Genomic DNA, 57,254 nt, shown 5'->3' with positions numbered 1-57,254 from the left:
AGCCTCCGCTGTTTCTTCGTGAAAACCTATTGTTCTATGACCCTCCGGCAGGGACTCCCCAAGTCTGCCATTCTGCCTGTTTTCCCGTCCCCACGTGCGGCTGCCTATTGATCTGCCCCCTTCGCAGCCAGTGACGACTGCCCGTCTGACACCCCGCTTTCCGCATGCGCACATTGCAGAGCCATTTTGCCAACCCTCTATACACATTGATTATTATTGCCTGTTGTCTTTTCTTACTTCAATGCTTTGTTAATCCCGTCTCTTTAACCGACTCTATTGCCTAGCAATTTACATAGACTGTTCATTCATTCAGCTTATTACATAGTTTTTTAGTACAATTTCAGCAGTCAGATTGCTTCTATCGCAGGCACTTTCACAATTACCGCAGAAAAAAAATTTTTCACTTGCGTAAAACCGTTTTTTACGCTTAATCTTGTTGATTTACTTAAATAAAATTATCTTAATCTTGATTAAAATTGTCATGATGAATCCTTCTGAAATCTTTGCATTTTTTTATATTTAAGGTATCAGGAGTGCCACCGGGCAACTTGACTTCATGGCTTATTGTGATCAGTTCTCACTAGAGGCTATCCGCCATAATCGCATACCCGGTACCTTTTAAGGAGAGGTTGCAGGCAAGCAGACGCATGCCGGGCTTTTAGCGGCGCACGGCCGGGCCGGGCCCGTCGAACCCACGTTTCAGCGGCATCTTGACCCTACGGGAGAAAACGCATGACCATTTTGTTTTACATCTTGGGCTATTTGGCGGTAGCCGGCTTTATTTGCATGGCATACTTGAAAATCAGGTCATACATGGCCGCCAGCCCCTTGCATGTGCGCTGGGAACTTTACCCCGTCCCGCATGAAGGCAGCAAAACCGTCTACGGCGGCAGCTTCATGGAAGAAAAGGACTGGTGGACCCAGCCGCGTCACATTTCACATTGGGGCGACATCAAGGCACTGCTCACTGAAGTGCTTTTTCTGCATGCCACGTTTGAGCACAACATCAAGTTGTGGGTGCGCTCGTATCCCTTCCATGTGGGCATGTATATGCTCATGGGCGGCACGATAATTGTGCTTTGCGCTGCCTTTGCCCAGCTTTTTGGCCTGAACCCGCAGGGCGGACTGATGCTCTTTGTGGGCAACGTCATTAACGCCATGGTGCTGGTCGGCACGTTGTGCATCATCATCGGCGGTATCGGCCTTATCGAGAGACGCCGCAATGATGACGGCCTGCGCCGCTACAGCACGCCCGAACATTACTTCAACCTGGTCATTTTCATTGTTTTCGGCCTTCTTGGCCTGGCCGCCTGGGCTTTCTCTCCCTCGTATTTCGAACTGGCCCGCACCTTTATCTACAACCTGATTACCCTCAACTTCGCCCCGCAGACCAGCATGCTGTTCAGCCTGCACCTGCTGGTGGGCTTTTTCCTGCTCATCTGGATTCCCATGACGCACATGGGGCACGTTTTCATGAAGTACTTCACCTATCATGACATTCGTTGGGGCGATGAGCCCACCAGCTACAGCGAGAAGAACAAGCAGAAAATCCTTGAGGCCCTCAAGTTCAATGTGACCTGGTCGGCCAAGCATATCTCAGGTGATGGCGCCCCCAAGAGCTGGGTAGACGTCGCCACGACCAACCCCACAGAAAAGAAAGAAGACTAGGGAGAGTTTCAGACATGAAAGACAACCTCCGTTTGACCGACGTTTCCACCGTCGAGGGGCAGATGGTCAGCATTGACCTGAAGGAAATCCCCGAACTGGCTGTGGATATGCATACCATGCCCTGGAAGCCCTTCACCGATGAGCAGAAGGAAAACACGGCCTGTATTCTTGATGAAGTCAGTGTGCTGAACATCCCCAAGCCCAAGAGCCGTGAAGAAGAGGAAGAGCTGGTCAACAAGTTCCTTTCCGGCATGCGCAAGCTGTTCACCAAGGAAAACAACTGGACCTTCCTGCCCATGCTTGAAACCAGCATGGACTACTGCGCCCAGTGCAACTCTTGCTCCGAGGCCTGCCATCTCTATGAAATGTCGGGCGAAAATGAAATGTACCGCCCCAACTTCCGTTCCGAAATCTTCCGCCGCATCTACAAGCAGTATGTGAAGAAGGAACCTCTGGCCAAATGGCGCTACGGCGACATGGACCTGAACTGGAAGACCGTGGCGCGCCTGGGCGAACTGGCCTACCGCTGCAACCTGTGCCGCCGCTGCGCCCAGACCTGTCCCATCGGCGTTGACAACGGCCTGCTGGCCCGCGAAATCCGCAAGCTGTTCAGCCAGGAAATGGGCATCTACCCCCGCGAACTGCACGAACGCGGCACTATGAACCACATGAAGGCCGGTTCCTCCACGGGCATGACGCCTGAAGTGGTCAAAGAAAACGTCGAATTCATCGACGAAGACTACACGGAAATCACCGGCGTGGGCATCCATACGCCCTTTGACGTGCAGGGCGCGGACATCATGCTGCTGCACAATGCCGGTGAAATCATGGCCTGGCCAGAAAATATCGCTTCCTTCTCCCTCATCTTTCAGGAAGCGGGCCTGTCATGGACGCTTTCCAGCAAGGCACTGGCCTATGACGGCGTGAACTACGGCGTGTTCTATGACGACGCCCAGACCGCCCGCATCGCCCTGCAGCACATGATGGCCGCCAAGGAACTGGGCGTGAAAAAGATCGTCATTGGCGAATGCGGCCATGCCCACAAAGCCCTGACGGTTATTGCCGACCGCGTCATTCCCTTTGAATACCAGGTGCCGCGCGAAAGCTGCTATGTCACCCTGCGCGACATTGTCATGAGCGGCCGCCTCAAGCTTGACCCCTCGCGCAATAACTTTCCCGTTACCCTGCACGACCCCTGCAACGTGGTGCGCCTCATGGGCATTGTTGAGCCCCAGCGCGAAATCATCCGCAAGATCGCGCCCCAGTTCCGTGAAATGCCCCACCACGGCGTGGACAACTACTGCTGCGGCGGCGGTTCCGGCTTTGCCATCATGACGCGCAACAACATCGAACAATGGCGCGGCAACATCTCTGGCCGCAAAAAGATGTGGCAGATCGCCGAAGCCTTCAAGGATTGCCTTGGCCCCGAAACCCGTAAGTACATCTGCGCCCCCTGCTCCAACTGCAAGGGCCAGATTCGCGAAATCCTTGAGCACAACGATCTGTATACCAAGAACAACTTCGCCTACGGCGGTCTGGTGGAATTGATTGTCAACGCCATGACCAACGTGGAGCCCGGCTTCATCAAGTTTGAAGGTGAAGAAGGCGCTGAAGATTAATACCCTGAATGGGGGGACGCCACAGGCAGCCACACGTGCCTGCGTTGATCAGAGGGGGGCTTTGGCCCCCCTTTTTTTGCGCCGCAAACACCAGATCACATCGCACATATCTACATATCTATATTTAATTATTTGTTTATTTTTATGTATTATGCTCTCATATAAATCGGCAATTGTGATCGCAAGTGCGTAATATTATTTTTCTCTTGCCTTTGGGCAAGTCGAACTATAACCTTAACAGTAGCTTTTATGACATAGAGCATTGTAGCTTTGAAAAAGCTTACATGCTCTATCGCTGCACAAGAGTGCAGCCCGCCACAACGTGGCGTAGATTCAGCCGCAAATCGCATTTTCCGGCTGAATGAAAACTTTGAAATGTGAAGCATTTCAAAGTTAATCTGGTCTGGGGAAGCCGGACCGCTTCCCTCCTTCCTGCATCCCCCCTCACGGTTCACTTCCAACCAGCAAGCGTTGAGGTAACTATGGCACGTCTTGAAACAACCGCCGAGGTTTTACGAAATAAGGGCGTAAGCCGCAGAGATTTTATGAAATTCTGTGCGCTCACCGCCGTTGCCATGGGGCTTGGCCCCGGCGCGGATCTGGCCATTGCCCAGGCCCTCTCCACCAAACCCCGTCTGCCGGTGCTCTGGATCAACGGGCTTTCCTGTTCCTGCTGCACCGAATCTTTTTTACGCACCGCCCATCCTCTTGCGGCGGACATCATCCTTTCAATGATTGCTCTGGACTATCAGGATACCATCATGGCGGCGGCTGGCGACCAGGCCAATGCCGCCTATGAGCAGGCCATCGAAAAATACAAGGGGCAGTACATTCTGGCCCTTGAAGGCAACGTGCCCCTGAACGCACAGGGCATGTACTGCATTGACGGCGGCAAGCCTTTTTATGAAAAGCTCAAAATGGGTGTGGAACATGCCAAGGCCGTTGTGGCCTGGGGCACGTGCGCATCGTGGGGCTGCGTGCAGGCGGCCTCGCCCAATCCCACCGGCGCCACCCCCCTGCACAAGCTTTTCCCCAACAAACCGCAAATCAAGGTTCCCGGCTGCCCGGCCATTCCCGAGGTCATGAGCGCTATCCTGACCTACATCATTACCTATGACCGCCTGCCGAGTCTTGATTCACAGGGGCGGCCCGAAATGTTCTATGGCGTACGCGTGCACGACCAGTGCTACCGCCGCGCCCACTTCGACGCCGGACAGTTTGTTGAGTCATGGGATGACGAGGGCGCGCGCTCCGGCCTGTGCCTGTACAAAATGGGCTGCAAAGGGCCTACCACGTACAATGCCTGTCCTTCCACCCGCTGGAACAACGGCGTTTCCTTCCCCATCCAGTCCGGGCACGGCTGCATCGGCTGCTCGGAACAGAACTTCTGGGATCAGCAGTCCTTCTATGACCGCATCACCACCATCCCGCACATGGGCACCAACTCCACGGCCGAAACCGTGGGTGTTGCCGCTGTGGCCGGTGTGGCGGCAGGCGTGGCCATTCACGGCGCGGCAAGCATGGTTCGCCATGCCTGCTGCGACAAGAAAAAAAACCTGGAAGCTAACGACGACACCAGCAAGAGCTAAGGAACGCACCCATGTCCTACGAATACAATACGCAAGGATATACTGTTGTTGACGCAGGCCGCCGCCTCGTTGTGGATCCTGTGACCCGCATCGAGGGGCATTTGCGCTGCGAGGTGAACATCAATGACGACAACGTCATCACCAATGCCGTTTCCTGCGGCACCATCTTTCGCGGCATAGAAATAATCCTCAAAGGCCGCGACCCGCGCGACGCCTGGGCCTTTACCGAGCGCATCTGCGGCGTGTGCACGGGCACCCATGCCCTGTCTTCCGTACAGGCCGTTGAAAATGCCCTCGGCATTGACATCCCGGACAACGCCAATATCATCCGCAACCTTATGCAGCTCTGCCTCATGTACCATGACCACCTGGTGCATCTGTACCATCTGACGGGTCTTGACTGGGTGGACGTGGTTTCGGCCTCCACCGCCGATCCCAAGGCCACCTCGGAGCTGGCGCAAAAACTGTCGCCCTGGCCCAACTCTTCGCCGGGCTACTTCAAATCCGTCAAGGACAAGCTGCTCAAGCTCATCAATTCCAACCAGCTTGGCATCTTTACCAACGGCTACTGGGGCCACCCTGCCTACAAGCTCCCGCCCGAAGCCAACCTGATGGTTGTAGCCCACTATATTGAAGCTCTGGATTTCCAGAAGGACGTGGTGCACATCCACACCATCTTTGGGGGCAAAAACCCGCATCCCAACTGGCTGGTGGGCGGCGTGCCCTGCTCGCTCAACATTGACGGCGTGGGCGCTGCCGACGTCATCAACCAGGAACGTCTGGATTTCATCCTTCAGGTCATCGAGCGCTGCCGCACCTTTGCCCAGCAGGTGGTGATTCCCGACACCCTGGCCCTGGCCAGCTTCTATGGCGACTGGCTCAATATCGGCGGCGGGCTGTCCAAGCTCTCGGTGCTGGCCTACGGCGCTATTCCAAGCATTGCCAATGATTTCAGTGACAAAAGTCTGCTTCTGCCCTCAGGGGCCATCATCAACGGCAAATTCGATCAGGTTCTGCCCGTTAACCTCACCAATCCTGAAGAAATTCAGGAAACGGTCAACCACTCCTGGTACAAGACCTATCCTGCGGGCAAGACCGGCCTGCACCCCTGGGACGGCATCACCGAGCCGCACTACAACCCCGGCCCCAATATCAAGGGCACGCCCACTGACCTCAAGCAGGTGGACGAAAGAGACCGCTACTCCTGGCTCAAGACGCCCCTGTGGCGCGGACACCAGATGGAGGTCGGCCCTCTGGCCCGCATGCTCATCGGCTATGCCCGCAAGAATGACGAAATCAAGGGCCTGGTTGACGATTTTCTGGGCCGTGCGGGCGGCGTGCCCGTCACCGTGCTGCAGTCCACCCTGGGCCGCATTGCCGCCCGCTCTCTGGAACTGGCATGGTCCGCAGAAAAAATGCGCTATTTCTATGACAGGCTTATTGCCAACCTCAAGAACGGCATACGCACCACGGCCAATACCGCCAAGTGGAATCCAGAAACCTGGCCCACCACGGAACTGCGGGGCGTGGGCTTTACCGAAGCTCCGCGCGGCGCGCTTGGGCACTGGGTCAAGATCAAGAACAGAAAGATTGAAAACTACCAGTGCGTGGTGCCCACCACCTGGAACGGCGCGCCCCGCAGCCCCGACGGCCAGTTGAGCGCCTACGAGGCCTCGCTTATGAACACGCATATGGATATTCCGGAGCAGCCTCTGGAAATCCTGCGCACGCTCCACAGTTTTGACCCGTGCCTGGCCTGCTCGACTCACATCATCGGGCCTGACGGCAAAGACCTGCTCACCGTGCGCATGGATCGGGGCATGTAGCCCCGCCCTTTGACGCCCCGGCGCACAAGCGCCCCAAGCGTAGAGCATTTTTAAAGTGAAAATGCTCGGGCGACTGTGTGAGCAGTCGCCCCGCCGCGAAGGCGTTAACGCTATTGATTTGCGCTGGTAAGCGCCGAAGCGAGCGTGTCTTGAACTTTGAGAATGGACATTCTCAAAGTTAATCTGCTCTAGGAGAACCATCATGAGCGAGATAAAAGAAAATCCGCCTGAAATGCCTTTGGGCAAGAGCATATACGTGTACCAGTTGCCCATCCGCATCTGGCACTGGGTCATGGTCATCTGTGTGTGCGTGCTCATTGTCACGGGGTACATCATAGGCAAGCCCTGGCTTTCTGTGGCAGGCACCTCAGCCTACGACACCTTTTACATGGGCTATACCCGCATGGCGCACTTCATCGCGGGCTTTGTGCTCATTATATCCACTGTGCTGCGCTACATTTACGGCCTTTTCGGCAACCGCTACTCGCGCGAGCTGATCATCCTGCCGGTCTGGCGCAAAACCTGGTGGAACGAACTGTGGCACGACATCCGCTGGTACCTTTTTCTGGACAAGGAACCACGCGCCTATATCGGGCATAATCCCCTTGCCCAGGCCGGAATGGCCGTGGGCATGGTCTTCATGCTCGTCATCATGCTTACGGGCCTTGGCATGTACGCTGAAAGCAGCCATCAGGCCTTTTTCAGGCCCTTTCTCTTTGTGCTGGACTTCGCCTACTGGATCGGCGGCAATGACCAGGAGCTGCGCAGCCTGCACCGCCTTGGCATGCTGCTGCTGGTCACCTTTGTGACTGTGCATATCTACATGGTCATACGCGAAGAAATCATGGGCAAGACCACCCTGGTTTCCGGCATGTTCAGCGGCTACAGGGAGCGGCGCAAGCCTTAAGCCCTTTCGGCCATACATCAGGGCGGCCTCGCACGAGTGGGGCCGCCCTCTGCTTGCAGGCGCAGCCTGCACCGTAACAGGACACTTCATGGAAGCGGTAGTAATCATCGGACTGGGCAATATTCTCTACGGCGACGAAGGCTATGGCGTCAGGCTGGCGCAAAATCTCTATTCTCACTGGGACTTTCCCGACCATGTGGACATTGTTGATGGCGGCACCCAGGGACAGACCCTGCTGACCCACGTTGAACGCGCGGACAAGCTGCTTGTGCTGGATGCTGTGGATTTTGGCCTGGAACCGGGGCAGATGGTCTTGCGGGATCAGGTGCCCGCCTACCTCACAGCCCAAAAGATCGGCCCGCACCAGAACAGCTTTTCTGAAGTTCTCGGCCTTGCCACGCTGCGCGGCAACATGCCCGACCACTGCGCCCTTATCGGGGCGCAGCCTGCGGCCATGACCCTGGGCGCGCCCCTTTCGCCCGCTGTGGCCCAATGCCTGAACAAAGGGGAAGACATGGCGCTGGACATCCTGCGGCGCTGGGGCGTTGAGCCCGTCCCACGGCTTGAGCCGCGCCGCCTGTCGGCCTCCGCGCTGGACGCACTGCTGGTAGAATAATATTACGATGAAATGTTTTGTGGGAGAGGGGCCGACTATCGCGCTTGTCGCATACTGACGCGTGTGTTGAAAGATTTTTGTGGGGGAGGGACCCTTTTGCAAAAGGGTCTCCTCCCCCACGCCCCCACCCCCTAAAACCTTTATTATGTTTTAGTATATAATGCACGGTGGGTTCTACTCTGACAGGCAAATTTGTACATCGCGCGCTGGTGCGCTCGCCTGGCTGAAGCCATAAAAAAACGGCCCGCTCCTTGAGGAACGGGCCGCAATTTTTTCAGCAGGCAGTGGCTATGGGGTGCGTGGCTGCAGGATCCGCAGCTAGGCGCGAGCGCCAGCAAGACCGGCATTGCGCTCGATCAACGAAACCGCGCGGGCAATACGCCGCCCTTCGGTAGACTGCTTGGAAAGCTCACGTTCCAGAGACGTAATGCCCTTGATCACAGTGGAATGACGGCGATTGAATTTTTCGCCAATCTCTTCCAGGGTCATTTCCGTATGCTTGCGGGCCAGATAAAAAGCTGTATTACGGCCTGTGACGCATTCCTTGCGGCGCGACTTGGAGGCCAGCTGGCGCTCGTTAAGGCCGTAGCTTTCACAAACAAGACGCAAAATGGTGGAAAAATCCGGGCCGCAAGCGACGTCCGCATACTGGCTCAGCACTTCCATGGCCAGATCGAGATTCAGGCCGCAATTGAGCAGACGCGCCTTGAAAATAAGGCTGTTGAGGCAGGACTCCATCTGGCGCACATCGCCATTAAGGCGGCTGGCGAGCAGCTCACAAACCGAATCCGGCAAAAGCACCTGAAAACTTCTGGCTTTCTGCCCTAGGATGTCGCAGCGCATGTCCTTGGTGGGACGGCCCATGTCGGTCAAAATGCCCGAACAGAAATGCGATACAAGCTGGCTGTCCACACGCTGCAATTCACGCGGCGAAAAGGACGATGTGAATATGGCGCGCCCGCCCTTGGCCTGAAGGTTTTTTACCACAGCCAGGGCCATGTCCTGCATTTTTTCCTTACCCTGGAAAAAGTGCACGTCCTCCATAAGCAGCACATCAAGCTCGCGAAAACGGGCTTTAAAGCCTTCAATGTCCTGAGCGCGCAGCGCGGTCACAAAGCGCGAGGCAAATTCCTCGGCAGTGAGGTAGCCCACGCGCGCATTGCCGCCCTCTTCGTTGATGGCGCGGCCCACGGCCTGGGCAAGGTGTGTCTTGCCAAGACCAGATGCGGAATTTACAAACAGGGTACGAACACAACCATGCCTGCGGCTGACGTCCTGCGCGGCGGCAACGGCCATGTTATTGGTGGGGCCAACGACAAAATCCGCAAAGGAATAGCGCCAGTTCTGCGTGCTGCGAAATATCACGGGCGCCGCAAGGGGAAGTGATGCCTGCTGCAAGATTGGCGCAGCCTGCGCAGATGGCTCAGACGTAACCTTGGGCGTCGCCGGTGCAACCTGCGGTTCTTCAGCAGGCGCCTTGGACTCCTGAGCAGGCGCTTCGTCCTCCTGACCGGCAGCCGTGATGCACACGCTGACCTGTCCCGGTTCAAGGCCCAATACAGGAGCGGCGGCCTCTTTCAAGGTCGTTAGCATCATGCTTTCCAGCCTGCTGGCCACGTAGGCATTGGGGGCCACAAGGTGCAACCCTTTTTCGTCCACACTGGCGTGCAAAGGAGCAATCCAAACTTTGAAAAGTCCGGATTTAAGCATTTTTTTGAGATTTTCAGAAATTTCAGGCCATTTTTCTCGCATGTGGCTTTGTAGCTTATAACGAGGTTTGCGGGCAATTGATGAATAAAGGCTGTTTGGGGCAGAACGCTTTTTTGCTTTCCCCAATGGCTCCGTTGGATAATCGGCAGAAATGCTTTATGTTTTTGTAATTATCGGTCAGTTCGGGCCGTCCTGAAAAGCCTTATGCCGCAAGGGTTTTAAAAATCCCTTATGCTATATTAACAAATAATGGCAGAGTTTTTAACAATTATAGTTTCAATTTTCTCTTATTTTCTCAGTTATACTCCATTTTTTTAACATGTTCAGAAAAAGTTCCGAACCGTAAGGCCAGGCTGATTGTCAAGGGGGAAAAAAGTTTTTTTTCCTTTTTTTCATGCTGTCCGAGCCAGCCAATTTTCCCTTTTGTTACGCTGAAACAAGCAAAAACTATACAGAATTTCTAGACATTCTTTCGTTCATGAACCAAACGATTTCAGGCGGTTTTGGCTTGAAGTCATAAAAGCGGCAAATGTGGGGACTTGGGCGAGCTGGGTTTTGTCACAAAACCTGTGGCGAGCGTAACGGCGCTGTACCATGCCTGTCACATATTCACTGCTGCGGGTGGCCACCAGATTTGCCGTGACATGCCCCTGGCGTGTGAGCCCACATACATACCCGTATACATGATAATAGATATTTCTATAGACAGGTTTCCGCGCGCGCCTACGCACGCTCCCCTGCCCCCAGGTACAAGTCCCAAGCTCCATGCCCCCGTAGACATGCCCATAGACACACCTGTAGGCACAGAACGCAGGCGCGCACTCTAAAGAACATGCGAGGCCCTGCCTTGTTCACATGCCGCGCCTGGGTGCGTCGATTCGTCCGAAAGGGGGGTACAACAGGCAAGGACTGGCAAGAAGGTCAGCCGCACTGGCTGGTGTTGCGGTGAAATGTCCAGCGGCCTTGGGGCATAATTGGGCATGCTCCTGCAGAAAAATACTTTGGGCCGCACAATGCGAAAGCCCCCCGAAAAATTCGGGGGGCTTTCAAAACCGGTGGCATTGCGGCCAGAAGCCGCGACTGAAAACAGGTCTACACCTCCGGCAGAGATGCAGGCATTCAGCCTTACATAGCGCTGCCTGCTGCAAAATGGGGCAGGCAACCAGGGCCTTGCGGGCCTTGGTTAGCGTCGGTTAGCCTTAGAAGCCGTAGCGCAGGCCAAGCAGGAATTCATTGTTGTAGGGGCGGTTGCCAATTTCGTACTTGACGCCGCCAACATTGGAGCTCACTTCGTTGTAGCCAAGGCTCACGAAGCGGTAAGAAGCGTCAACGGTGAAGTTTTCATTGATGTTGTAAGCAACACCGGCGCCTGCGTTCCAGGCGAAGTTGGTGAAGCGGTCATCAGCTTCAAACTTGCTGCCGTCATTGCCCCTGAGGGTGTAGCCGGTGTAGTTGAACGCCATGCCAAGACCACCGCCCACGTAGGGGGTGAAGGCGCTGTCGTTATGGAAGTCCCAGAACACGTTGGCGAACAGGGTGGAGTTGTTCCACACGCCCTTGATGTCGCGCACGTTCTTGCCGGAATCGCTCCAGCTTTTTTCGCTGTTGCCGCGCAGAGCAAATTCGATTTCAGCACGGATTGGCAGCATCTGTTGGGGCCAGAAATCGTACCCAAGGGCCAGAGCGCCACCCATGGTAAACTGGCTGTAATCGTCCACACCACTGCCGGCCAGACCGCTGCTGCGTTCCATCTGCCCGGTGCTCTGGATGCTCATAAGAAATTTGGGGGCCAGGTACATGCCGGTGCCTTCGGCAGCGGCCAAGCCGGGCAATGCCAACGTAAGGGCAAGTGCCAAAGCAACTATAAAACGTTTCATGACAGTCCTCCTAGTACTTACCCTCAGTTTTTTACGAGGGCAGCCTCAAATTTCGGTCATTCATTAGAGAATGTCAATAAATTTTCTACATTTTTCCTTTTCACTGGCCCGGATATCAAGGATTTTCTGCCCGCAGGGCAGGTCGGCGTCTCCACTGAACACACGCTCTGCCGCTCACGACGAGCCGCGTCCGGCCTGCCGTTCAGGCCGCACACGTGCAGGTCTGTGGCGTTTTCGCTCTTTACGACCGCACACGCCACGCTGGCCCAAATGTCCGTCAGTACCTGCTGGCACTGAGCATGGGCTGGGCACTGAGCATGGGCTGGGCACGGTCGCAAACAGGCAAAAACGCCCCGACGGCTGTTGCAAAAAACCGCCACTGCGTAAACAGGGCGTCATACGGACGTAGCTGCTCCACGTGAGCGCGGCATGTATCAGGATATTCTCGCGGGCACACTTGCCGCATCGGCGCAGGTTGAAGCTCCAGGCGTTGAGGCTCCGGCATGGGGAAGATCCGCGCTCATAAAGACCTGCGCGAGCACAGACGTTGTTGCTGACGATAGCGGACAAGGCCGGTCAGCAGACGCAGGAAGGACGGAGGCAGGAAAGGCACGAAAACATCAGGCAGGTATCCGGCAGTGCAGCTGCAAAGGTGGAATACGGCGCATCTGGCTATTTTTTGACCATCAGCCATGTCTGTATGGGCAGACATGCTTCTGTCCAGTGGGCCTTGTAGCCCATACGCGGGCCGGTCAGGGGCCCCATGTCGTAACGGGTCGCCCCTTGCTCGCACAGCCAGGCCACCTGTTCGATCTGCAACAGATTACCGATGCCAGCGTCCTTCCAGTCCTGATCATAGCTGAACTGCTGTCCCCGGTACACATCGCCCGCCATGCCGCCAAAAATGAAGCCCACATCGCGGCCTTCGTGCACGGCAAACATGACGCGCGCCCCACGTGCAGGAGCAAGCCGCCGCAGCATCGCGTCATAAAAGCTGCGGGCGGGCTCTTCGGCCATGCCGCACTGCCCCTCGCCCTTCCAGCTTTTATTCTCTACCGCCAGCATGCGTGCAAAAACGGCCCGCGCTTCTGACGTCGAGGCAGGCACATGCCGCTCATAGACAATGCCACGGTTCTGGGCGCGCCGCCGCCCCTTGGACATTTTGGCCCTGTGGTTGGCGGATCTGCGCGACAAAAAGCCGTCCAGCCCGCCTTGAAGAGACGCTGCGCACTGTACGGTTTCAGAATGCATAAAAAAATCATACTGACGCCCGAAAGTCCGCAGCAAACGGCGAGGCAAAAGGCCGCCCGGTTGCAAGCCACTGATCACAATACGCGGAATAAACGGTTTGTAGCGGTCTGTAAGCTCGTCCAGGAGATTGCCCAGCATGTCCACGGCATGGGGGCCGAGCAGGGGCGAGCTAAAAAACCACAACGTGTCGATGGGCGTCAGCAGGATTGCTTCGGCTGAAAACGCCTGTTCGGCGAACACCAGAACGCTGTCCACATCGTGCTGGCTTTCATGCCGCACAATAAGGCGACGCTCGGGGGCAAAAACCTCGTGAAAGGAAAGCTGCCAGGCAGGCGTACAGCAAAAGGGGTCTGCCTGTCCTGAATACAGGGCAGCCCGTTGCCACCCGGCATGCCCTTCAAACTCATGAAATGCAAGTTGTTCCATAAGGCCCATATCCCGCAACTGCCATCATGACGTTAGAGCGTTTAACACTTGAAAAGCCCGTATACGGCAGGCAAAAGCCTGCCTACGCGCATTTCGTGGCAAGGATTTTTCTGAAAATCCTTGCAGAGCAGTTACCACATTTCATTCGCAACCTGCTCCAGGTGCTGTTTCTAAATAAAGGATTTTGTGCCAAGGGCAAGGAAAAAGGCTTTTTTACGAAAGAAATGTCCTCTTACGGTACATGGCTGAAATAAAAAATGGCCTTTTGACGCAGCCAATTGGACAAAAGAACTATTTAGAGGCAGCGCCTGAACCTTACCTGACCTCTGTGGGGCATTGTTCACTACGGCTGGCGTAAAAAAACCAGCCCGCATCCGAATCCTGTGTGCGTTCAAAACAGAATTTTCCCACCGCACGCCAGAGGGTGGCAGGCTGCACCGTGGCAAAGGCCGCACTCACAGCCTCTGCCTGGGGGGACTGCTCGGCAAGAACCTTGATGGTCTGCGCTATGCCCTCAAAATAACGGGCAGAGGACGCAGCCGTATTGGCCACAACGGCACGTTCGACCATATCGTCCGTGTTCAAAAAAAACGTGGCTGTAACCCCTTCTTCCAACGTGCATATTTTTATCTGCCCCTGATCCTGTACAGTGACGGAACCAGGAGTGAATGCTTTCATCCATTTGGCTTCAAACTCTTTCCAGACCAGATCGCCGCCATCCGCGCCAACCGGGGCAGCCAGAAGCAAAAGAAAAAGGCAGAGCAACAATTTTTTCATGATAATGTCTCCTTTTTCAAACATTTCATGGTGGGCATACGTATATCTGTGTGCCACTCATTTATGTATATGTGAGCAAACGGGTAATGAAAAGCTTCCTTTTTCACTGTATCTTCATTCCCGACAATTTATGACAGGTATTTTGGCACCTGCACAAAAAATACGCAAACCGCGCAACTGGTGAAAACTGGCCCATTGGGCTTGTTTTTCAAAGCATTTTGGCTGAAGCTTATGAACCCGCAGCACGGCGCTGATAAAATTTGGCCAGACCCTTTTTCCTGCAAATGCACCCCTTGCCGTCCTGCAATCTTTACCGGAGACCACAGCCGCCATGCCCGTTTTCCCGCCGTCACCAGCCTGTGTTTTGCGCGTCATTACCCGTATCAACCATACGGGCAGGCATGAGGTGGAGGACGTGCTCCTGCGTGAAGAAGCCTATGACCTCATCTGTGACGGCAAGACCGTGGCCCGCATGCACTGCATGCCCACAGACCTTGAAGAACTGGCCGTGGGGAGGCTTTTTACCCTGGGATTGCTGCGTGATGCGCGCCAGATTGCATCCCTGACTATCCGGCATCCTGCGGGGCAGAACGCCGACCACGCGCCGCCCCCGAGTCCGCGCCTTGCGGCCGAAAGCGCCCATGGGCCGGATTCACTGGCTTGCGCCTCCACGGCGTTCACGGCATCTGTGGCGTCAACGGCATCTGTGGCGTCAACGGCATCTGTGGCGTCAACGGCATCTGTGGCGTCAACGGCGTCAGTGGCGTCAGTGGCGTCAATGGCATCTGTGGCGTCAATGGCGTCAACGGCGTCAGTGGCGTCAGTGGCCGAACCACTGTTCACGCCTGAAGGCCAGCGCGCCACGCCCCTGCCTTCCCCCAAGCTTCGCGCCGCCGGGAGCATCCTCGTCAGCCTTGCCCCGCCGCCTGCCCCGGAGGCTGCGGCAAAACAGGCAGACCTGCGGCTTGACGCCGCCCAGGTACATAGTCTTCAGGCGGCCTTTGAAGAACGCTGCGCACTGTTTCGGCAAACTGGGGCCGCTCACAGCTGCGCCCTGGCGACCCCTGAGGGCATTTTGCTGTTTTATGAAGACATAGCCCGGCACAACGCTCTGGACAAGCTCATAGGGGCCATGCAGCTTCAAGGCGTGTCCCCTCAGGGCAAGCTCATGATCTTCAGCGGGCGTCTGGCGGTGGACATGCTCGAAAAGGCCGCGGTCAGCGGCGTGTGTCTGCTTATGGCTCCGGGCGCGCCTTCGCTGGCCTCGGTGGAACTGGCCCAAGCCATGCGCATAAGCCTTCTCGGCTTCGTGCGCAAAGACAATATCAACATCTATACCTGCCCGCACAGAGTAGTCTGACATGTCTTTTTGTCCTTCTCACGCCTGCCTGCACATTCCTGGGCAGCAGATCATCCTGCCGCTGGAGAAAGCTCTGGCGGCCCTGCTGGCCTGTGCCCGCCCCACGGAGCAGACCCTTCGCCTGCCCCTGCTTGAGGCCGACGGGCGGGTATGCGCCGCCGACATCTTCGCCAGCCTGTCGCAGCCGCCTTTTGATCGCGCCCAGGTGGACGGCTACGCCCTGCACAGCGCCGACATCGCCCAGGCGCGTCCGGATTGTCCCGTCACCCTGCCTGTGAGCCAGTATCTGTATGCTGGCGGTGGGCCGGGCGCACCCCTGCCGCCCGGACAGGCCGCGCGCATAACCACAGGAGCCATGATGCCGCCGGGGGCGGACTGCGTCATGTGGCAGGAAGAAACCACTGCTGATGAAAACCGCGTCACTGTGCGCCACAGCCTGACGCCGGGCCGCAATTGCCGCCCCTGTGGATATGACGTGGCTGTGGGCCAGCCCCTGGCGCGGCGCGGGGACGTGCTGCACAGCGGCACACTGGGCCTGCTGGCCGGGCAAGGCCACATTCATGCGCACGTCTTTGACAAACCCACGGCAAGCATGCTCGCCAGCGGCGACGAACTGTGCCCGCCAGGCCGTCCGCTTTCTGAAGGCGGCATATACAACATCAGCGGCACGCTGCTGGGCATACGCCTGCAAAATCTTGGGGCACGCGTCCTGCGCATGGAAACCTGCGCCGACAGCTATGACAGGCTGCGGCAGCATGTGGAGGGCATGCTTGGGCAAAGCCGCCTGATTATCACCACAGGCGGCGTATCCTTTGGCCCACGCGACCTGATTTCGCGCCTGGCGGAAGACCTGGCAACCCGTCACGGCGGCCGCCTGCTGTTTCGCGGCCTGCACATGAAGCCCGGAGCCATGACCCTGGGCGCGGTCATAGGCGACAGCGTACTTCTCGGCCTTTCCGGCAATCCCGTGGCCGCCGCTGCGGCCTTTGGCCTGCTGGCGGGGCCCCTCATACGCAAAATGTCCGGACGCGCGCACTACGGCCTGAAGCGCCTGCGCGGCGTCATGCGCAATGACTTCGGCTCCTGCCGCAAGGATGCGCGCCGCCTCATGATGGCGAGGATTGAAGGCTTCGAGGTCTTCATGCGCCCTGAAAATGGGGGCATAGGCCAGCCAGCCCTGCGTGACGACTACAACTGCTTTGTGGACATTCCCGCAGGGTGCCCGCCACTGCGGCGCGGCATGGAAGTGGACGTCATTCTGGCATAGCCCGAACACAGCGGGGCTTTACCAGGATTTACGCCGTGGGCCGCGCGCCACGCCCCCATCCCCTGAAATCTTTACCGAACGGGCAAACAAAACAGCAAAACAAAAGCCGAGCTTGATTTGCATGGTTTTTTACTTTATTGTCACAAAAATTTTATGCGAAATAGCAGTATTTTTCTTATCCAATGATAATAACAATATTTCGGACAGGTATTCTTCTGTTAATTTTTTTTCATACTGGTTTAATATGCGTGGATCATAAAAAATACTGTCGACAGAACATATTTTTACCACAAACTGTATTTCGAAACACACACTGTTTTTCCTGACAGTTTGCACTGCACTATGCCTGTCCTTTCCACACATACCCTGTAATTCCGGCCGGGAAGGCATTTCACCCGACCCTGGCCTGCCCCTGCCCCACATGGAGGAATAAAAACGCCAAGCAAACTTCGTATGACGGCATTGTTGTTTCAACAGCACTTATTCACACACTTTATGGAAGTTCGGTACATACCGAGGAGGCGTTCATCTGCTGGTGCCCTCAACGCTGATGACTCCAGCACGTTCGTTTTGACGGTCACAACCTGATCGTCCTTCCATATACTCGCCCGGTTACGGGCTACACCCGTGGCATATCGCGCCACGGCAGAAGGAGGGTATATGGCAAAAATCTCTATCCAGAATGTTTCAAAAGTCTTTGGGCCACACCCGAAGCAGGCTTTACGGCTGGCGGCCAAAGGCGTTTCGCGCGCTGACATCCTGCGCCAGACCCGCACCACTGTTGCCCTGTTCGACATATCCATCGACATCACAGACAGCCAGTTACTGGTTATTATGGGGCTTTCCGGCAGCGGAAAATCCACGCTGCTGCGTTGCCTCAACGGCCTTATCATGCCCACCACCGGGCGCATTCTTGTGGACGGCGAAGACATCACCAGCATGAGCAGCAAAAACCTGCGCCACGTGCGTCAGCGCTGCTTTGGCATGGTATTTCAGAACTTCGCGCTTTTCCCCCACAGAACAGTGCTGCAAAACACCGCCTTCGGCCTTGAAGTCATGGGCGTCCCAGAAGCCACCCGTCTGAAAAAAAGCAAAGAAGTGCTGGAGCGCGTGGGTCTGGCCCAATGGCAAAATGCCCATCCTGGCCAGCTCTCCGGCGGCATGAAGCAGCGAGTGGGTCTGGCCAGGGCTCTTGCACTGGAACCGCAGGTTCTGCTCATGGATGAAGCCTTCAGCGCGCTTGACCCCCTTATACGGCAGGAAATGCAGGACGAACTGCTGGCGCTTCAGGAAGACATACACAAAACCATCGTCTTCATCACGCATGATCTTAACGAAGCCTTCAAGCTCGGCGACAGCATTGTCCTGCTGCAGGACGGCTCCATAGTACAGACCGGCACTCCGGAAGAAATCCTGCATGCCCCGGCCAACGAGCATGTGGCCCGGTTTGTCGCTTCGGCAGACGCCTCGCAGGTGCTCACGGCGGCCAGCGTCATGAAGCGTTCCGAAGACGCCGCCGTGCTGGGGCTGGACGGCCCGCGCGCCGCCCTGCGCAAGATGCGCGTACACTCCATAGCTTCGCTTTTCGTCCTGGACAGACACCGCCACTTTGTGGGCATTATCAACGCCGCCGACGCGGAGCGCATGGTCAGCGAGGGGCGTTCTGACCTGAAGGAGATAACCAGTTCGGACATCACCACCGTCAGACCCGACACCCCCGTGACCGAAATTGTGCCCCTCATGGCAGACCTGCCCTACCCCCTGGCCGTGGTGGACGAGCGCCAGCGCTTGCAGGGCGTCATTGTGCGCGGGCTGCTGCTGGGCGCTCTGGTGGAACACAACCGGGGAGGCGCCCATGCTGCCTAGACTGCCCTTGGCCAGCTACGTTGACAGCGCCATAGATGTTCTGGTCGAGCATTTTTCCGGCGTTACCCGCGCCGGTTCGGACATCATGCTCAGCCTGCTGGATCGCTTTGAAGAGGCGCTTCTTCTGCCCCCGCCGTGGCTTTTTATCCTGCTGCTGACCGCTCTGGCCTGGCGTGTGACGCGCCGTCCTGGCCTGCCCGTATTTGTGGTTCTGGGGTTTTTTCTCTTGTGGAATATGGGCTTGTGGACGCCAACCATCAGCACCCTTGCACTCGTGCTCGCGGCCACGCTGCTTTCCGTTCTCATTGGCGTGCCCTGCGGCATTCTGGCGGCCATGTGCCCCACGGCGCGCAAAATCGTCATGCCGGTGCTGGACGTCATGCAGACCATGCCCGCCTTTGTCTATCTTATCCCCGCCATCCCCTTCTTTGGCATTGGCAAGGTCAGCGCTGTGGTGGCCACGGTTATTTTTTCCGTGCCTCCGGCAATCCGCCTGACCTGCCTGGGTATTCAGCAGGTCCCCCAGGATCTGGTTGAGTGCGCCGAAGCTTTTGGGGCCACGCGCATGCAGCGCCTCTACAAACTTGAACTGCCGCTGGCCATGCCCACCATTGTGGCTGGCGTAAACCAGACCATCATGCTGGCCCTGTCCATGGCCGTCATTGCGGCCATGATCGGCGCACGCGGTCTTGGCGGCGAGGTGTGGAAGGCCATTCAGCGGCTCAATATCGGCATGGGCTTCGAGGCGGGTATCGGCATCGTCATTGTGGCCATCACCCTTGACCGCATGTTCCGCGCCCTGGCGCAAAAGAGCTCCGGGAAAACCCATTAACGCATTGCAACCCTTTGAGGATGTTACGTCGCAAAGGGGTGCAGTTCCCGCGCCCTTGCGTCCCTGCAAGGGTTATCTGCAGGCGCAGCGGCGGACACTGTCCCCTACGCCTCCTCCAGACAGTCAGGGCATCGTGCTTTGAAAAAGGCTAACAGCTCTGAAGGCGCAAACGCGATTCAACGTGCTACACACGCCGCAGCGGGCGCGTGCAGCACGTTGAGAATGGACGTTCGCAAAGTCGAAGCGTTCCCAAGCACCCTTTTAAAAGAAGGAGTCCCCATGAAACTTCGCATACTGGGCATTGCCCTGGCCGCCGTCATGCTGCTGGCCGTCTGCGCCACAGCCAAAGACACCAGAAAGGACAAAACCCTCAAGATCGTCTACGTGGAATGGGACTGCGCCACAGTCTCGAGCAATCTGGCCAAAGCGGTGCTTGAAGACAGACTGGGCTACAAGGTTGAGCTGCTGCCCGTCACGGTTCCCATACTCTGGACCAGCATGGCCACGGGCGACTCCGACGCCACGGTCACCGCATGGCTGCCCAATACTCACAAGGATATGGTAAAAAAATACAAGGACAAGCTGGAAATCCTCGGCAAGATTACCGGCGGCGCACGGCTGGGGCTTGTGGTACCCGACTATGTGCCGCTGAAATCTGTCGAGGAACTGAAAGCCAACGCGGATAAATTCCAGAACCGGATAATAGGCATAGACGCAGGCGCGGTATATATGGGCCTGACCGAAAAGCTCCTGAAAGACTACGGCATAGACAATATGGAGTTGATTGACGGAAGCGACGCCATCATGACCTCCAGCCTGGCGGAGGCCATCCGCAAAAAGCAGTGGATTGTTGTCACAGGCTGGTCGCCCCACTGGATGTTTGGCCGCTGGAACCTGCACTATCTGGACGACCCCAAGGCCATCCTCGGCACTGAAGAAGCCATTTACAGCGTGGCCCGCAAGGGTTTGAAAAAGGATCACCCTGACGCGCATGCCTTCCTGTCCAGGTTCTCCTATACCGGGGCGGATCAGTTGCAGCAGCTTATGGCCAAGAACCAGGAAAAAGGCGCGGACCCGCTGAAAAACGCCCGCCAGTTCATAAAAGACCACCCTGAACAGGTCGAAGCGTGGCTGCAAAAATAGGCTCGCCACGCACAAGGGCGGGTAGCCGTTCAACGGCTACCCGCCCTGGGTTATGTGAGCGCCATCAGGCTTTTTTCATATTCTCGATAAGTTCGCTCAGGCGGCGCGCCTGCTGCGCAAGATCGTTCACCGCATGAGCAGCCTCACCCATAGCCTGGGCGGTCTGACCCGACATGTCGTTGACATGCACGATGGACTCGTTGATCTCCTCACTGGCGGCAGACTGCTCTTCACTGGCCGTGGCGATGGCCCGCACCTGATCCGCCGTGGTCTCCACATTCTGCACAATCTGGCGCAGGGCTTCGCCAGACTGGCGGGCAAAACCGGTGGCGGTTTCCACTTCCACAAGCGCCTTGTCCATGCCGCCGACACTCTTGGTTGTACTCTCCTGAATCGCCTTGATGGCATTGCCCACATCCTGGGTGGACGCCATGGTCTTTTCAGCCAGCTTGCGCACCTCATCGGCAACCACGGCAAATCCCCGCCCGGCGTCACCGGCGCGCGCGGCCTCAATGGCGGCATTGAGCGCCAGCAGGTTGGTCTGATCCGCGATATCTGAAATGACGCCCATGATGCGGTTGATGGCCTGGGCATGCTCATTCAGTTGCGCCATGTCGTCCTTGAGTTCCATTGAGACGCTGTGAACCTGATCAATGCTCTTCAGGGCCTGAAGCACAATCTGCGCGCCGTTTTCGGCATTGCCCCGCGTTTCGTTGGACATGGCCGATGCGGAAGAAGCGTTGCTCGCCACTTCGCGCACGGTGGCGTTCATCTGGTTCATGGCCGTGGCGGCCTCGCCAAGGCGACTGGCGGATTCCGTCGATATGTGGCTTGACTGATCTATGCGGGCCGAAAGCTCATTGGAGGCGGACGAGATGATGGACACCACCTCTTCCAGCTGACTGGCGGCAGCCAGCATGCCGTCGCGCCTGGCGCTCTCAGCCTGATGCCGCGCTGCTTCGGCCTGTTCTGTGGCGGCCTTGGCCAGCAGAGCCTGATCCTCGGCCTCCTTGCTCTTTTGCTGCGCGGTTGCAATCATGTTTTGCAAGTTGCTGACCATATTCAGCAAAGAATGCCGCAATTCGGCCAGTTCGCCGTAAAAATCGCGCGGTTCAAGGCGCACATTAAGGTCGCCCTGGGCAATCTTGTCCGCCTCCACAACAATCAGACGCAGAGGACGGTTGATGGACCGCACGATGCCCCAGGCCACAACCATCATGATGACCGTCACGATGCCATAGATGATGGACACGGAACGGATGGCCTCATTGGCGCTGGCGAAAATCTCGCTCTCATCCTGAATGACGGCGATCTTCCAGCCAAAGCGGGTGGTAAGCACGTTGGCGCGAACCGCCACGTCCTTTATGCGGGTGAGCACAAGGCCATCCTTGGCCTTGAACAGCTGTTCAAGCCCAGGATCCTTGACCTCCTTGCCGATAATCTTGCCGGTAAGCTCCTTGTCTCTGGGATCGCAAAGGATGCGCCCCGTATTTTCAATAAGCATGAAGTAACCGGTGCTGCCGAAATTCAGCGCGCCAAACTTGTCTGAAAGACCCTTGAGCGAAACGTCGGCTCCCAGTATACCCTTGATTTCGCCATTGGTGCCACGCATAGTGTGCGTTACGGCCAGCACCAGTTCGCCGGAAATGGACAGGTAACTGTCGGCGAGGCCCACGTCCTTGTTGGAGTTCATACGGCCCACATACCAGGGACGCTTGGAAGAATTGAATCCGCCAGGTACTGGCCCCTCCTTCATGGAGGTGCCGTAACTGCCGTCAGGATATCCCACGTAAATCTCGGCATAGGCGGGGTTCACCTCGGCCAGACGCGCCAGAGGCCGGGTGGCCCTGGCGGCCTCCGGGCCAAGCTCGGAACGCTTGTAAAAGGTCTCGCCCGTTTTGTTCACGTAACTGGGAAAAAGCCCCTCGGCATTGATCAGCATCTCATTGGCCGACAGAACCGCAAGGTTGCGCTCGGCTTCGCCAAGAAATCCTTCAATATAGCTGCCCATAATCTGCAGCTGTTCACCAGAGGCGTCCAGATACGCCTGTTCGGCATTGTCACGCATTTTACTGGTTACATAGGGTATCGTGCTGCCCGCCATGATGGCGATGGTCAGCAGCAACCCCAAGATAATTCTTACTTTGATAGTCATGTACAGAACCTCCTCTGCCTGTTCTTATCCTTCAGACGCATTCAGGTGGCATACCGGGCTCCGGTTCCCCATCGTGTTCCTGGGTTTTGTCAGCATATACAGTTAATCGCCAGTTTGGCCAGTTTCTTAAGACGCGAAAGCGCAGTAACTGTTTCTACAAAAACGACCCGCTTTCGCCAGCCCAAGATGGCATGGATATCACATCTTCAGCTTGTCAGCAGTTGCCAAAAAGTCAAGACAGCACCATGAAACTTCATCGTACTGACATTACAAGACCCCGGCCTGTGCTGTCAGCATAGCCATTGCCGGCGGCAAAGGGCAACAGCCGGCATATCCCTGTGCGTTCCTTCATTATTCTGGCATACACGCGCGTTTGATCTTCGTATGCCTGTCTGCTTACCCTGTGATAAACAGGCATCAAAAACATAATGTAACCGTTTTCGCTGATTCCTCCGGAGCTTGCATGTCCATTTCCCCACAAACACGAGACTTTATGGTTCGAGGCGTTCTTTACCTGCTGGCCATGTGCATACCCATTGCCGTCAGCCTGGCCTGGAACAAACCGGACATCACCCTGCTGGGAGGGATGGGGGCGCTGTTCGCCCTGTTCATTGCACCACGCTACACACCCTTGCCGCGCGTGCTGTGCATCGGCGCGGGGGGGCTGCTTGTATGCCTGGCCGCCACTGTGGGCTTTTTTACACAGGGCAATAACAATCTTGCCCTTATTCCCCTGGTACTCTTCAGCTGGCTTGCCGCCCTGCCGCGCCCTGATCAGGCCTACCTCAGCCTTGTTGTCAAAAACATGGCCGCCGCCGCCCTGCTGACCCATTTTGGCCTGACCGGCTCTCTGTCAGCGGCGGGCTTCTATATGTCGGGCATTGCCCTGGGCGCGACGCTCAGCGTGCTGGGCATTCCCTTTGGCAGCGGGCAGGGGCACGGAGCAAGCCCCTTTGAAGAATTCAAGGCCTTCACAAACGGGGCCGTCAATGACCGCCTTTTTGGCGTGGCGGTTCCCCTTACGGTGCTGCTCTGCACATTGGCAGCGCGCCAAATGAATTTCAGCCATCCTGCATGGGTGGGGCTGACCGTACTCTTTGTCATGCACAGCGATGGCGCCACCGAACTGCACCGCATACGCGACCGGGCCCTGGGCACGGTGCTTGGCGTTATTGCAGCGGCCCCGGTGGTATTCAACCTGCAGGCCCCCCTGCAGCTTGCCGGCTGCATCGCCCTGACCGCACTCTTCATCCCTTACGCCCAGGCCGGGCATTACATGCTGTTCAGCCTGATCATTACCTTCATCGTGCTCCTGCTCGTGGATATGGCCATGCTGGGCACGGGGGGCGACATATCCCTGCTCGGCTGGCGGCTGATCGATACTATTCTGGCCTGCGGCGGCGTTCTTGTGGCCAACCTGACCCTCAGACTGATCGCGCTGGCAAAACAACAGACTACGAGCACACGAAACTGACACAACACTGTGAAAAAACAATTTTATATTTTATCAATCATTTTTTGATTACTCATAGAAAACATTTATCAACTTAAAGTTGATAAAATTCTTGCCAGCTTGCATCAAGATTGATAGCCTGACCCAGGCACATACGTTTCTTGTGGGCATGCCGCCCGTCAGAAACATCGCCAGCACTCACAAAACCCCACAGCCCGTAGTGCACGGGCTGTTCAAGGCCCGCCGCGCGGCATGCCCAGCTTGAAGGCACGGCTGACGCGGCACGCGAGGCATGCCATGACCGAAAAAACCGGCTTCGAAGCAACCCTGCAAAGGCTTATGCTGTCCCTTAACGCCACGAGCGACGCTGAATTGGCGCGCGCTCTGGGCATCACCCCCCAATCCGTCAGCGGCGCGCGCAAACGCGGCGAGGTGCCGCCAGCCTGGATACAGGAATGCGCGGCAGAAACCAACGTGAACGCGCACTGGCTCTTCTTTGGCAGCGGCCCCATGCGCCTGCCCGAAGCGGCTGAGGGTGAGCTTCCCGCAGCTTCACCTGACAGCGAAGCAGACCTTATCCATATTCCACTGGCCGAAGCGCGGCTTTCCGCTGGTACGGGCAGCCTTGAAGTCAGCGAGCGCACTGATGACAGCTACGCCTTCAGAGGCGATTTTTTGCGCCGCAAGGGCAATCCCAGGCGTATGGTTCTGATGCGCGTATCCGGCGACAGCATGGTGCCTGAAATCTTTGACAACGACCTGGTGCTGCTGGACAAGGGGCAGACGGAAATCAGCCCCGGCCGCCTGTACGCTGTGGGCTTTGAAGACGCCATCTATATAAAACGTATTGACAAAATTCCTGGCAAGATCATACTGCACAGCGTTAATCCGGCATATCCTCCTGTCAGCCTGGACTTGCGCGGCGACATGGCCGACCAGTTCAGGGTTATTGGCCGGGTTCTCTGGTCTGGGCGCGAATACCGTTAGCGCAATTTCACGTTGAAATTGCGCTGGCGGGTGCGGGAGCAGACACCAGCGGGCTATTAGAGCAGTTCAAAAGTTATATTGCTCTCGCGCCACGAGAGTGCAGCGCGGCCAAACCGCGTTTGTGATGGCCGCGACCGCTCACGCAGCCGCCAGCGGGCTATGAGAGCAGTTCAAAAGTTATATTGCTCTCGCGCCACGAGAGTGCAGCGCGGCCAAACCCCGTTTGTGATGGGCGCGACCGCTCATGCAGCCGCCAGCGCCCTTTGACATGACGGTGCTCTGTCGGCCAGACAGACCTTGCGCGCGAAAGTTTTGTGGCGCTGTATCAGCGTCCCCACCCCTTGCGCCCCTCTGGCCCTGCGCGTACACTGAAGCTCTGTTTGCTTATTCATCAAGGAGTCCAGGATGTTGCGAAGCTGTCTGAAATCTTTTCGCGTAATTATGCCTGCGTTGACCATGCTGGCTCTACTGTCCACTGCCCCGCCCGCATTCAGCGCCGAGCGCCACGCTGAAACACAGCCCGCGACTTCCAACGGCAGCGGCGCTCCTTTGGCAAAAATACCCCAGACAAACGCAATTGGTGCTGCTCCTGCCACTGTGAGTCCGCCGTCAGGCAGTCAGGGCGCAGCCCCGGGTGCGGATCAGGACGATTTTTCTCCCGCACAGGCTGACAATCTGTTCAGCCCCGGCTACCAGGCGTGCATGGATCGCGCGGCCGGGGTGACCACGGACATGCAGGATTGCATCTCCGCAGAACTGGAGCGCCTGGAGAAGATCATCGCCCTCAAGCAGATCTCTCTGGCCCCTGTTTTGGGGGAAGAACGCGCCAAATCGCTGCATGAAGCTGTCACCGCCTGGGAAAGCCTGCGCAAGCACGGTTCCTCCGCCATGTATGACCCTGACGGCGGCACGCTTTCGCCGCTTATAGCTTCGCTGTGGTATCTGGAACAGACCGCCCGCATGGCCCAATGGCTGAACAACCTCGGCGAGAACGCCGAGTAGCCGCTGCCCCCTGCCCCCCTGCCGGAGTACGCCTGCCACAGTCGCCGCGTTTTGCGCCTGACGCCAAAGACGCTGCGGTAAAGACGGATTAAAGGCGGATACGGTAACGGCGTCTGCGCCAAAATGCGGCTGAGAAAATCGCTTCTGATACCCTGGTCGGACAGGCGGCAGTATTTCTGATGTCTTGGCCGGACGGACGGCAGCATTTCTGATGACAAGGCGGCCAAGCGGCAGCGCCACGGACACATCTGCAATAAAAAATCCCGGTTCGCGCCGGGATTTTTTATTGACGCATCTTGCGCGTCAACGCCACCGGGGGCGGCCGTCAAAGGCCGCCGCCCGGAGAGCGGTCGCCCGCAGCCTGACCGGTGGCTGAGGGCATTTGCGCCAAGGGGAGACTGAGGCAGAAGACTGCCCCGCCTTCCTGGCTGTTTGCGGCGGAGAGTTCACCACCGCGCGCGTGCGCCAGTGAACGGGCCACGGCAAGGCCGAGACCCGCATAGCGGCCCATATGGGATTGTGCTGCAGAGCCGGGGCGCATGGCGCTGCCGCTGGGACTGTCATGGTATTGGTCATGACTGCCGCATCCGCTTTGAAGGGCACGCGAACTGAAGAACGGTTCAAAAATATGGGGCATTATGTCCGGCGCTATGCCAGGCCCGGTGTCAGCCACCAGTAAATCATACCAGCTCCTGCCCTGGCCGTCACGCCTTACCTTGGCCGTTACGCGCACAACACCGCCGTGGGGCATGGCATCCAGAGCATTTTCAAACAGATGCAAAAATATTTGCCGCAACTCCGGCGCAGACCCCCAGGGCCGCAACTCGTCTTCGACGGTCAGGTCGTCCGCCTGGCGTTGCTCCTCAGGCAGGCGGGCGCCTGAAAGATCAACCAGACACTGCAGGCCGGTGGCATCAATCCTGTGGCGCAACAGCTCCGTAACTTCGCCAATGATGGCCGCGACGTCCAGGGGGCCCGTGCGCGCGTCCAGCCCATGCCCGACCATGAGCAGCTTGCGGGTTATCTCGCGCACGCGCAGGCTTTGCGTGCGGATGGTGTTGACGGCCTCGCGCAGCTCGTCAATATCCGGCAGGGCCTGCGCCTCTGGCTCCTCCAGGCAGTCCTTGATGAGCCCGGCGGCCTGCACCACGATATTCAGCGGGTTGTTCACCTCGTGGGCCACACCTTCCGCCACGCGGCCCAGGCTGCGCCAGCGCGCGGCTTCCGCCAGCCGGGCTGCTTCCTGCCGGACGGCTGCGCGCTCTTGCGCCTTGCGGCATTCTTCCAGCACCTGTTCAAGGTCTACGGGCTTGGAAAGCCAGTTGAAAGCCCCCCGGCGCATGGCCTGCACCGCCTTGCCCATATCTGCGGCCCCGGAGAGCATGACCACATCCGTCTGCGGGTGTTTTTCGCGCATGATCTTGAGCAGCGCCACACCGTCCATGCCGGGCAGGCCCACATCAAGAAACACCAGTTCCGCAGGCCAGTCGTGCAAAACCTTCAAGGCTTCACCGGCATCATGGGCCGTGCGCGTTTCCATGCCGCGCAGGCTCAGACGCTGGGCCAGAGGCCCGGCAAACGCCGACTCGTCATCAACAATCAGCACGCGCATGGCCGCTCCTGCGCGGCGGTCAGATCAAACCGCCGCTGTCTATTTTTCGTGATCCTGCATAATATCCTTTTCATTCATGACATCGCGGGCGGAATCAAAATCGCCGCCTTCTGCCAGCGATACCGCCACCATGGCGTTTTCCAGCTTGTCGCGGTAGGCCATGCGGATGCTGCTGAGCAGTTCGTCAATGTCCATGGGCTTGCGCAGGAAATTGTACGCGCCCATACGGTAGGCGGTCTGCTCTTCGGCATCGCCGCCGTGCCCGGTCAGGATGATCACCTGCACCTGCGGGTTGCTCTTTTTCACATTGCGCAGCACTTCAAAGCCGTCCATGCCGGGCATGCGCAGGTCAAGCACTATGACGTCCGTGGCCTGCTCCACCGCCTGCAGGGCTTCAGGGCCATCATAAGCCACCCTTGCAGCAAAGCCACGCATGGCAAGGCGCTCGGCCAGCGTATCCACGAACTGCTTTTCATCGTCCACCAGCAGAATTTTGATGTCTTCCTTGGTCATGGAACTCTCCTTGAAGGCCCGGGCATCAGCCGGAACCGGTTATGCTGCATCTGAGTCGCAGGCGGAAAGTGAAAGAAAGAAGCGCGGCCCCTGCTCTCGCCAGGGCATGAGCGCGGCCCGCCAGCCGGGGCGCATGCCGCTGAGCATGGGACTGCCCGTCATGGCAGCCAGAGCCAATTCCCTGTTGGCTCCTTCCAGCACTTCCACCACAATACCTTCTTCCTTCTGGCGACGTCCGGCGGTGAAACGCAGTTGCACCTGACCGCCCACCGAAGCGCAGAGGTCGAAAATTTCAAGCAGGGCGCGCAGCACGTCCATGGGCGGCACAGACGCCCACACTGGCTCCGAGCATTCGCCGCTCACAAGGCCGATTTGCGCCGCGCGGGCCTGACGGCCTGCCAGCAGGCAAAAGCTGCGGTTCACGCGGGCCAGATCACACGGGCCGCTGTGTTCGCCGCTTTCCGCACCGCCGGACTGGGCCAGATAGTCCATGGCCTCGGCCAGGGCGGCTCCCTGCCCTACAGAGCGTTGCGCCTCGGCCAGGGCGGCTTCAAGCCGCTGTTTTCCCGCCAAAGCGCCGCCGCCGTTCCTGGCGGCGGAAGAGTCAGCCAGGGCCGCCAGATCCTGTGCAAGACCGGCGGATTCACGAATCACCGCAAGCACGTTGCGCATGTCGTGCACTGCTGACGCCAGCAGGCGGGCCGTACATTGACTGGTATTCATGCGCGGCCTCCTTCACGAGACGCGGTCTCGCGGCACTCACGGACTGCAGCTTCCAAAGTTTCAAGAAACACGTTGAAGCTCAGGGGTTTGGTCAGGCAGGCATAGGCCTGGCACACGGGCGAAAGCCCCGTGTCGTCCACAACCTCGTGCCCTGTAAGCAGAATCACTGGCAGATCGGGCTGTGCCGCCTTGAGGCGGTGCAAAGCCTCGTCGCCGGGCAGGCCCGGCATGAGCAAATCAAGCACCACCACGTCGGGCATTTCTTCAGCCACGGCGCTGAGGGCCGCAAGGCCGTCAAAAACCACGCGCACGGTGTGCCCACGCAGTTCAAGCCTTTCTGCCAGGGTTTCGACAAAATCTTTTTCATCGTCAGCCAGAAGTATACGCAAGGCCATCACTATACCTCCACAGAGCCGTCGGGCGGGGTCAAAGGCAGGGTCACGTACACGGTGCTGCCGCGACCTTCTTCACTTTCCACACGGATTTCGCCGCCAAGACGGCGCACGATGCCGTAGGTGATAAACATGCCAAGCCCGGTGCCCTTGTCTTTTTTGGTGGAATAGAACGGCTCGAAAATGTGCCGCAACACCTCTGGGGGCATACCCTTGCCATTATCGCACACAGTAACCGCAAGCGCGTCTGCGCCTGAGGGAACGCACTGCACTTTCACAAAGCGTTCCTGCCCGTTCTTTGCGCCTCCGGGAAGCTGGCTGCCCGTCACGGCATCCAGCGCGTTGCCCACGATATTCAGAAAAATCTGTTGCAACTGGCCGCGGTCGGAAACAATTTCGGGCAGATTGTCATCCAGTTCCATCTGCAGGCTGACGCCCCTGTTCTTGGCCTCACGCTCAAGAAACGACAGGGTTTCGGCAATAACTTCCTCAATATGCAGGCTCTGGCGGTTGGCCTCCATGCGCCGGGCAAAGCCCAGCAGCCTGTGGGTAATGCCGCGCGCCCTCTCCACCGTGCTTTCAATGCCCTCAAGCAGGGTATTGAGCCTGTCCTTGTCCTTGTCCTCGCCGCCCATCTGCCCCAGATTGATCAGGTCACGCGCCAGACCGGCCTTTTCATAAATGACGGCCAGGGGATTGTTGACCTCATGGGCCACTCCCGCAGCCAGCCGCCCTATGGACGATAGCTTCTGGTTGTGCTCCATCTGGGCAAAAACGGCCACCCGGCGTTCATCGCTGGCCTGAAGCCTGTTGATGAGCTGCTTCATGAGCAGGTGCGACACAAGCACAATAAGCGCCACGCCGCCGCAGAGAACAATCAGCAGTTCGGTACGCAGGGCCGTCCAGGGGCGAAAGGCGTCAGCCGTGGGCTTGACCGCCAGCAGCGTAAAATCCGTGCCCGCCAGTCCGCACGAGGCAACCATGAGCTTGCGCCCTGACGGTTCGGTAATGGTGCGCACCACGGTTTCTGCCGTGGCCTGGGGCGTGGGCAGGGGGCAGGGTTCCAGGGCCTTGCCGTAGAGGTTGGAATCTGTCTGCAACACGCCTTCCCTGTCCACCAGAAAAACGTCGGTGTCCTGCTCCGGCCCCACGGCCGAAAGCACCTGCTGCAGGCGCAGCGTGTCCACAGCCACGCGCAGGGTCCATGAGATGCCGCTTTCTTCCATCCTGTGAACGGCTATGACCATATGCGGATAGCCACGATAGCCCAGAAAAACATTGCTCAGATACCGGCTCTTGATTTCCGTTTCGCGCAGCCAGGGCTTGCCCGCATAGTCCACGCCCTTGAGCTTGTACGGCCCGATGTAGGAAATCTGCATGCCGTCGGAATTGACCAGCCCCATGTCCACAAAGCCCTGGAACTCGCTTCTGAGGGACAGAAAAATCCGGTTAAGGGTGCGCTCATCCGCCAGATCCTTGAATGTATAGGCATGGGCGATGAAGCTCACGGTGGATTCACGCTCGCCAAGATACAGTTCCAGAGCCGCCTGCGACTTGCGGGCCAGCGCGTAGATGGGGCCTTCCACCTCACGCTCGAGGGTTCTGGTATACTGCACATGGCTTATGCCCGAGAGCAGCAGCAACGGCGTTACAGACACCGCCACCATCAGCATGGTCATAAGCCGCCGGAGCGATCGATACCGTGCCGGTGACACGGCATCGGGCACTTCCAGCAGGTGTGCGAACGTGTTTTTTATAACGGCAAACATGGTTTCCTCCGAGGTCTGCGCCGCAAGGCACACTGGGGCTTTAAGGAAGCACTGATTAAAGAGCCTCTTTGAAACGCGCAGTTGTTTCGTTTGGCAAGGCGCGATCTTTTTTTGGAGCAGGAGTGGACGCTTCCGTCCTCGACTGTTTCAAAAAAAGTGAAGCAAGTCCGCCAAAACCGAATAAATCAGCGTTTCCTTAAGCCGTGCGTTTTTGCCGCGCAGACCTTGGCGGGCAGGCTAGTGCGCCCCTGCCACCAACACGCCGGACGCAGCCAGGCTCAGAACCAGCACTTCCGCAATGGCAATGCACATCATGAGCCACTGCTTACGCTGGGCCAGGCTCCAGGCAAGCTGCAAAAAGCAGAAAATCGTCAGGGCCGCAAGAAAGGCAATGCCCAGGAAGTTGCATATATCCCCCTTGCCCACGAGCGCAAGCCAGCCCCAACCCTGGGGAATGTTCCCCGCAGCACGGTAGGCGGCGGCGCTGTGCGTCCAAAGTCGCGGCATTTCATCAAGGGGAATCTGCGGTTCAAGCACGCCGAACACATAGAGGGCGTACGTGATCAGCATGGTCACAAAGCCAATGAGCGAACCGTAAAACAGCGTATCGGCGTAACGCAGCTGCGCCGGTGATGCCTTGATGTTGTTTTTTACATCCACAGTATTCATACTATCCTCCCAAAAAGTCCAGTCCGGGCGTGGAACTACCAGCCCAAGCCCTTCATGAGGGCTTTGACGCCGGAGAAAAGAAGCACAAAAATCACCATGTAGCGGATGAACTTTGGCTTGGCCACGGCAAGCAGGCGCACACCGACCACGGAACCCAGCATGAGGCCCACGATGGAGGGAATCGCCATAAGGGGAATAACGCAGCCCTGATTGAGATACACCCAGGCGGCGGAGGTGTCTGTGATGGAAAGAAGGAACTTGGATGTGCCCACGCTCACCTTGAGCGGCGCGCCCATGAGCAGGTTCAGCACAGGCACGTTGGCCCACCCGGCTCCAAGGCCGAACATGCCCGCCATGATGCCGATGACGATAAAGAGCAGAAGACCCGCCAGCGTGCGGTGGGTTTTCCATTCCACCACTTCGCCTGTGCTGGGTTCAAGAAAAACGCCGTCCATTCCCAGGGCCAGACCAATGGCGTCCTGCTTGTTCACCACGGGGCGCACGGAGTTTTTGGAAAGCAGCAGAAGCACGGCAATGGCCAGAATGGTGCCGCCAAGGCATGTCTGGATGACATTGGTGGGCAAAGCCAGACCCAGCATGGCCCCAACGATGGCGCAGGCTGAAGCAATCAGCGCCACGGGCAGGGCAAGACGCAGGTTGGCGAAATTGCGGCGCAGCAGACCGGGACCGGCTGCCAGTGCGCCCGCCAGGGCGACCAGCAGGCCCGCTCCGCGCACGAAGTCGAGATGAAAGGGAAAGAAGCCGCTGACCAGCGGCACAAAGAGCACGCCGCCGCCAACGCCGGCCATGACGGCGATGATGCCGAGAATAAAGCAGAAGCCCAGCAGGGCAAGGGGCCAGAACCACCAGGGGTGATTATCGATGGGGGTCATGTCAACCGGTTGCGCAGGAGTCTGCTCCAGAGCCTGGCCGGAATCCTGCACTGTGGACGACGCCACCAGAAGGGCCGATCCATCCACAAAAGTGGCGGTCGCGGCGGGAGCGGCAGTCACGGCGCCAACGGAACCGGAAGTGGGAGCCGAACTCTGCGCCACGGGCCGGGTCTGATCCCCGTTCTGGGCCAGGGCCGCCAGGGGCGCGGCTAATAACAGAAAAAGCATGACGGGCAACAGCACGAGCTTTGCCGCATAGTCCCTTGCGCCTCTTTTGAAGCATTCACGAAAAACACAGGCCATTGTCTCCCCCTTGCGCCCTTGACCGACGCATTTGTTTTTTCGGTTAGGGCAAGACTAGGATGAGGGACGGGCGCGCACCATCGGGAGAATCCTGATTTGTGAAAGAAAGTTCTAAGGATTTTCCCCAGGCGAAAACCATCCTCCTGCTGGCGCGGGCGCATAGGGCCCAGGAACTCTCGCGTAAACGGCAAAATGGAGGGGGGGCGGCCCGGCCCCATGGCCCGGCTCATGGCTGGTTCATGGCCCGGCTCATGCCCCGGCTCATGCCCCGACTCATGGCTGGTTCATGGCCCGGCTCAGCGGCGGCAATGGAGACGATCAGACCTTGAGCAGACCGTGGCGGATGGCGATCTTGACCAGATCCCCCACGGACCCGGCCTGAAGTTTGGTGAGCAGGTTGTACTTGTGGGTTTCAACCGTTTTCGGGCTGATGTGCAGATCACCGGCAATGGCCTTGACGCTCCAGCCGTCTGCCAGAAGGCGGAATATTTCTTTTTCGCGGGGTGAAAGCGCGTTCAGGTCGCTGCCCCCTTCGCCGCCCGTTTCGTCGACGGCCTGTCGGCGCGCGCGCAGCAGAGCCGCCAGTCGCCCCCCAGGATCGGAAAAACTCAAAAAGATGTTGCCCTGGCGCACGCTTTCGATGGCGCGCAACAGCACCCCCGGCGGTTCGGACTTACGCACGTGGCCCATGATGCCGATGTCTATAAGTTCCGGCAGCCAGCGCTGATCCTCATGCCCCGTGTAGACAAGAATGCGCGTGCCGGGGCGTACCTCAAGCACGGCGCGCCCTGTTTCAACGCCGTTCATGCCGGGCATGCCGAGATCCAGCACCATCAGGTGCGGCGACATGGAGGCGGCCAGGGCCACTGCCTCCCCCCCGGTAAGCGCCATGCCCACAACCCGCAGATGGGCGTAGGGCGCAAGCAGGCTCCGCACGCCCTCCATCAGCAGTTTGTGGTCATCCACCAGCAGGATGCGGCAGATTTCGCTTTGCGTCTGTGTCATATGCCTGTCCGGGCGCTCCCGACGGCCCATGCCAGCCTGCCCTCTTGGGGTCGGCGGCCTGAAACGGGAGGTTCAGGGTATGCAGAGCCTGACCAGAGTACCCTTGAAATGCTGCACATTTCAATCGTCGTTCAGCCCAAAAACACGATTTTCGGCTGAACCCACGCCCCGTTGCGGCGCGGCGCGCTGCGCTCTTGTGCAGCCTTGGGCATGTCCCCTTTATCAAGGATAAAATGCTTTATAAGAGAAAAAGCGACGCCAGCCCGAGAAAAATAAAAAAGCCCGCTCCGTCCGTAATTGTGGTGAGAAAAATACTGGACGCGTGCGCCGGATCACGCCCAAGGGCACGAAAAATAAGCGGTATGGAACCGCCGGAAACAGCGCCAAGCAGCATGTCGCACATAAGCGCGCCGCCCATGACAGCGCCAATGGCGGCCACGCCCGTGAACATCCACGCGCCCACAAAGGCTGTAAAAGCCATGACAATACCGGTCACAATGCCGATTTTGCCTTCGCGCACAACGGCCATCCAGGCTTTTTTCTGGTCAAAGCGGTCTGTGGCCAACTGGCGGATCATGACGGCCAGGGCCTGCTGCCCCGTATTGCCCGCCTGATTGGCCACCATGGGCATGAGCACGGCCAGCACCGCCATTTCGGCTATGCTGCCTTCAAACATGTACACCACCGAAGCCGAGAGGGCCGAGTTGAACATGTTCACAAACAGCCAGGGCAGGCGTTTTCGCACACTCTCTTTCCAGGGCGTGTCCACGCTTTCTTCCGGGTCGGCGCCCACCATGCCCAGCATGTCGGCGCTGGCCTCTTCATGCATGATGTCCATGATGTCGTCATAGGTGATGACGCCCATGATGTGCCCGTCATTATCCACAACGGGCATGGCCATGAAGTTGTAGTGCGAAAGCAGGCTGGCCACCTCGCGCCTGTCCGTGTCAAATGTGACGCTGATGACGCTCTGCCCGGCCGCCGCGTCGCCCACAATGGTGCCGGGGCGGGCCAGCATGAGGTCACGCAGGGACAGCACGCCCACGAGCACCTCGTGCGAATCCACCACATAGCCGTAATAGGGGCTTTCTTTTTCGGCCATTTCAGAACGGATATGGGCTATGGCCTCATCCACGGTCTGGTTGCATTCCAGCAGGATGAGCTCGGTATTCATGGCCCCGCCCGCGGAATCCGGGTCAAAATTGAGCAGGCTGCGCAATTCGTCGGAGTCTTCGCGGGTCAGCTTTTCCAGCAGGGCGTCGCGGTGGTCCTCGTCCAGTTCGTCCAGCACGTCGGCGGCGTCGTCCGGGGACATTTCGGCAATAATCTGGGCGGCAACGTCTGTGTCCAGATTTTCCAGCACGTCAACGGCCACATTGCCGTCAAGTTCGGCCAGGGCGTCGGCGGCATCTTCCTTGGACATGCTGGCAAGCGTGCTCACCTGCTTTTCAAGGCTGAGATTTTCCAGATGATCGGCCATGTCGGCCGGGTGGATAAACTCCTGCTCCGCATAATCGGAGTCGTAGGCGTCATCGCTGAAAGAGGCGTTTCCGGCGGATTCGTCCTGCGTTGAGGCGTGCTCAGGGGCCGTCGCAGCGACGTCGGCGCTGGCAGCGATCCCGGCGTTGGCAAGGTTTTTCGCGCGGTTTTCAGTACGGCTTTTCGCGCGGTCGGCATCCGTATTCACGGCTGCGGCGCTGCCACTGTCGCCGGGCTCGGGATTTGCGGGCGCGGAGCTTGCGGGCGCGGAGCTTGAGAGCGTGTCCGGCTGCAGGCCCTTCTGCAGGTCTGGCTGCGAAGCCGCAGCCTGGACTCCACAGGCGTCACCCTGTCCAATGCCCTCCTGGGCCCTGATGTGTTGTGTATCTTTGTAGTCTGCCATGGCGCGCCTTTCATCCAAAAAAAATACGTCCCGAAGGAGCAATAATGCCGGAAAATGCGCCTCACAGAGGGAATGGCGCATATGTGAAAATGCTCTCGAGGTTCACGCGGCTTGACGCGACGCACTGGGCATTCTATCTACTTCAAAACACCCGCACATCGGCGCATTCCGCCGTGTGAGGGCCAACACGCCGCGCGTGGCGTCTGGCCACATCGGGCGCCCTCTCAATTAGCATGCGTAAGAAATGGGGACAAGCGCAATGTATACGCCCTGGGCCGCTTTTTTTTCACCTGAAGGACAGCGGCTTCTCCAACAATGTATAGACCTCGCCCTGGAAGAAGACGGCCCCGAACTGACCGCCATGGGCCTTTTTGCCCCCGACGCGTATCTGAACGCAGCCATACGCGCCAAACAGGACACCCTGGTGGTGGGTCTACCCGTCATCGGCCCGGTGTTCCGCAGTCTGGGCTCACCCTTCAGATGGCAGGCGCTGGCCGCCGAGGCAGCCTCTGTGCCAGCCATGACCGTGGTGGCCCGCATCTCGGCCCCTGCCGTGGCCATGCTCAAGGCCGAGCGCGTCATCCTCAACTTTATAACCCATCTTTCTGGCATAGCCAACCTTACGGCCCGCTACGTGCGCGAGCTTGAAGGCACGGGCGTGCGCCTGCTCGACACCCGCAAGACCACTCCCGGCATGCGCTGGCCTGAAAAATACGCCGTCCAGGCGGGCGGAGCCTGCAATCACCGCAAAAACCTTGCGGAGATGCTCATGCTCAAGGACAACCATATTGACGCCGCAGGCTCCATCACGGCGGCAGTGGCCACCCTGCGCGCCCGCTACACTCCCTGTCCGCCCATCGAGGTTGAGTGCCGCACCCTTGAACATGTGCGCGAAGCCATAGCGGCGCGCGCCGACCGCATTATGATGGACAATATGGAAGGCCCGCTCCTGAGCGAGGCCCTGGCCCTGGTCCCGGCGGCTATTGAAACCGAGGTGAGCGGCGGCGTTCGCCTTGAAAATATCCGCGCGCTCGCTCTTACAGCCCCCCGCAGGCCAGACTTCATCTCCGTGGGGCGGCTTACCCACTCCGCAGTGGCGGCGGACTTCAGCATGACGCTGCTGCCGGCCTGAGGCCGCTCAGGGCCGCATCTTTTCAGCGCAGGAAAAAGAACATGCAAAATATCAGTGCCGAAATTCAGGCTATCAAGCGACAATTGGGCGACAAACTCTGCATCATGGGCCACCACTACCAGAATGACGCCGTGGTGCAGCACTGCGACATCACGGGCGATTCGCTGGAGCTGGCCCGGCGTGTGCCCCAGATTGACGCGGATTTTATCGTTTTTTGCGGTGTTTATTTTATGGGCGAATCCGCCGCGCTCCTGGCCAAGCCGGGGCAGTCCGTCTATCTGCCCAGCCTGGACGCGGACTGCCTCATGTCGCAAATGACGCCCGCCCCTCTGGCCCGCAAGGTTCTGGAGCAACTCCACGCGGCCGGACGCAAGATCATTCCCCTGGCCTACGTCAACACAGACCTGGCCCTCAAGGCCGTTGTGGGCGAGTACGGCGGCGCGGTCTGCACTTCGGCCAACGCGGGCGTCATGCTGCAATGGGCCATGAAACAGGGAGACGGCGTACTCTTTCTGCCCGACAGACATCTGGGCAACAATACGGCCACGGCCCTTGGCATACCGCCGCAAGACCGCCATGTGCTGCGCATCGGTTCCAAGGGGCTGGTCGAGCCGGAAACACAGGCCCTGGACAGAAAACTCCTGCTCTGGCCGGGCTGCTGCGCCATCCACGCCCGCTTTGACCCTGACGATGTGCGCGAAATGCGCGCCGCTTACCCCGGCTGTCGCGTCATTGCGCATCCCGAATGCCGCGAAGAGGTCATCGCTGTCTGCGACGGCGCGGGTTCCACATCCTTTCTCATCAAGGACGCGGCCCGCGTGGCTGCCGAAGCGCCTGGCTCCACCCTTATCGTGGGCACAGAGAACAACCTTGTTCACCGCCTGGCCGACCGTTTTGAGGGCCAGTGCCGCATTATTCCCCTTGGTCACGCCATTTGCGGCAACATGGCCAAGGTGACGGAAAAGAAGCTTTGGAATATACTGACTGAAATTGTTTCACAAAAAGCCACCCCTCTGGAGATTGAGGCGCAACTTTGCCCCCCCGCCCGTCTTTCATTAACCCGCATGCTTGAAGCTTGCGGCCTGTGAGGTTTGCCCAGTGAATGCCAGTCGCCGTCATGTGCCCGTATTGATCATCGGTTCGGGCATTGCCGGATGCACCGCCGCCCTTACCCTGGCCGACGCCGGTTATGAAGTGCTTCTCATCAATGCCGGAGCCCAACTGGCCGACGGCAATTCCGAACTGGCGCAAGGGGGTATCATCTACCGCGCCGATGCCCCTGCGGACGCAGATGCCGACACCGCCAGCAGCCCTGTCAAACAAAAGGCCGGGCTTCAGGGCGATGCCCTGGCCCTGGAACAAGACATCCTGATCGCAGGCCATAATTACAACTATGAAAAAGCCGTGCGCTTTTTGTGCAGCCAGGGTCCCGCATGCGTCGACAGCGTGCTCATTGAGCGCTCCAAGGTTCCCTTTGACCGCAATGACGACGGCAGCTTCAACCTCACGCGCGAAGGCGGGCACTCCGCCCCCCGCATCCTGCACTGCCGCGACTATTCCGGCCGCGCCATGATGGACGGCCTGACGGCCCAGGTCATGGCGCATCCCCGCATCACCCGGCTGCACCGCCGCGCCGCCATCGACCTTCTGACAAGTCACCACCACGCCAAAAAATCGCAACTGCGCTACGAGGTCGATAACCGCTGCCTGGGAGCCTATGTGCTCAACGAGGACAGCGGCGAGCCCGAAACCATCCTGGCCGACTGGACAGTGCTTGCCACAGGCGGCGTGGGGCAGGTTTTTTTGCATTCCACCAACGCGGCCGGTTGCGTGGGCACGGGCGTGTCCATGGCTTTTCGCGCCGGCGTGTCGCTGGCCAATCTGGAATTCATGCAGTTTCACCCCACTGCCCTGTATGAAGAGCGCAGCACCCGCCGCTCCCTCATCACCGAGGCCATGCGCGGCGAAGGCGCGCGCCTGCTCAATCACAAAGGGCAGCCCTTCATGAAAGACTACGATCCACGCGCGGATCTCGCCCCGCGTGACGTGGTGTCGCAAGCCATGATGGACGAAATGCTGCACAACGGCGCGCCCTGCCTCTTTCTGGACGTAAGCGGCGTGCAGCAGGATTTGCCCACGCGCTTTCCCACCGTGTTCCAGAAATGCCTTGAAGCGGGCATCGACATCCGCCGCGAACCCATCCCCGTGGTGCCAGCCGCCCACTATTTCTGCGGCGGCGTCCTCACGGATATACGCGGACGCACGTCCATGCGCGGCCTTTACGCCATTGGCGAATGCGCCTGCACGGGCCTGCACGGGGCCAACCGCCTTGCCAGCACGTCCCTGCTTGAGGCCCTTGTGTGGGGCGTCAGTTGCGGCAATGACCTGTCCCGCCGCCTGAACAGCGAGAGCGGCCTTTCCAAAAGTCTCGCCGCCTCCATCCCCGACTGGCTGCATGAAGGCGACGAGCGGCGCGACGACCCGGCCCTGGTGGCGCAGGACTGGGCCAATATCCGCAACACCATGTGGAACTACGTGGGCATTTCGCGCACTGAAGCCCGCCTGCGCCGGGCTTTTGAAGACATGCGCGACCTTGTGCGCCATATACATGACTTTTACAAGCATACACGCATTTCCCGCCGTCTGGTGGACCTTTTTCACGGTTCGCAGACGGCCTACGCCATCACCCAGGCAGCCATGCGCAACCCCACAAGCCTGGGTTGCCATCAACGGGTGGACTGACAAAAAACCCGCAAAAAGTCGCCAGGGCTGGCGCGGCTTAACCGTCCGCCAGCCATCACATAAAGGAAAACCCTCCTCATGAAAAAACTGCTGAAGACATTGATCATACTGACCATTCTGGTCGCTGGCGGCCTGACCGCTCTGGGGTTCGGGCTGCGCTCCACCATACAGGAGCAGGTTCTCAATGGGCTCAGCAACCTGTCCCGCAGTCCCCAGGGCAAGCCCTATGCCGCTTCGGTCGATCAGGTGGAATTCTCGCCCTTTACGCGCGAAATTTTCATCCGTGGGCTGGCGTTGCGTGGCGAGCAGGCCAACGGGCCGGAAACCTGGCTTGCCTCTGAAATCTCTTTTCGGCTGCCCCTGCGCATGCTGCTGGCCCTCACGCCCCTGCGGATCATGATCCTTAAAGGTAATGAGCCTATGGACATTGCTGAAAATGTGGTGGTGCGCAATATCGCCATGACCACACCCTACAGCCGCGTCCTGGTGCAACGTGAGGAGATGGACGTCATCCGCGCCACGCCCTTTGTCATCGGTCAGGCCCTTGAAGGGCACGAGCCCATCGACATGATCACCGCCACCTACGAGATGGGGGCGGACACTACCAGCGCCCACTTTGTCAGCGCGGACATCATCGACGCCAACGGCTCCGTCAGGGTGAGTTTCAAGGAAATGCGCATGTCCGGCTGGAAGGGACGCTCCATAGCAAGCCTTGCCATTGATAATATGGAAGTCCGTATAGGCGGGGCGCAGACCATGGCCGTCGGCCGCATGCTTCAGGAAGGAATAGCCCTGCCTGAAGAGGACATGATGCGCCAGCTTGTGTCCCTCAGTGAAAATCCTGAAGCAGAGCAAACCCAGGAGCAGCTGATCCCGCTCATGGAAACCATGCTTAATTATGATCCGCCCCTGCTGCGCAAATTTCAGGCCACCGACATGACCTTTGCCGTGGATACAAGCTCCGTGCAGGTCAAGGAAACCCAGTTTGAATGGTTCTCAAACGCGCCCACGCACACCAAAAGCACCATCGTCGGCCTTACCGCTTCTTCCGGTCTGCTTCACACGGTGCTGGGCATGACCCTGCCCCCCCTGAACATGGATATGGTCTTTGAATCCCGCACCACGGGCACTGTCAGCCATAAAACAGCCGACGTACGCATGCCGGGTCTGGGTCAGGTTGCCTGCTCGCTGAACATGAACGACAAACCCGGCCCCCGCATGGCCGAGGAACTTTTCACCCAGAGCTTCAGTGATTTCACGCTGAGCTACAAGGATGACGGCGCTCTCGCATGGACGGGGCTGAACCTTTTTCCGAACGTGCCGCAGGCAGCGGCCACCATTCAAGCCCTCGCCGCTTTGCCCAGCATCAGGGACACCCCGCAGAACGCGGTCATACGCCAAAACCTGCAAGCCTTTGCCGCCAGACCCGGCAGCCTTGACATCAAGACCACTCCCGGGCGCACGGTGCTTGTGCTTGACCTCATTGCCGTGCTGGACAATCCCGGCATGCTGTTTACCATATCAGGCAGCCCCGGGGATCATGCCCTGGTGGAGCAGATGGAAACGCTGCGCCTGACGTTTGAGGCCATACGGGCCATGAACGCGCAGCAGCAACAGCAGCAATAATAAAGGTTTTGCGTAACGAGGCTCCCGGTTACACGGCAAAACAGCTGGGCAGGCGCTCCGGACGCGCTCTGCGTCCGGCTGGCGACATGGCTGACAACCCGGCTGGTCAGGTGGCGGCTACCACACTGGCGACCTGGCTGCGACCTGACTGCGACCCGGCTGCGACCCGGCAGTCCCCGTGCTGGCAACCTGCCAGGCAATCCGGCAGGCTACGGGCAGCAACCATACTGGCGGCCTGGCCAGCGGTCATGCCGACGGCCTGGCCAGCAACCCGGCAAGCCCACCGAAAAACACGGCGGGCCGCCTTGCGCATACGCCGCAAAGGCTTGACGCCGGAGGCTCGCGGGCGCAAACTGCTGACCTGCAATACTTCATGCTGTCGCACTCCGACGGACGGAACGGCAACCGTATATCTACGGCGCAACAGGAACACGCATCATACGGCGCGTAAACCACGAGGAACAGCCACATGCTCAACAAGTTTCGCCTGCTCACCCCCGGCCCCACGCCTCTGCCGGAGCGCGTGCGCCTTGTTCTGGCCAGGGATATGATCCACCACCGCAAGGGTGAATTCAAAGAAATCATGGCGCAGGTGCAGGTCGGCCTCAAGACGCTTTTCGGCACCACCAGCACGGTGCTGCCCCTGTCCTGTTCCGGCACGGGAGCCATGACGGCCGCCGTGTACAACCTTTTTGCCCCCGGCCAGAAGGTTCTGGTGGTCGAAGGCGGCAAATTTGGTCAGCGCTGGCGCGAAATCGCCATTTCGCACGGCCTTGAGGTACAATCCATCATCGTGCCCTGGGGCGAGGTGGTCACGGCTGAGGCCGTGCAAGCCGCCCTTAACGCCGATCCGTCCATTGCAGGCGTGCTCATACAGCTTTCCGAAACGTCCACGGGCGTTTTGCACCCGGTGGAAGAAGTGGCCCGCATCACGCGCGACAGCCAGGCCCTGCTGCTGGTGGACGGCATCTCTGCGGTGGGCCTTTCCCCCTGCCCCATGGATGAATGGGGCGTGGACTGCCTGCTCACGGGTTCGCAAAAAGGCCTCATGCTGCCACCCGGCCTGGCCCTGCTTGCCCTGTCCGAGCGGGCCTGGGCCTGCGCTGAAAAGCTGACTCCGGGCTGCTTTTACTTCAATCTGATAAAAGAGCGGGAATACGTCCACAAAGGGCAGACCCTCTTTACCTCGCCCGTGGGGCTTATCCTTGGGCTCAAGGAAAGCCTGGACATGCTGCTGGAAAACGGCCTCAAGGCCCTGTACGCCAAGCAGTGGGCGCTGACCATGCTGACCCGCGCCAGCCTTACGGCCATGGGTCTGGAACTTTTTGCCAAGGAACACTTTGCCTGGGGCATTACCAGCGTGCTGCTGCCCGACGGCGTCGACGGCGTCGAGGTTCTGCGCATGGCGCAGGAAAAGCACGGCGTGTCCATGGCTGGCGGGCAGGATCACTTCAAGGGGCGTATGGCCCGCGTCGGGCATATGGGCTGGGTGGACTGGGCCGATGTGGTGGCGGGAATTTATGCCCTCAACGACTGCCTGTGCGCCGTGGGCGGGTACTGCGGCTCGCGCGACTATCTGGAACAGGGGCTGGCCGCATACAGGGCCGCGCTGGCGGGAGAACCGGGCGAGCCCTTGTCCCTGGTGTACAACAGCTAGACAGTGTCGTCACGAGCGCCTTTTCAGGCATCTCTCCGTCGAACTTCGCCTTTTATTCCGGTCGAGTACCATCAGAGTACGCTCCATACATAAAAGGCTTGTTCTCCTTGATATGACTGAAAATTCATCTCGTGCCTACACTGTCTAGGGAACGCTGATTTATTTCCCTTGGCGGACTTGCTTCACTTTTTTTGAAACAGGAGTGGACTTTTCCGTCCCCGACTGTTTCAAAAAAAGATCGCGCCTTGCCAAAGGAAATACCAGCGCGTTTCCAGAAGGCTTTTTATTCAGTGCCTCCCCAGGGCAGATTACCTTTGAAATGCTTCATATTTCAAAGGTTTCATTCAGCCAAAAAATGCGATTTTCGGCTGAAACCACGCCACATTGTGGCGCGCTGCACATTCGTGCAGCGTTAGAGCATTTACCTTTTTTCAAAGTTAAAATGCTCTGGAACAGATTACCCTTGAGAATGCGCATTCTCAGATGTATGTACAGGTATAGAAGGTGCGGTACGCCGTGAGGCGCTGTCAGCGCGGAAACCCGCGTCATCGCCGCCACGGCGCGCGTACGCGCATGCCGCCAGAGCCGTTTCAAAGTGAAATCGCCCTGGAATTTGCCCCCAACCGAGTACCACGGCGCTACTTGCCGCGCCTGCCAAGCCGGGCGCAGCGCGCCACGAGGTCACCATGAGCCAGAAACCCTGTGGATGCTCATCCGGGCCCATGCCTGAAGTGACGTTTTCTACCTTTATTCTTTCGCTGGCCTCATCAGCGCTGGTGCACCTGGGTGAAGTTCCCAGCCCTGACACCGGAGCCACGGAGGTCGATCTGCCCCTGGCCAAGCACAGCATCGACGTGCTTGAGATGCTGCACGACAAAACGCAGAACAACCTTGACGACCAGGAACGAAAGCTGCTTGAAGGCATACTCTACGAGCTGCGCCTGAAATTTGTCATAAAGTGCGGGCCCAATTGCGAATGCCTGTCCGGCAAAGAGCGAAAGCCCGCGTAACGCCCGCTTGAGCGCCTTCCGGCGTTTGCGGTAGCGGTGCTATGACCACGGGGCGCGCCTGCCCAGTGCGGCTGGCGTTCTATGTACTTTTTCAGATGCCTTTGCGGCGTGTTATGGAAACGCTGATGTATTCCGTTTGACGGACTTGCTCCACTTTTTTTGAAACAGTCGAGGACGGAAGAGTCCACTCCTGCTTCAAAAAAAGATCGCGCCGTGTCAAACGAAACAACTGCGCGTTTCCAAAAGGCTCTTTAATCAGTGTTTTCTTATAAGGACTGGGCATGAAGACATTCAAAGCGGGTCTGGTGGGCATTACGGGATATGCGGGCATGGAACTGGCGCGGCTTCTGGCGAGCCATCCTTGCATGCGCCTCAGCATGGCCTGCTCACGGGCCGAGGCGGGCAAACGCCTGGGCGAATACTATCCTTTTCTGGAGCATATGCCCGGATCGGACATTGTCATAAGCGTTTTTGATGCGGAACTGGCCGCCAAAGAATGCGACGTGGTCTTTCTTGCCGTGCCTGCGGGCACAGCCATGGGCATGGCCGCGCCGCTGATCAAGGCCGGAACCAGGGTTGTGGATCTTTCGGCCGACTTTCGCCTGCGCGATCCCGAAATCTATACTGCCTGGTACAGGCAGGAACACACCCACAAGGACATCCTGCACAAGGCCGTGTACGGCCTGCCCGAACTGTATGCGGCCGAGATATCCCGCGCCAGCCTCATCGCCAACCCCGGTTGTTACCCGACCTCGGTGATTCTGGGCCTGTACGCGGCAATCAAGAACGGCCTTGTGCATACAGACGACATTGTGGTGGACGCCAAATCCGGCGCCACGGGCGCAGGGCGCAAAGCCGCCGTCGGCACGCTTTTTTGCGAGGTGTCGGACAATTTCCGCGCCTATGGCCTGCCCACCCACAGGCATACCCCGGAAATCGAGCAGGAAGTTTCCCTGCTGGCCGGGCATGAGGTGCGCCTCTCATTCAATACCCACATCCTGCCGCTCAACAGGGGCATTTTGTCCACCATCTATACGAAGCTGAAAGACCCTGCCACCACGCTGGCTCAGGTGCGCGAGGCCTTCATGAGCACCTGGGCGCACAGCCCCTGGATACGCGTGCTGCCCAAGGGCTCACTGCCAGAAACCCGCTTTGTGCGCGGCAGCATGTTCTGCGACCTTGGTCTTGTGGTAGACCCGCGTACGGGCAGGCTCACCATTTTGTCGGCCATCGACAATCTGTGCCGTGGCGCTTCGGGGCAGGCCCTGGCCAACGCCAACCTCATGTGCGGCCTGCCCGTGGGCACCGGCCTCGACATGCTGGCTCCCCTGGCCTGAGGCAGGTGCAGGTACAGGGATTTTTTGCACTCCGGCAGGGAGACAGGTTGTACGCCAGACGGATTCCGCACTCTGTCACACCGCAGTAAGCCTTATGCGGCTGACAGAGGCGACGGCTCGTCTTGCGCAACGGCTTCTCCCTGCCGGAAAACACGAATTTCAATGTCATGCGTTTCCCTAACGTAGCACTGCTTAAAGAGCCTCCTGGAAACGCGCAGTTATTTCGTCTGGCAAGGCGCGAACTTTTTTTGAAGCAAAAGTGGACTCTTCCGTCCTCGACTGTTTCAAAAAAAGTTGAGCTACGCCGCCAAACGGAATACATCAGCGTTTCCCTAACGTACACAGCCACCAAGGGTTCATCATGCAACTGGAACAAGCCTTTCAGGATCCCCAGCTCTGCCGCGGCCTGCTGGACCGCCTCAACCGTGCGTTGGACGGGCGCTCCATGCGCTTTATGGAAGTGTGCGGCACCCATACGGTATCCATTTTTCAGAGCGGCCTGCGCTCTCTGCTCCCCGACACGGTGGCCCATCTTTCCGGGCCGGGCTGTCCCGTCTGTGTCACGCATGACGCTGAAGTGGCCGCCTTTCTTGATCTGGCTGAGCGCGACAGGGTCATTATCGCCACTTTTGGGGATCTTTTGCGCGTTCCCGGCCCCGGCGGACGCAGCCTCAAGCACGCACAGGCCCAGGGCGCGCGCGTGGAGATCATCTATTCACCCCTGGACGCCCTGACCCTGGCGGAGCAAAACCCCGGCGACACCGTGGTTTTTCTGGGCATAGGCTTTGAGACCACGGCCCCCACCGTGGCCGCCACCCTGCTGACGGCCCGCCAGCGCAAGCTTGAAAATTTCTGCGTACTTTCCCTGCACAAACTGGTTCCCCCGGCGCTGCGCGCCCTGCTGGACGACAGCCAGTGCGCTGTGGAGGCTTTTTTGCTGCCGGGGCACGTGTCCACCATCCTTGGGCTGGAGCCTTACGCCTTTCTTGCGGATAAATACCGTGTGCCCGGTGTGGTGGGCGGCTTTCAACCCGCCGACATCCTTCTTGCCCTGTGCATGATGGCCGAACAGATACGCGACAATGCCCCGGCCGTGGTCAATGCCTATCCCCGGGCTGTGGGCAATGAGGGCAATCCTCGCGCCCGCGCGCTGCTGGATCAGTTTTTCACCCCTGCGGACGCCCTGTGGCGCGGCATTGGCAGCATTCCGATGAGCGGCCTCACCCTGCGGCCGGAATACCAGGATCTGGACGCCATGGTGCGCCTTGATCTCAAACTGCCCGATGTGCCTCCCCTGCCCGGCTGTCGTTGCGGGGACGTGCTCAAGGGCCGCATGGCGCCGCCGGACTGTCCCCTGTTTGGCAAAAAGTGTACCCCTGCCACGCCCGTGGGGCCGTGCATGGTGTCGACCGAGGGCAGCTGCGCCGCCTACTTCAAATATTCGGAGAGATAATGGAAGACTGTCTTCTTCTGGATGCGGGCAGCGGTGGCCGCGCCTCGCAGCGTCTTGTGTCCCAGTGCTTTTTCCGCCACTTCGCCAATCCTTTGCTGGAGCGCATGGATGACGCGGCCCTGCTGACCGACATTCGCGGCCCTCTGGCCATGAGCACAGACTCCTACACCGTGACGCCCCTGTTTTTTCCCGGCGGCAGCATCGGCAGCCTGGCCGTGCACGGCACCGTCAATGACGTGGCCATGCTGGGCGCTCGCCCCCGCTACCTCAGTTGCGCCTTCATCCTTGAAGAAGGCCTTGCGCTGGAAACGCTCGAGCGCGTCACCGCCGACATGGCGGCTGCGGCCCGCGAAGCCGGGGTGCTCATCGTCACTGGTGACACCAAGGTTGTCCCCAGGGGGGCCTGCGACAAAATATTTATCAATACCACTGGCATAGGCGAAGTTTTCGCCAATCCTGCCCCGTCAGGACACAGCGCGCGCCCCGGTGACGCGGTGCTGGTGAGCGGAGCCATGGGCGATCACGGCCTCACGGTGATGGGCAGCCGCGAAGGGCTGTCGTTTCTGACGGACGTGGCTTCGGATTCCGCACCCCTCAACCACATGATCGCGGACATTTTCGAAGCCGCCGGTGAAGTGCATGTGCTGCGCGATCCCACGCGCGGCGGTCTTGCCACCACGCTGAACGAGATTGCCGAACAGTCGCAAATGGGCATTCTTCTGGACGAAACGGCCATTCCCGTGCACGAGGCCGTGCGGAACGGCTGTTCGTTTTTGGGGCTGGACCCCCTGTATCTGGCCAATGAGGGCAAATGCATCTGCATCGTGCCCGAGGACAGGGCCGATGCCGCGCTTGAGGCCATGCGCCGCTCGCCCTATGGCAAGGAGGCTGCGCGCGTGGGCACGGTCACGGAGGGCAAGGCGCAGGTGAGCCTGCAAACCCGCATCGGCGGCCGCCGCCTGCTGGGCATGCTTGAAGGGGCGCAATTGCCGCGCATTTGCTGATGGCGAGGATCCCCGCGCTTTATGCGCACTATCTATGCCGCTCACGGATGATGCGCATTCGGCTGCGCCGCTCATAATGCCGTGTGCGCAAACCAGCCACAGACACAACGACAAAAGCCAGCAGTTCCCGATCATAGGGGAATTGCTGGCTTTCGTTTTATATGATGCTGTTTCGCCCAAGGGAACGCGCAGTTATTTCGTTTGGCAAGGCGCGAGCTTTTTTTGAAGCAGGAGTGGACTCTTCCGTCCTCGACTGTTTCAAAAAAAGTGAAGCAACGTCGCCAAGCGGAATAAATCAGCGTTCCCCTAGGGGGTGGGGGCGTGGGGGAGGATACCCTTTTTCAAAAGGGTCCCTCCCCCACAAAACACTTCCCACCCGCAAAGCATTTCAAAGTGAACTTGTTCTAGTCGTTGCTCACGGGTTTTCTGCTGATGATCAGCGACATATAGGGCGGGGTGCCTTGTTCCGGGTCCAGCCCGTGGCGCAGATTTTCGGCGGGCTGCTCCACATGGCTGGCCAGAATACAGGAGTCCAGCCTTCCTGTGGCGCGCAGGGCGTCCGCAATGGCCGGAAGGTTGCGGTACGCCTTGAGGATAACGGCGGTATCAGCCCCATCAAGGGCTTTTTCAAGCTCGTCGCGGCTGTTGATGCCGGGAATGATGCGCAGGGTTTCGCCGTTCTCGCACAAAATGACGCCCGCGCGCGCGGCTGCCGCCTGAATGGAGGTAATGCCGGGGATGATCTCAATGGGCAGGTGCGGCGCGCGCTCCCTGAGTGTCTGCATGAGATAGCCAAAGGTGCTGTAGACAAGGGGATCGCCAATGGTCAGAAAGGCCGCGTTTTCGCCGCCTTCCAGGACTTGCTGCGTTTTTTCGGCGGCCACGCGCCAGGCATCGCGCAGCACGGCGCGGTCCCGCGTCATGGGAAATTCCAGACGCAGCATGCGCGCGTCGGCCCGCAAGTGTGGCCGGGCGGTTTCCAGCGCGGCGGAATAGTCATTTTTGGGCGAAGCCGCCGCCAGAATCACGTCCACCTTGCCAAGGGCATTCACCGCCCGCAGCGTCAGCAGGTCCGAAGCGCCTGGCCCGACGCCCACGCCGTACAAAACTCCTGTCATGCTCAGCTCTCTTGTCCTGTGATCAGAATGTCAGGTTACGAAAAAATCAAGGGAAATAACGGAAAATCAGTGTGCCGCCCCGGGGTGCAAAAACCACCCCAGCTCTTCGGCGGCGTCCACAGAGCGCGGCCCTGGGCGGGCAAAAAGCTCTTCGTCCACCGTGAGCACCCTGCCCTCGCGCACAGCGCGCAGATCCTTGTAATGCAGGCGCTGATCCAGGGGCTGGGGATCGGGGTTCATAGGGCCGCTCTGGATGATGTACACATCCGGGTCAGCAGCCAGCAGGGCTTCTTCATTGAAGCGCACCAGCTTTTTTTCGTCCGTGACCACATTCCGTCCGCCAGCGCGGGATATGATGTTGTCCACAATGCCGCCCTGCCCCGCCGCCAGCAGATTGGGGTACCGCACCTCATAAAAAACACGAATTGGCTTCTGATCCTTGTAGCGGGCCTCAAGGTCAGCGAGCCGCGCATGCCACGCGCCTGTCAGCCCGGCGGCTTCAGCCTCGCGTCCGGTGAGCTGGCCGAGCTTTTGCAGCACGCCAAACATCTGCTCAAAGGAATTCATTTCAAAAACAAGCACGTTCAGGCCAAGGGCACGCAAGGCCTCGGTCTGCAACAGCGCTTCGTTGCGCCCGGCAAGCTGGATGACAAGGTCGGGCGACTGCTGCACGATAAGTTCGGCATTGGGGCGCATATGGGTGCCTATGGCGGGCAGATGCTCCAGACCGGGGATATTTGCGTCAGCCACGGTGCGGGCCGCGAGACTGTCGCCAGCGCCCAGCGCCAGCAAAAGCTCGTTAAAGGCTCCGTAGAGGGCTATGATGCGCTTTGCCGGAGCGTCCAGACGCACCTCATGCCCCGTGTCGTCACGCACGCTGACCGGGACAAAGGCGGATGTGGAGGGGGACGCCGACGCAGTGGCAGTAACGGCCGGGGTGGGTTGTTGCGCCGATTCAGCGGCCAGCGTCTCGGTTGGCGAAACCAGCGACAGCGCCAAAGCTGGCGGCAGGGCCAAAACCAGGGCCAGCGCCAGCGTCGGCAGAGCATGGGTCGGCAGGACACGGGTCGCCTGGGCATGGGTCGGCAGGGCATGCGACAAAGCCGTCATGACTGCGGGGGCCATGCGCCCGCGCCAGCAGCGCCTGAGGCAGGCCCCAAAGCGGGTGCGGCAAAACGCCGATAGGGATATCATAAAGGGCACTGAGCTTCTCCTCGGTAAAAACCGCATCCACCGGGCCGTCAAAAACAAGCCTTCCGGCCTTGAGGCCCAACAGCCTCGTGGCATAGATGGCCGCCAGGTTACAGTCGTGCACGGCCATGAGCACGCAGGCCCCGGCAGCGCGACGGCGTTCCAGCAAATCAAAAAGTCCGGCCATGCGGGCCATGTCCAGCCCTGAGGCCAGTTCGTCCAGCAGCAGGAGCGGGCTTTCCTGCGCCAGGGCGCGGGCCAGCAGCACTCTTTGCAGCTCGCCGCCCGACAGTTCCGCAAGGCGACGCGGAGCCAGCGCTGCAGCGCCGCAGGCTTCCAGGGCCTCGTCCACCGCCGCGTAATCCCTGCTGCCATAACAGCCCAACCACGAAAGGTGCGGATACCGCCCAAGCAGGGCCATCTGCCGCGCCGTAAGCTCACGCGGGTACTCGCCGCCCTGCGGCACCACAGCCGCCAGCCGCGCTCGCTGGCGCGGCTTCATGGCCGCCAGCGACCTGCCCTGAAGAAAAATCTCCCCTTCCTGCGCGTGCAGCACGCCGGAAAGGCTGCGTAACAACGTGGTCTTGCCGCTGCCGTTGGGGCCAAGCAGGGCCAGACATTCACCGCCACGCGCCGCAAAACTCACGCCCTGCAATACTGGCCGCTCCCTGTAACCGGAGCGCAGGTTGCGCACCTCAAGCATGGGCGGGGTCGCGCTCTGCTTCATGGACGCCTCCGCACCAGCAGGGCAAAAAATGGCCCGCCAAGAAGCGCGGTGACCACGCCCACGGGCAGTTCCTGTCCGCCGTCCAGCACACTGCGGGCCAGCACGTCGGCCCAGACCAGCAGCACGCCGCCGCCAAAAAACGCTCCGGCCAGCAGGGGGCCGTGACCGCAGCCCAGCACAAGGCGCAGCACATGTGGCACCACCAGCCCCACAAAGCCGATGACCCCGGCCACCGCCACGCAACCCGCCGTCATGCAGCTTGCCCCGGCCAGCAGCCAAAGCCGCGCGCGACCCACATTCAGCCCAAGCTGGGCGGCCTGTTCGTCGCCCATGGTCAGAACGTCCAGCGCGCGCCAGCCCAAGGCCACAGCGATCAGGCCAGGCACGAACGTTGCCAGCAGCAGGGGCAGACTGTCCCAGCCGCGCCCCTGAAATGATCCCATAATCCAGAAAACAATGCTGGTTACGGATTCTTCATTAAGCGCCTTGATCAATGCCACCAGCGCCCCCAGAAAGGCCGCCACGGCAATGCCAGCAAGTATGACGCTCTCACGCCTGAAGCCGCCGTCGCCCCTGCCAAGCCACAAGGCTCCGGCCAGGGCCAGCAGCGCGCCCGCCAGAGCCGCCGGAGCCACCAGGGCCGCAGGTCCTGGCAGGGAAATGTGCATTGCCGCCAAAAGGCCGCTCAGCGCCCTGCCCGCAACGCCGCCAAGGGCGATGGCGATACTTGCCCCGCAGGCCGCGCCCGCCGAAATCCCCAGGGTAAAGGGGTCGGCAAGAGGGTTGCGCAAAACCCCCTGCAGGGCCACGCCCGCCACGGCCAAAGCGCCGCCGCACAGGGTAGCAAGGCACACGCGGGCAAGACGTATCTGCCCCACCACCAGCATGAGCGACGCATCCTGCGGCGGCTCAGCCAGCCCCAGCTGCGCCGCCAGAGCGTGAAAAACCTGACCCGCCGCCAGCGGAACCGGCCCGGGCAGGCAGGCCAACGGCAGGGAAACAAGCCACAGCGCGGCCAAGGCCGCGAACGCGGGCCACAGGCGCACGGATGACAACCCGGAGGGAGAAGAGGAATGTGATGTCGCGGTCATGCCCGCCCTTTGAAGGCCCAGCGTGGAGCGCGTGGGCATAAAAAAAGCCCCTTCCCGCATGAAGCAGCTGTTGCTTCATGAAGGAAGAGGCCCGTATTTCCTCAATCCTGCCGACAAAATCCCGTTGCCGTGGCGGCTCATGCCGCTGCCATGCCTCCTGTTTACCACGTGAAAGGCGGAGCATGGGGCAAGGCAGGTCTTCCGGCTTGGCTCCCTCTCACCGGCCTTCCCGTTTCCAGTGGCGCTGTGTGGTGCGAGGTTGGCGAGCCTTACGGCGGCGGGTCCGCTCCCGCATTTAACGGGATTCCCTTTTCAAGCCGGGCAACCCGGCTACCATTGCCGCGCCTACTGTAGGCGGGGGCGGCAAGCCTGTCAATGCCGTGATGGCGGGCCAGAACCACAGGGCAGGCGGCCCTGCGCCATGAGCGGCCCTGCGCCATGAGCGGCCTGCAGCCGGGCTGGCAGCCGTCTGAGCTGCAAAACATCCCGCCAGCCTACGCCGATGCCCGAACACCCTTCAGTTTTTCTGAATCCAGATGATGCTGGCCTGACGGCCCGAAGCCCTGGCGCAACGGTAGGAGAAAAACTGGTCGTTGTTGCTGGCAGTGCAGATATCCAGACCAAAGATATTACGTGCCGGAATACCCGCCTGCACAAGCTGATGGCGGGTCAATCCCCAAAGATCCATGGTGCGGCTTTCTTCGTCAAACCAGGGCACGAACTGCGGCCCCCATTCCTTGTCAAAATTGATGAATTCAGCCTTGCCGGGGCCAAGACTCGGCCCACGGACGGCAAAGACGTCCTGCGGCCTGATGTCGTAGCGCTCGCAAAAGCGCACAACGCCTGAAAGGGGAAAGTCGCAGCGGTTGCCGCGCCAGCCTGCGTGCATGGCCGCCACGTATCTGCCGCTTTTATGCGCCAGCAAAATGGGCTGGCAGTCCGCGGTCTTGATGAGCAGGCCCAGGCCGGGTTCGGCCGTGGCCATGCCGTCCCCCTCTTCCACCGCCACCGCGTCACAGGGCACAGGAGTCGGCTCAAAGGCCATGACATCGCCGTGCACCTGCTGCAGTTCCGCCCAGTGGCGCAAACCCCGGGATTGCAGGCCCGCCAGCAGGCTCTCACGGTTGGCCGCCACCAGGGCCGCGTCATCACCCACGCTGAAGGAAATATTGCCGCCGCCATACTCTCCACGGCACACGCCGCCGGGGCGGGTCTGAAAGGCGCATCGCACGGAATCCAGGCCGGGAAACACAAAAGGGATATAGCTTATAGGCACAACAGACGCTCTTCGGTGCATAGATGGTGAACCCGCTGATCCCAGGGGGCCAGGGGCAAGGGAGGGACAAGCTGAAAATCGAAACAGAAGCCCACGCGTGGGCACTCAAGCCCGGCCTGTAAAAACCGGTCATAATACCCACCGCCGTATCCAAGGCGGCCGCCTTCAAGATCAAAAGCCAGGCCGGGCAGCACCATCAGCGAGGGGGCAAACGCCGCGCCGCCCTCCGTGGAGTGAACCCTGCCCGCGCCAGCGGCCACGTCCTCAGGGCCAAAACCCGGCAGATCCGCTTCCGGCTCAACAAGGCCAAAAGGGCCGGGCCGCAGTTGCTCACGGCTGACGCAAGCCACGAAATCCATAAAGCCGGGTTGTCCGCGCCGGACGCGCGGCAGCCAGAGGGTGCGCCCTTCGCGCCATGCCGCTTCCAGCAGCAGGCCGGTGCCGAGTTCGTCCTTGATGCCCACGTAAAGCGCCACTGATGACGCCTGACGCCAGCAATCAGACTGAAGCAGTCTTTCTTGCGCCGCCACGGCCCGCTCACGGGCAAGGTGTTGGGACTGCTCACGGCGAAGCCTGGTCATGCGTTCGCGCAGAGCCTGTTTGCGGGCAGCCACCGCATCCAGCGGCAGCGGCCGCGCGGCTTGCACAGAGGGATTTTCACTCATGGCGGGCCTTTCCTTATGTACTGAAGTATGGCAGCATTATTGCAGCGTCAATATAACAAAGGACACGCCACCATGCCAAGCTCTACCGACCAGGATTACCTCTGGATCGCCGTTGGCGACATACATGACGAAACCGATCGTTTTGCCAAGATTCCCGAACTGAGCCAGGCCGACGGCATCATCGTCACCGGCGACCTCACGGTGACAGGCGGCGTCAAACAGGCAGAACAGGTCATGGACGTCCTGCGTAGCTATAATCCTATGATTCTCGCGCAGATAGGCAACATGGATCGCCCTGAAGTGGATCAGTGGCTCAGTGAAAAAGGCTGGAACCTGCACACTGTAACGCGCGAGCTTACGCCGGACACGGCCATCTTCGGGGTTGGCGCTTCCACCTTCACGCCCTTTGGCACGCCCAGCGAATATCCTGAATCAGCTTTCGCCGCATGGCTTGAAGCCTGCTGGCAGAAGGCCCGCGCCTATCCGCACAGAGTGCTTGTGTCGCACAACCCGCCCAAGGATACGGCCTGCGACGTCATACCCGGCGACGTGCATGTGGGTTCCACCGCGGTACGCGAATTTCTTGAAGAAGCCCAGCCGGACATCTGCCTGTGCGGGCACATTCACGAGGCACGGGCCGTAGACCGCGTGGGCCGCACCATTGTGGTCAATCCCGGCGCTCTGGCGCAAGGGGGCTATGTTCTTTTGCGCTATAATTCCGGCCAGTTGTCCGCTGAACTCAAGGTGCTGGAAGAAGAAGAATAGCGCCAATCCGGGATAAACGACGCTCCTGGCCGCACGCAGGCATTCGCCGTGGCGGCCTTTTTTTATTCTGGCGCAAGACCCGGCCGTGGCGGCCTTTATTTTATGGTGTCGCCAGCCCTGGAACAGATGGACTTTACACTGCTTCACATTCCAGCGTTTTCATTCCCCCGAAAAATACGATTTGCGGGAGCCGTCAGCGCGGCTGCCACAGCCTCAGTCCATTGCAAGAACAGCCTCGGCATGTTCCTGTAAAAATTGGGGCAGCCGGGCCAGCAATTGGGCCACCTGCGTGCCGGGGTCGGGCGCACAGTAGCGCGCCAGAAGCCGCGCCAGACGCGCTGCGGCGAGGCTGGCCCTGCACAGGGGAATCCCCCCGGCCAGCAGGGCCGTCACAAGGCCCGTCACAAGGTCGCCTGTACCGCCGATGCACTCCATGGCCGGTTCCGAGGGTTCCTCGATGGTCGCGGCAAGGCGTCCTTCGCAGACGATATGATCGGCGCGGCCCTTGATGATGAGGTTGGCCGGGCAGTTGCCGTGCGCCTGGGCGCGGGCCAGCAGACCGGGAATATCCTCTTCCTCGGCCAGCAAAAATCCTCTGGTATAAAAAGGGTGCGGCGCTTTTTCGTCAGCCAGAAAGGCCATTTCGCCCAGGTCGGGCGTGAAAAGGTCGTAGGCGTCGGCGTAACCGCTCATCTTGGCCACGTACATGAAGCCCGCATCGGCCACCAGCAGGGGTGGCGACGGCAAGGCCTGTATGGCCATGAGCACGCGGTTGTGCCAATCCACATCCGGGAAAAGATAGTGGAATGTCAGCCCGCTGGGGGCCAGCGTTGCCGCATGTTCCGTGAGCCACGCATAAAGGGCGCGGCTGCCCGCGCCGGAACCGATGTCACCGGCCAGCAGAAGGCGGGGCGGCTCAAAGCCCAATGCCTCGCAGGCCAGAAGGGCCGTGGCCGCCAGGGCCGCTGTGCCGCGCTGCACAGGCACGGCGCTCCCGTCCGGTAGATGCAGCATGCCGTCTCGCACAGACGACGGCGCCCGCGTTGCCGCCTCGCAAAATCCCATATCCTTATCCGGCAAGGTTCCCGTTATATACCACACGGATACTGCCTCCGCAATTCTTCATAGGCCTTTTGCAGGCTGTAGCAGCAGAGTGTCTGCCCGAGGCTCCGTGGCTCCGGCGCTTCATCCAGCCGCATGCCGCAGAGGCAATGCGCAAGCCAGGGCACATCCGGGCAACCGCCGCCGGAAATATTCACAATGCGGCCGTCGCGCGTGTCCAGGGTGATCTTCATATTGGCGGCGCGCACCATGAGCCAGTGATCCAGACGCTTGACCTGATACAGGGACACGGGCTCAAGCAGCACGTCATGGGCAGTGACGACATTTTCCGGACGGATGCCGGCATTATTGAGAACTTCCAGCACGGCAGTCTGGCTGACCAGTTCAAAAACCACCACCATGTCGCAACCAGTGCGCAATTGCGGCGGCGGCCCCTTGACCTCAACGGCAAGCCCGGCCTGACGGAGCAGGCCCTCGGCCTTGATGACCTCTCCCGTATGGGAAAAGACCAGCAGCCCCCTGTCGCTCAGCGCCTTGCCAGCGCCTGCCGAGCCGGGGGTTTTGTCCGGAACGGGCGGCTCTTTCTTGTCGCGCCATCCGCGCAGGAGGCTGCCCATCCTGTCCAGCAGCCCGCCGGAAGGCTTGTTGTTCGTATTCGGCATGTTGGCCATGTCTGTATCCTGCCGGGCGGGCGGCAAAGCCCGCCCGGCTGTTATTCGCATGAAAAACTGCGGATCTATGTCAGGACTTTGCTATTTCCAGCCGGGTGACGCCCTGCCCTTCGTCAGAACTCGTCACATTGAAGCCCCGGTTGCGGGCCGCGCGGCTGACGTTTTCAAGGCTGGCGTCATTGTCCACCAGCACGCTGAACGAGCTGGCGGCATCGCCCTTGAGGGCATTGAGAAAGAGCAGCACCGGCTGCGGGCAGGAAAGGCCACGGGTATCAATGAGTTCAGACATTACGCGCCTCGCTTGCAGTTGAAAAATCCGACGAACAGACAAATCCCAAGCCCGGCCAGGGTGGCGGCCATGCCGTGGGGGCCGATGCCCGCAGTGCTGGAGGCCATGCCGAAGTTGTGGGCCATGGCCGTGCCGACGATAAGACCCACGGCAAAGACGGCGGCGTCATTGTCGCCTTCTCCGGCCATGAACAACTGGCGACCAGGGCAGCCGCCCGCAAGAGCAAAGGCAAGCCCCGCCGTAACCATGCCCATAAAGTTCCAGAGGTCGTCGGGCTGGGCAACGGGCTGGTTTTCAAAGCCCCAATGGAAGGAGCCCAGGCTGAAATTCATGACCAGAGCCGCCG

General features: G+C 59.4%; 50 protein-coding genes, 1 pseudogene and 1 riboswitch. Of the genes and pseudogenes, 26 read left to right on the top strand and 25 right to left on the bottom strand.

Going from position 1 to position 57,254, the window contains the following annotated elements; genetic code table 11:
• The first annotated feature begins 786 nt into the window (after positions 1 to 786).
• The 6 genes from RBR41_RS00255 to hybD all read left to right on the top strand — a co-directional run bounded on the left by RBR41_RS00255 (position 787) and on the right by hybD (position 8,225).
• Positions 787 to 1,668 carry a respiratory nitrate reductase subunit gamma gene (locus RBR41_RS00255; protein WP_320350062.1) on the top strand — a complete coding sequence of 294 codons (882 nt, stop codon included), beginning with the start codon at positions 787 to 789 and terminating at the stop codon, positions 1,666 to 1,668.
• Positions 1,669 to 1,682: 14 nt separating this feature from the next.
• Positions 1,683 to 3,287: a (Fe-S)-binding protein gene (locus RBR41_RS00250; RefSeq protein WP_320350061.1), complete on the top strand. Its 1,605-nt coding sequence runs from the start codon at positions 1,683 to 1,685 to the stop codon at positions 3,285 to 3,287.
• 482 nt (positions 3,288 to 3,769) lie between these two features.
• Positions 3,770 to 4,876, top strand: a complete 1,107-nt coding sequence (locus tag RBR41_RS00245; protein WP_320350060.1) for a hydrogenase small subunit — start codon at positions 3,770 to 3,772, stop codon at positions 4,874 to 4,876.
• A gap of 11 nt (positions 4,877 to 4,887) precedes the next feature.
• Positions 4,888 to 6,702, top strand: a complete 1,815-nt coding sequence (locus RBR41_RS00240) for a nickel-dependent hydrogenase large subunit (protein ID WP_320350058.1) — start codon at positions 4,888 to 4,890, stop codon at positions 6,700 to 6,702.
• A gap of 202 nt (positions 6,703 to 6,904) precedes the next feature.
• Complete coding sequence (gene cybH, locus RBR41_RS00235) at positions 6,905 to 7,609, top strand: Ni/Fe-hydrogenase, b-type cytochrome subunit (RefSeq protein ID WP_320350056.1); 705 nt, start codon at positions 6,905 to 6,907, stop codon at positions 7,607 to 7,609.
• An 88-nt stretch (positions 7,610 to 7,697) separates the two neighbouring features.
• Positions 7,698 to 8,225 (top strand): HyaD/HybD family hydrogenase maturation endopeptidase, encoded by a 528-nt coding sequence (gene hybD / locus RBR41_RS00230; protein WP_320350053.1) that lies wholly within the window; start codon positions 7,698 to 7,700, stop codon positions 8,223 to 8,225.
• A gap of 318 nt (positions 8,226 to 8,543) precedes the next feature.
• Here hybD and RBR41_RS00225 read toward each other — a convergent pair whose 3' ends face one another.
• The 3 genes from RBR41_RS00225 to RBR41_RS00215 form a co-directional block, all read right to left on the bottom strand.
• Complete coding sequence (locus tag RBR41_RS00225) at positions 8,544 to 9,935, bottom strand: DnaA ATPase domain-containing protein (protein ID WP_320350813.1); 1,392 nt, start codon at positions 9,933 to 9,935, stop codon at positions 8,544 to 8,546.
• A gap of 1,199 nt (positions 9,936 to 11,134) precedes the next feature.
• On the bottom strand, positions 11,135 to 11,812 hold the full coding sequence (locus RBR41_RS00220; protein WP_320350052.1) for an outer membrane protein: 678 nt from the start codon (positions 11,810 to 11,812) through the stop codon (positions 11,135 to 11,137).
• Between the two features lie 672 nt (positions 11,813 to 12,484).
• Entirely contained in the window at positions 12,485 to 13,489 is a 1,005-nt protein-coding gene (locus RBR41_RS00215) for a GNAT family N-acetyltransferase (RefSeq protein WP_320350051.1), read from the bottom strand.
• A 26-nt stretch (positions 13,490 to 13,515) separates the two neighbouring features.
• Between RBR41_RS00215 and RBR41_RS00210 the strand changes: the two genes are divergently transcribed.
• Positions 13,516 to 13,743, top strand: coding sequence for a hypothetical protein (locus RBR41_RS00210; protein WP_320350050.1), 228 nt, complete (start codon positions 13,516 to 13,518; stop codon positions 13,741 to 13,743).
• Between the two features lie 61 nt (positions 13,744 to 13,804).
• Here the strand turns inward: RBR41_RS00210 and RBR41_RS00205 are convergent, their stop codons facing one another.
• Positions 13,805 to 14,266 carry a hypothetical protein gene (locus RBR41_RS00205; protein WP_320350048.1) on the bottom strand — a complete coding sequence of 154 codons (462 nt, stop codon included), beginning with the start codon at positions 14,264 to 14,266 and terminating at the stop codon, positions 13,805 to 13,807.
• Between the two features lie 114 nt (positions 14,267 to 14,380).
• Positions 14,381 to 14,599 (bottom strand): hypothetical protein, encoded by a 219-nt coding sequence (locus tag RBR41_RS00200; RefSeq protein ID WP_320350046.1) that lies wholly within the window; start codon positions 14,597 to 14,599, stop codon positions 14,381 to 14,383.
• Between RBR41_RS00200 and RBR41_RS00195 the strand changes: the two genes are divergently transcribed.
• From RBR41_RS00195 to RBR41_RS00175, 5 genes are all read left to right on the top strand, one after another.
• The gene (locus RBR41_RS00195) at positions 14,598 to 15,626 is read left to right on the top strand and encodes a formate dehydrogenase accessory sulfurtransferase FdhD (RefSeq protein ID WP_320350044.1); all 1,029 of its coding nucleotides are present in this window, start codon (positions 14,598 to 14,600) and stop codon (positions 15,624 to 15,626) included. The two genes, RBR41_RS00200 and RBR41_RS00195, sit on opposite strands and share 2 nt — an antisense overlap.
• A gap of 1 nt (position 15,627) precedes the next feature.
• A complete protein-coding gene (locus RBR41_RS00190) occupies positions 15,628 to 16,893 on the top strand; it encodes a molybdopterin molybdotransferase MoeA (protein WP_320350042.1) in 1,266 nt (421 codons plus the stop codon).
• A gap of 660 nt (positions 16,894 to 17,553) precedes the next feature.
• Positions 17,554 to 18,759, top strand: a complete 1,206-nt coding sequence (locus RBR41_RS00185; RefSeq protein ID WP_320350040.1) for a glycine betaine/L-proline ABC transporter ATP-binding protein — start codon at positions 17,554 to 17,556, stop codon at positions 18,757 to 18,759.
• Positions 18,749 to 19,591 carry a proline/glycine betaine ABC transporter permease gene (locus RBR41_RS00180; protein ID WP_320350038.1) on the top strand — a complete coding sequence of 281 codons (843 nt, stop codon included), beginning with the start codon at positions 18,749 to 18,751 and terminating at the stop codon, positions 19,589 to 19,591. Before RBR41_RS00185 ends, RBR41_RS00180 begins: the two co-directional genes overlap by 11 nt.
• Before the next feature lie 279 nt (positions 19,592 to 19,870).
• Positions 19,871 to 20,734: a glycine betaine ABC transporter substrate-binding protein gene (locus RBR41_RS00175; protein ID WP_320350036.1), complete on the top strand. Its 864-nt coding sequence runs from the start codon at positions 19,871 to 19,873 to the stop codon at positions 20,732 to 20,734.
• A 64-nt stretch (positions 20,735 to 20,798) separates the two neighbouring features.
• Here the strand turns inward: RBR41_RS00175 and RBR41_RS00170 are convergent, their stop codons facing one another.
• A complete protein-coding gene (locus tag RBR41_RS00170) occupies positions 20,799 to 22,889 on the bottom strand; it encodes a methyl-accepting chemotaxis protein (RefSeq protein ID WP_320350034.1) in 2,091 nt (696 codons plus the stop codon).
• A 463-nt stretch (positions 22,890 to 23,352) separates the two neighbouring features.
• On the opposite strand from RBR41_RS00170, the gene RBR41_RS00165 reads away from it, so the two are divergent.
• From RBR41_RS00165 to RBR41_RS00155, 3 genes are all read left to right on the top strand, one after another.
• On the top strand, positions 23,353 to 24,363 hold the full coding sequence (locus RBR41_RS00165) for an FUSC family protein (protein WP_320350032.1): 1,011 nt from the start codon (positions 23,353 to 23,355) through the stop codon (positions 24,361 to 24,363).
• 276 nt (positions 24,364 to 24,639) lie between these two features.
• A complete protein-coding gene (locus tag RBR41_RS00160; protein ID WP_320350030.1) occupies positions 24,640 to 25,329 on the top strand; it encodes a helix-turn-helix transcriptional regulator in 690 nt (229 codons plus the stop codon).
• Positions 25,330 to 25,785: 456 nt separating this feature from the next.
• Positions 25,786 to 26,331 carry a lysozyme inhibitor LprI family protein gene (locus RBR41_RS00155; protein WP_320350027.1) on the top strand — a complete coding sequence of 182 codons (546 nt, stop codon included), beginning with the start codon at positions 25,786 to 25,788 and terminating at the stop codon, positions 26,329 to 26,331.
• Positions 26,332 to 26,656: 325 nt separating this feature from the next.
• Here the strand turns inward: RBR41_RS00155 and RBR41_RS00150 are convergent, their stop codons facing one another.
• The 9 genes from RBR41_RS00150 to mgtE form a co-directional block, all read right to left on the bottom strand.
• Positions 26,657 to 27,943 (bottom strand): hybrid sensor histidine kinase/response regulator, encoded by a 1,287-nt coding sequence (locus tag RBR41_RS00150; RefSeq protein ID WP_320350023.1) that lies wholly within the window; start codon positions 27,941 to 27,943, stop codon positions 26,657 to 26,659.
• A gap of 39 nt (positions 27,944 to 27,982) precedes the next feature.
• Positions 27,983 to 28,456 carry a response regulator gene (locus RBR41_RS00145; RefSeq protein ID WP_320350022.1) on the bottom strand — a complete coding sequence of 158 codons (474 nt, stop codon included), beginning with the start codon at positions 28,454 to 28,456 and terminating at the stop codon, positions 27,983 to 27,985.
• 39 nt (positions 28,457 to 28,495) lie between these two features.
• A complete protein-coding gene (locus RBR41_RS00140; protein ID WP_179981209.1) occupies positions 28,496 to 29,179 on the bottom strand; it encodes a HAMP domain-containing histidine kinase in 684 nt (227 codons plus the stop codon).
• Complete coding sequence (locus RBR41_RS00135) at positions 29,176 to 29,574, bottom strand: response regulator (RefSeq protein ID WP_320350811.1); 399 nt, start codon at positions 29,572 to 29,574, stop codon at positions 29,176 to 29,178. The genes RBR41_RS00140 and RBR41_RS00135 overlap by 4 nt, the downstream gene beginning before the upstream one ends.
• A 2-nt stretch (positions 29,575 to 29,576) precedes the next feature.
• Positions 29,577 to 31,340, bottom strand: coding sequence for a sensor histidine kinase (locus tag RBR41_RS00130; RefSeq protein ID WP_320350016.1), 1,764 nt, complete (start codon positions 31,338 to 31,340; stop codon positions 29,577 to 29,579).
• A gap of 237 nt (positions 31,341 to 31,577) precedes the next feature.
• On the bottom strand, positions 31,578 to 32,009 hold the full coding sequence (locus RBR41_RS00125) for a DUF1634 domain-containing protein (protein ID WP_320350015.1): 432 nt from the start codon (positions 32,007 to 32,009) through the stop codon (positions 31,578 to 31,580).
• 35 nt (positions 32,010 to 32,044) lie between these two features.
• The gene (locus RBR41_RS00120) at positions 32,045 to 33,205 is read right to left on the bottom strand and encodes a sulfite exporter TauE/SafE family protein (protein ID WP_320350014.1); all 1,161 of its coding nucleotides are present in this window, start codon (positions 33,203 to 33,205) and stop codon (positions 32,045 to 32,047) included.
• 318 nt (positions 33,206 to 33,523) lie between these two features.
• Positions 33,524 to 34,210 carry a response regulator transcription factor gene (locus tag RBR41_RS00115; protein ID WP_320350012.1) on the bottom strand — a complete coding sequence of 229 codons (687 nt, stop codon included), beginning with the start codon at positions 34,208 to 34,210 and terminating at the stop codon, positions 33,524 to 33,526.
• 238 nt (positions 34,211 to 34,448) lie between these two features.
• Positions 34,449 to 36,092 (bottom strand): magnesium transporter, encoded by a 1,644-nt coding sequence (gene mgtE / locus RBR41_RS00110; protein ID WP_320350011.1) that lies wholly within the window; start codon positions 36,090 to 36,092, stop codon positions 34,449 to 34,451.
• Positions 36,093 to 36,351: 259 nt separating this feature from the next.
• On the opposite strand from mgtE, the gene nadC reads away from it, so the two are divergent.
• From nadC to hypE, 10 genes are all read left to right on the top strand, one after another.
• Entirely contained in the window at positions 36,352 to 37,224 is an 873-nt protein-coding gene (gene nadC, locus RBR41_RS00105; protein ID WP_320350009.1) for a carboxylating nicotinate-nucleotide diphosphorylase, read from the top strand.
• A 41-nt stretch (positions 37,225 to 37,265) separates the two neighbouring features.
• On the top strand, positions 37,266 to 38,312 hold the full coding sequence (gene nadA, locus RBR41_RS00100; protein ID WP_320350008.1) for a quinolinate synthase NadA: 1,047 nt from the start codon (positions 37,266 to 37,268) through the stop codon (positions 38,310 to 38,312).
• Positions 38,313 to 38,322: 10 nt separating this feature from the next.
• Positions 38,323 to 39,966 carry an L-aspartate oxidase gene (gene nadB, locus RBR41_RS00095; protein WP_320350007.1) on the top strand — a complete coding sequence of 548 codons (1,644 nt, stop codon included), beginning with the start codon at positions 38,323 to 38,325 and terminating at the stop codon, positions 39,964 to 39,966.
• Positions 39,967 to 40,044: 78 nt separating this feature from the next.
• Positions 40,045 to 41,592 carry a hypothetical protein gene (locus RBR41_RS00090; protein WP_320350005.1) on the top strand — a complete coding sequence of 516 codons (1,548 nt, stop codon included), beginning with the start codon at positions 40,045 to 40,047 and terminating at the stop codon, positions 41,590 to 41,592.
• A 178-nt stretch (positions 41,593 to 41,770) separates the two neighbouring features.
• Positions 41,771 to 42,043 (top strand): hypothetical protein, encoded by a 273-nt coding sequence (locus RBR41_RS00085; protein WP_320350004.1) that lies wholly within the window; start codon positions 41,771 to 41,773, stop codon positions 42,041 to 42,043.
• Positions 42,044 to 42,061: 18 nt separating this feature from the next.
• The gene (locus RBR41_RS00080; RefSeq protein ID WP_320350001.1) at positions 42,062 to 43,249 is read left to right on the top strand and encodes an alanine--glyoxylate aminotransferase family protein; all 1,188 of its coding nucleotides are present in this window, start codon (positions 42,062 to 42,064) and stop codon (positions 43,247 to 43,249) included.
• A gap of 686 nt (positions 43,250 to 43,935) precedes the next feature.
• On the top strand, positions 43,936 to 44,259 hold the full coding sequence (locus tag RBR41_RS00075) for a DUF1844 domain-containing protein (protein WP_320350000.1): 324 nt from the start codon (positions 43,936 to 43,938) through the stop codon (positions 44,257 to 44,259).
• Positions 44,260 to 44,540: 281 nt separating this feature from the next.
• Positions 44,541 to 45,596 carry an N-acetyl-gamma-glutamyl-phosphate reductase gene (gene argC, locus RBR41_RS00070; RefSeq protein ID WP_320349999.1) on the top strand — a complete coding sequence of 352 codons (1,056 nt, stop codon included), beginning with the start codon at positions 44,541 to 44,543 and terminating at the stop codon, positions 45,594 to 45,596.
• A 361-nt stretch (positions 45,597 to 45,957) separates the two neighbouring features.
• Positions 45,958 to 47,049 (top strand): hydrogenase formation protein HypD, encoded by a 1,092-nt coding sequence (gene hypD, locus RBR41_RS00065; protein ID WP_320349997.1) that lies wholly within the window; start codon positions 45,958 to 45,960, stop codon positions 47,047 to 47,049.
• Positions 47,049 to 48,053, top strand: a complete 1,005-nt coding sequence (gene hypE / locus RBR41_RS00060; RefSeq protein WP_320349995.1) for a hydrogenase expression/formation protein HypE — start codon at positions 47,049 to 47,051, stop codon at positions 48,051 to 48,053. The genes hypD and hypE overlap by 1 nt, the downstream gene beginning before the upstream one ends.
• A gap of 404 nt (positions 48,054 to 48,457) precedes the next feature.
• Here hypE and cobI read toward each other — a convergent pair whose 3' ends face one another.
• From cobI to RBR41_RS00030, 6 genes are all read right to left on the bottom strand, one after another.
• Complete coding sequence (cobI, locus tag RBR41_RS00055; RefSeq protein ID WP_320349993.1) at positions 48,458 to 49,171, bottom strand: precorrin-2 C(20)-methyltransferase; 714 nt, start codon at positions 49,169 to 49,171, stop codon at positions 48,458 to 48,460.
• A 66-nt stretch (positions 49,172 to 49,237) separates the two neighbouring features.
• Positions 49,238 to 50,047, bottom strand: coding sequence for a helical backbone metal receptor (locus tag RBR41_RS00050; RefSeq protein WP_320350809.1), 810 nt, complete (start codon positions 50,045 to 50,047; stop codon positions 49,238 to 49,240).
• 79 nt (positions 50,048 to 50,126) lie between these two features.
• A complete protein-coding gene (locus tag RBR41_RS00045; RefSeq protein WP_320349992.1) occupies positions 50,127 to 51,089 on the bottom strand; it encodes an ABC transporter ATP-binding protein in 963 nt (320 codons plus the stop codon).
• Positions 51,086 to 52,180, bottom strand: a complete 1,095-nt coding sequence (locus RBR41_RS00040; RefSeq protein ID WP_320349991.1) for an iron ABC transporter permease — start codon at positions 52,178 to 52,180, stop codon at positions 51,086 to 51,088. The genes RBR41_RS00045 and RBR41_RS00040 overlap by 4 nt, the downstream gene beginning before the upstream one ends.
• A 173-nt stretch (positions 52,181 to 52,353) precedes the next feature.
• Positions 52,354 to 52,533, bottom strand: a riboswitch (cobalamin riboswitch).
• Positions 52,534 to 52,697: 164 nt separating this feature from the next.
• The gene (locus tag RBR41_RS00035; protein WP_320349990.1) at positions 52,698 to 53,456 is read right to left on the bottom strand and encodes a polyphenol oxidase family protein; all 759 of its coding nucleotides are present in this window, start codon (positions 53,454 to 53,456) and stop codon (positions 52,698 to 52,700) included.
• On the bottom strand, positions 53,447 to 54,121 hold the full coding sequence (locus RBR41_RS00030; protein WP_320349989.1) for a 5-formyltetrahydrofolate cyclo-ligase: 675 nt from the start codon (positions 54,119 to 54,121) through the stop codon (positions 53,447 to 53,449). Before RBR41_RS00030 ends, RBR41_RS00035 begins: the two co-directional genes overlap by 10 nt.
• Before the next feature lie 72 nt (positions 54,122 to 54,193).
• Between RBR41_RS00030 and RBR41_RS00025 the strand changes: the two genes are divergently transcribed.
• The gene (locus RBR41_RS00025) at positions 54,194 to 54,886 is read left to right on the top strand and encodes a metallophosphoesterase family protein (protein ID WP_320349988.1); all 693 of its coding nucleotides are present in this window, start codon (positions 54,194 to 54,196) and stop codon (positions 54,884 to 54,886) included.
• A gap of 213 nt (positions 54,887 to 55,099) precedes the next feature.
• On the opposite strand, the gene RBR41_RS00020 is transcribed toward RBR41_RS00025, so the two are convergent.
• From RBR41_RS00020 to RBR41_RS00005, 4 genes and pseudogenes are all read right to left on the bottom strand, one after another.
• Complete coding sequence (locus RBR41_RS00020) at positions 55,100 to 55,900, bottom strand: NAD(P)H-hydrate dehydratase (RefSeq protein ID WP_320349987.1); 801 nt, start codon at positions 55,898 to 55,900, stop codon at positions 55,100 to 55,102.
• Positions 55,901 to 55,974: 74 nt separating this feature from the next.
• Positions 55,975 to 56,619, bottom strand: coding sequence for a DUF3343 domain-containing protein (locus tag RBR41_RS00015; RefSeq protein ID WP_320349986.1), 645 nt, complete (start codon positions 56,617 to 56,619; stop codon positions 55,975 to 55,977).
• A gap of 70 nt (positions 56,620 to 56,689) precedes the next feature.
• Complete coding sequence (locus RBR41_RS00010; RefSeq protein ID WP_320349984.1) at positions 56,690 to 56,908, bottom strand: sulfurtransferase TusA family protein; 219 nt, start codon at positions 56,906 to 56,908, stop codon at positions 56,690 to 56,692.
• Positions 56,908 to 57,254, bottom strand: a pseudogene (locus tag RBR41_RS00005) (YedE-related selenium metabolism membrane protein); the annotation flags it as partial. The pseudogene RBR41_RS00005 and the gene RBR41_RS00010, both read right to left, overlap by 1 nt.

The organism is Desulfovibrio sp., from assembly GCF_034006445.1.
GTDB lineage: Bacteria > Desulfobacterota > Desulfovibrionia > Desulfovibrionales > Desulfovibrionaceae > Desulfovibrio.
Note: the sequence above shows the minus strand (reverse complement) of the source record. Positions and strands in the feature narration are given on the sequence as shown.

Bases quoted from the DNA above. Each gene is read 5' to 3' on its own strand.
- RBR41_RS00130 (WP_320350016.1), bottom strand. From the start codon at position 31,340: ATGTTTGCCGTTATAAAAAACACGTTCGCACACCTGCTGGAAGTGCCC.
- nadC (WP_320350009.1), top strand. From the start codon at position 36,352: ATGTATACGCCCTGGGCCGCTTTTTTTTCACCTGAAGGACAGCGGCTT.
- cybH (WP_320350056.1), top strand. From the start codon at position 6,905: ATGAGCGAGATAAAAGAAAATCCGCCTGAAATGCCTTTGGGCAAGAGC.
- RBR41_RS00240 (WP_320350058.1), top strand. From the start codon at position 4,888: ATGTCCTACGAATACAATACGCAAGGATATACTGTTGTTGACGCAGGC.
- hypE (WP_320349995.1), top strand. From the start codon at position 47,049: ATGGAAGACTGTCTTCTTCTGGATGCGGGCAGCGGTGGCCGCGCCTCG.
- RBR41_RS00185 (WP_320350040.1), top strand. From the start codon at position 17,554: ATGGCAAAAATCTCTATCCAGAATGTTTCAAAAGTCTTTGGGCCACAC.
- RBR41_RS00140 (WP_179981209.1), bottom strand. From the start codon at position 29,179: ATGAATACCAGTCAATGTACGGCCCGCCTGCTGGCGTCAGCAGTGCAC.
- RBR41_RS00090 (WP_320350005.1), top strand. From the start codon at position 40,045: ATGAAAAAACTGCTGAAGACATTGATCATACTGACCATTCTGGTCGCT.
- RBR41_RS00255 (WP_320350062.1), top strand. From the start codon at position 787: ATGGCATACTTGAAAATCAGGTCATACATGGCCGCCAGCCCCTTGCAT.
- argC (WP_320349999.1), top strand. From the start codon at position 44,541: ATGAAGACATTCAAAGCGGGTCTGGTGGGCATTACGGGATATGCGGGC.
- RBR41_RS00145 (WP_320350022.1), bottom strand. From the start codon at position 28,456: ATGACCAAGGAAGACATCAAAATTCTGCTGGTGGACGATGAAAAGCAG.
- RBR41_RS00160 (WP_320350030.1), top strand. From the start codon at position 24,640: ATGACCGAAAAAACCGGCTTCGAAGCAACCCTGCAAAGGCTTATGCTG.
- RBR41_RS00125 (WP_320350015.1), bottom strand. From the start codon at position 32,009: ATGAATACTGTGGATGTAAAAAACAACATCAAGGCATCACCGGCGCAG.
- RBR41_RS00170 (WP_320350034.1), bottom strand. From the start codon at position 22,889: ATGACTATCAAAGTAAGAATTATCTTGGGGTTGCTGCTGACCATCGCC.
- RBR41_RS00165 (WP_320350032.1), top strand. From the start codon at position 23,353: ATGTCCATTTCCCCACAAACACGAGACTTTATGGTTCGAGGCGTTCTT.
- RBR41_RS00020 (WP_320349987.1), bottom strand. From the start codon at position 55,900: ATGCTGCATCTACCGGACGGGAGCGCCGTGCCTGTGCAGCGCGGCACA.
- RBR41_RS00115 (WP_320350012.1), bottom strand. From the start codon at position 34,210: ATGACACAGACGCAAAGCGAAATCTGCCGCATCCTGCTGGTGGATGAC.
- RBR41_RS00120 (WP_320350014.1), bottom strand. From the start codon at position 33,205: ATGGCCTGTGTTTTTCGTGAATGCTTCAAAAGAGGCGCAAGGGACTAT.
- RBR41_RS00195 (WP_320350044.1), top strand. From the start codon at position 14,598: ATGCCCGTTTTCCCGCCGTCACCAGCCTGTGTTTTGCGCGTCATTACC.
- RBR41_RS00175 (WP_320350036.1), top strand. From the start codon at position 19,871: ATGAAACTTCGCATACTGGGCATTGCCCTGGCCGCCGTCATGCTGCTG.
- RBR41_RS00150 (WP_320350023.1), bottom strand. From the start codon at position 27,943: ATGCGCGTGCTGATTGTTGATGACGAGTCGGCGTTTGCCGGGCCTCTG.
- RBR41_RS00180 (WP_320350038.1), top strand. From the start codon at position 18,749: ATGCTGCCTAGACTGCCCTTGGCCAGCTACGTTGACAGCGCCATAGAT.
- RBR41_RS00030 (WP_320349989.1), bottom strand. From the start codon at position 54,121: ATGAGTGAAAATCCCTCTGTGCAAGCCGCGCGGCCGCTGCCGCTGGAT.
- RBR41_RS00075 (WP_320350000.1), top strand. From the start codon at position 43,936: ATGAGCCAGAAACCCTGTGGATGCTCATCCGGGCCCATGCCTGAAGTG.
- RBR41_RS00190 (WP_320350042.1), top strand. From the start codon at position 15,628: ATGTCTTTTTGTCCTTCTCACGCCTGCCTGCACATTCCTGGGCAGCAG.
- RBR41_RS00135 (WP_320350811.1), bottom strand. From the start codon at position 29,574: ATGGCCTTGCGTATACTTCTGGCTGACGATGAAAAAGATTTTGTCGAA.
- cobI (WP_320349993.1), bottom strand. From the start codon at position 49,171: ATGACAGGAGTTTTGTACGGCGTGGGCGTCGGGCCAGGCGCTTCGGAC.
- RBR41_RS00215 (WP_320350051.1), bottom strand. From the start codon at position 13,489: ATGGAACAACTTGCATTTCATGAGTTTGAAGGGCATGCCGGGTGGCAA.
- mgtE (WP_320350011.1), bottom strand. From the start codon at position 36,092: ATGGCAGACTACAAAGATACACAACACATCAGGGCCCAGGAGGGCATT.
- RBR41_RS00155 (WP_320350027.1), top strand. From the start codon at position 25,786: ATGCTGGCTCTACTGTCCACTGCCCCGCCCGCATTCAGCGCCGAGCGC.
- RBR41_RS00205 (WP_320350048.1), bottom strand. From the start codon at position 14,266: ATGAAAAAATTGTTGCTCTGCCTTTTTCTTTTGCTTCTGGCTGCCCCG.
- RBR41_RS00015 (WP_320349986.1), bottom strand. From the start codon at position 56,619: ATGGCCAACATGCCGAATACGAACAACAAGCCTTCCGGCGGGCTGCTG.
- RBR41_RS00210 (WP_320350050.1), top strand. From the start codon at position 13,516: ATGACGTTAGAGCGTTTAACACTTGAAAAGCCCGTATACGGCAGGCAA.
- RBR41_RS00045 (WP_320349992.1), bottom strand. From the start codon at position 51,089: ATGAAGCAGAGCGCGACCCCGCCCATGCTTGAGGTGCGCAACCTGCGC.
- RBR41_RS00225 (WP_320350813.1), bottom strand. From the start codon at position 9,935: ATGCTTAAATCCGGACTTTTCAAAGTTTGGATTGCTCCTTTGCACGCC.
- hybD (WP_320350053.1), top strand. From the start codon at position 7,698: ATGGAAGCGGTAGTAATCATCGGACTGGGCAATATTCTCTACGGCGAC.
- RBR41_RS00250 (WP_320350061.1), top strand. From the start codon at position 1,683: ATGAAAGACAACCTCCGTTTGACCGACGTTTCCACCGTCGAGGGGCAG.
- hypD (WP_320349997.1), top strand. From the start codon at position 45,958: ATGCAACTGGAACAAGCCTTTCAGGATCCCCAGCTCTGCCGCGGCCTG.
- nadA (WP_320350008.1), top strand. From the start codon at position 37,266: ATGCAAAATATCAGTGCCGAAATTCAGGCTATCAAGCGACAATTGGGC.
- RBR41_RS00010 (WP_320349984.1), bottom strand. From the start codon at position 56,908: ATGTCTGAACTCATTGATACCCGTGGCCTTTCCTGCCCGCAGCCGGTG.
- RBR41_RS00220 (WP_320350052.1), bottom strand. From the start codon at position 11,812: ATGAAACGTTTTATAGTTGCTTTGGCACTTGCCCTTACGTTGGCATTG.
- RBR41_RS00040 (WP_320349991.1), bottom strand. From the start codon at position 52,180: ATGACCGCGACATCACATTCCTCTTCTCCCTCCGGGTTGTCATCCGTG.
- RBR41_RS00025 (WP_320349988.1), top strand. From the start codon at position 54,194: ATGCCAAGCTCTACCGACCAGGATTACCTCTGGATCGCCGTTGGCGAC.
- RBR41_RS00200 (WP_320350046.1), bottom strand. From the start codon at position 14,599: ATGGCGGCTGTGGTCTCCGGTAAAGATTGCAGGACGGCAAGGGGTGCA.
- RBR41_RS00245 (WP_320350060.1), top strand. From the start codon at position 3,770: ATGGCACGTCTTGAAACAACCGCCGAGGTTTTACGAAATAAGGGCGTA.
- RBR41_RS00080 (WP_320350001.1), top strand. From the start codon at position 42,062: ATGCTCAACAAGTTTCGCCTGCTCACCCCCGGCCCCACGCCTCTGCCG.